Genomic DNA, 56,168 nt, shown 5'->3' on the forward strand with positions numbered 1-56,168 from the left:
CTGCAACAGAAGCTGGACGCGGGGGAATGGGTGGCAATTGTCGGTGATCGTACTGCCGTGCATCGCCAGCGCGGCGGTGAACGACGCGTGATATGGAGCGACTTTCTCGGCCTGCCCGCCCCCTTTCCGCAGGGGCCGTTTTTACTGGCAGCAGCGTTACGTTGTCCGGTGCTGCTGATGTTTGCCTTGCGTGAACAGGGCCGATTGCGGGTGCACTGTGAAGCCTTTGCCTCCCCGTTAGTTCTGCCGCGTGCCACTCGTCAACAGGCCCTGCAACAGACGGTGGATCGTTATGCCCGACGCTTGCAGCACTATGCGTTTCTGGCCCCGCTGGACTGGTTTAATTTTTACGATTTCTGGACGTTACCGGCTGAGGAGAACCGCGATGAGTGAGATTAAGCACCGCGCCGAGGTGGAAATAGTGGTTTCATTCCATGACTGCGACCCGATGGGCGTGGTCTGGCACGGCCACTATTTCCGTTTTTTTGAGGCGGCACGTGAGGCACTGCTGCGCAGCGTGAATTACAGCTACAGCGAAATGGCGGCCAGCGGCTATGTCTGGCCGGTGGTGGATGCACGGGTGAAATACCGTCTGCCGATACGCTGTGAAGAGACCCTCCGCGTCAGCGCCGCGATTACTGAATATGAGAACCGCCTGCGCATTGATTACATCATTCGTAACGCCGTGGGGCAGGTGACCACCAAAGCGCACACCATTCAGGTGGCGGTGGACCAGACCACGCAGGAGATGTGTTTCGTCTCGCCTGCCATTCTGTTTGCACGCCTGGGAGTCCAACCTTGAAACGTTTTTTGATGACTATGTTGCTGCTGCTGTGCAGTGCCAGCGTCAGCGCGGTGACGCTCGACCAGCTACAACAGCGCTTTTCCAGCCAGCCGGTGATCCGCGCCAACTTCGTTCAGGTGCGGACCATTGCCGGAATGGCACAACCGCTGGTGTCACGCGGGCAATTGCTGATTGCGCAGCAGCAGGGGCTGTGGTGGCAGCAGAACACGCCTTTTCCCATGACTCTGCTGCTGGATGACCGGCGCATGGTGCAGAGCATCAGCGGCCAGCCGCCCCAGGTGATCACCGCCGACAGCAATCCGCAAATGTTCCAGTTCAACCATCTGCTGCGTGCGCTATTTCAGGCCGATGAGAAAGTGCTGCGGGAGAATTTCACCCTCGAATTTCAGGCGCAGGGTAAGGATCACTGGCAGCTCGGTCTGCTACCGAAAGCGGCACCGCTGAATAAAATCTTTAACCGCATCGATTTGCAGGGGGGCGAGTTTCTTCAGCAAATCCGCCTCGATGACAAGCAGGGGGATAAGACAGAAATCACCCTGAGCGATACCCGTACCGAACCCGGCCATCTGACCGATGAGGAGCGCGCGCGTTTTGCTGTGGCTCCGTGAAAAAAACCTGGCGCGGCTGTGGCTGTTGATATGCCTGGCGTTGACGATAGCGCTGGCGCTGCTATTGCCGCGCAGCCAGATCAATAGCAGCGTGCTGGCGCTGCTGCCGCAGCAGAATCTCGGCCAGGCCCCGGCAGAGATCCAGCAGGCGTTTATGCAGCGTCTTGATCGGCAACTGGTGTGGCTGGTCAGCACCGACGGTGAGGACGGTGAGGCCGCGGCAGCCTGGTGGCAGGCGCAGTTGCAGGCGCTGCCGATGCTGACTCAGGTCAGCGGTGTAATGGACGATCAGCAGATGCAACGCTGGGGCAGTTTCGCCTGGCAGCATCGTAATGGCTTGATCGATGAGACCACGCGCGCGCGTCTGCAACATGGCGGCACGGCGCAGGCGGACTGGATTCTGGCGCAGCTGTTTTCCGCCTTTGCGGGCGTCAGCAGCCAGGAATTACAACATGATCCGCTGCTGCTGGTGCGTGGGGCGCAGCTGGCCCTGCAGCAAAATGCCAGCAAAATGGTGTTGCGTAATGGCTGGCTGACGGTGACTGACCCGCAGCAGCGCCGCTGGTACTTCCTGCATGGCGAACTGGCGAGCAATGCCTTCAGCATTCAGCAAAGCCATCAGCTGGTAACCGCGCTGCACCAGCTGGAGCAGCAGCTGACAACCCGCTGGCCAGATGCCCGGTTGCTGACGCGCGGTACGGTGCTGTTCAGCAATGATGCCAGCCAGCGCGCGCAACACGATATGGAAACCCTCGGCAGCGTCACGCTGGGGGGATTGCTGTTGCTGATTTGGCTGGTGTTCCGCTCGCTACGTCCTCTGGCACTGTGCGCGCTGTCGGTGGCGATTGGCGCGGTGGCGGGGACGGTGGCGACCTTAGTGTGCTTCGGTGAACTGCATCTGACGACGCTGGTAATGAGCCTGAGCATCGTCGGGATCTCAGCGGATTACACCCTTTACTATTTGACCGAACGCATGGTGCATGGCAACCAAGCCACACCGTGGCAAAGCCTGGCTAAAGTCCGCGCCACATTGCTGCTGGCGCTTGCCACCACCGCCATTGCCTGGTTGCTGATGTTAATGGCCCCGTTTCCCGGCCTGCGGCAGCTGGCGGTGTTTTCCGCCAGTGGCCTGAGCGCATCCTGCCTGACGGTGATCTGTTTTTATCCGTGGCTGGTGCGTGGTCTGCCGGTGCGCCCGGTACCGGGTATGGTGTGGCTGGCGCGCTGGCTGGCGGCATGGCGGCGCAATCGCGCATTGATGTGGGGGCTGCCCGCGCTGGTGGCGATATATGCGCTGAGCGGCATTCTGCAACTGCGGGTGGACGATGATATTGCTCATCTGCAAAGCGCTCCGGCGCAGTTGCTGGCGCAGGATCGCCAGCTGGCGCAACTCACCGGCCAGCAGGCCGATCAAACCTGGTTTGTGGTGTGGGGCGATAATGCCCAGCAAACCCTGCAACGCCTCAGCGCGCTGGCACCAAAGCTGCAACAAGCGCAGCAACGCGGCGATATGTCCGGTTATCGCCTGCTGCCGCTCAACTCGCTGGCGCAGCAGCAACAGGATGTGGCGTTGTTGCATCAGGCGGCCCCGGCGATAGCCGCGCGCCTGCAACAGGCGGGCGTCACGCCAGCGCAGGCCGATCTGCGCGCGATGCCGGTGACGCCGGAAAACTGGCTGGCAAGCCCGCTCAGCGAGGGCTGGCGTTTGCTCTGGCTGTCACTGCCGGATGGTCGCAGCAGCGTGCTGGTGCCGGTGTCAGGGGTACGCAACAGTGGCGCGCTCCAGCAACTGGCCATGCAGCAGGAGGGAGTCAGCTGGGTTGATCGCAAAACCAGCTACGATCAGCTGTTTGCCTTCTGGCGCACCCTGCTGAGCGGTTTACTGGCGCTGGCGCTGTTGCTGATTACCCTGAGCTACCTTATCCGCCTCGGGCTGAAGGCGGGCCTGCGCAGCGCGCTACCGTCCTGGCTGTCGCTGGCGGCGGCGCTGGCTACGCTCGGCTGGATCGGTGCGACGCTCAACCTTTTTGCCTTACTGGCGCTGATTCTGGTGCTGGGGATCGGTATCAATTACACGCTGTTTTTCAGCAATCCACGGGGTACGCCGCTGACCTCGATGCTTGCGGTGACGCTGGCGATGATGACCACGTTGCTGACGCTGGGCATGCTGGTATTCAGCAGCACAGCGGCCATCAGTAGCTTTGGCACCGTGTTGTGCAGCGGTATCTTCTGCGCATTTTTGCTGGCCCCGCTGGCCGCAGGGAAAAGAAAACCATGATCAAGAAAAGCCTGATTTTACTGCTGCTCAGCCTGCTGCTCGGCGGCTGTGCGCAACAGACGGCACAACCCAACCGGCCAACCGCCTGGCTTAAACCGGGCGTCCGCGTCACCTTGCCTGCACCGGGTATTTCTCCGGCGTTTCAGCAGCAACAGCTGCTAACCGGCCATAACAAAGGTAAAACGCAATCGCTGCTGGTGTTGCTGGCGGCGGATGAGCAGCACATCAGCCTCGCCGGATTGTCGTCGCTCGGCATTCGGTTGTTCAGCGTCACCTATGACGCCAGTGGCGTCCATACTCAACAGATGATGGCGTTGCCGGAGATGCCGCCAGCCAGCCAGGTGCTGGCCGATATTATGCTCAGCCACTGGCCGATTAGCGCCTGGCAGCCGCAGTTACCCAGCGGCTGGCAGTTGCAGGATATCGGCGATCGGCGCGAGCTACGCGATCCTTCCGGCACGGTGGTGACGCTGATTCATTATCAGCAACGTGGCGGGCAACGTGACCCCATCAGCATCGAACAACGGGCTTTTGGTTATCAGATTCAGATTCAAACCCTGGACGCATCATGATTTATATCTCGGCTTACGGCATGGTCAACGCACTCGGCAACAGCCCTGCGCAGATCGCCGCGCAATTGCAGCTGGGCGCAGCGCCAGGGATGCAACCGCGCGATGGCTGGTTGCAGGCAGCTAAACGCTGCTGGCTGGGGGAGGTGCAGGGCGAGCTGCCCGCCATCCCGCAGGCGCTGGCGGCGCACAATACCCGCAATAACCGGCTGCTACTGGCGGCGCTGGCGCAAATTCGCCCGGCGCTGGAGGCCGCAATGGCGCAATATGGCCGCGATCGGGTGGCGGTGGTGCTCGGCACCAGCACCTCGGGTGTGGATGAAGGCGATCGTCAGGTCAGCGTGGGCTTAGCCGGTTATGACTACCGGATGCAGGAACTGGGCGATCCCTCGCGCTTCCTGGCCGATTTTTTGCAGCTGGATGGCCCGGCCTACACCCTGTCCACCGCCTGTTCTTCCAGCGCCAGGGCGATTATCAGCGGTGAACGCCTGATTGCCGCCGGTCTGGCGGATGTGGCGTTGGTGGGGGGCGCCGATTCGCTGAGCCGTATGCCCATTAATGGCTTTGCCAGCCTTGAGTCGTTATCGGAACGGCAATGTGCGCCATTCAGCCGCGATCGTGATGGCATCTCGATTGGTGAAGCGGCAGCGTTGCTGTTGCTGACGCGGGAACCGCAGCCGCTGGCATTGCTGGGGGTGGGCGAATCATCGGATGCCTGGCATATGTCGGCCCCGCATCCGGAGGGCATCGGCGCTGAGCGTGCGATGATCATGGCCTTGCAGCAGGCGGGTTTAGCCCCCGAACAGGTGGGCTATATCAACCTGCACGGCACCGCCACACCGCTTAACGATCAGGTGGAGGCGGCGGTGATTCATCGCCTGTTTGGCGATCGTGTCCCCTGTAGTTCTACCAAACATCTGACCGGCCATACGCTGGGGGCGGCGGGTGCCACTGAAGCTGCGCTGTCGCTGTTGTTGCTGGAGCAGCAGCTGCCGCTGCCCGCGCAGGATTTTTCACAATCCGAACGCGATCCCACGCTGCCGGATTGCGGTCTGATTAGCGTGCCGACCCCGCTGGTGCGGCCGGTGATTGCTTCCAATTCTTTTGCGTTTGGCGGGAACAATACCTGCCTGATTACAGGACGAATCGATGGCTGATTTTTTGCCGCCAGAGGCGTATTTGCCGCATCGCGCACCCATGTTGCTGCTGGATCGCGTTATCAGCGTCACCGCCGATAGCGTGATATGCCGGGTGACCATTGATCCCGAGGGCGTACTGAGCCCGTTTCTTACCCCCCAGGGTGAACTGCCTGCCTGGTTTGGTGTGGAGATTATGGCGCAGACGGTGGGGGTGTGGTCGGGGTTTCATGCCCGTGAGCAGGGCGTGACGCAGATTCGCCCCGGCATGCTGCTGGGCGGACGCGGTTATCGCGCGGCGGCGGCCACCTTTCCGGCAGGCGCAAGTTTGCAGGTGGCGATGCATTTGCTGATGCGCGATGAGCGGCTTGGCAGTTTTGAAGGAGAAATCCGCCACGGAGACCGGTGCCTGGCCAGTGGACGGCTGAATACCTGGCAGCCGGATGATGACGAATTACAACGATTATTAGCACAAGGAGAACACCATGACGCGTAGCGTGTTAGTGACCGGGGCGAGTAAGGGAATTGGACGCGCCATTGCATTGCGCCTGGCGCAGGATGGCTTCCATGTGGTGGTGCATTATCACCGTGATGCCAGCGGGGCGATACACACGCTGGAACAGATGGTCGCAGCGGGGGGATCCGGCCGGACGTTGCAGTTTGACGTGGCGCAGCGTGAAATGACACGGGACGCGCTGGAGCAGGATATTGCCACGCATGGTGCTTACTATGGCGTGGTCAGTAATGCCGGAATCACGCGGGATGCGGCGTTCCCGGCACTGACTGAGGAAGAGTGGGACAGTGTGATTCATACTAATCTCGACAGCTTCTATAACGTGATCCAGCCTTGTGTGATGCCGATGATTGGGTTGCGCCAGGGGGGACGCATTATCACGTTATCGTCGGTCTCCGGCATCATGGGGAATCGCGGCCAGGTGAATTACAGCGCGGCAAAAGCAGGCATTATCGGTGCCACCAAAGCGCTGGCGATTGAGCTGGCGAAACGCAAAATTACCGTTAACTGCATCGCGCCGGGACTGATCGACACCGGTATGGCCGGGCTGGAACCACAGGTGATTGATGAAGCGCTGAAGCTGATCCCGATGAAACGCATGGGGGCAGCGGAAGAAGTGGCCGGGCTGGCAGGTTATCTGATGTCGGATATCGCCGGTTACGTCACGCGGCAGGTGATTTCAATCAATGGGGGGATGCTGTGATTCAGCGCGTGGTTGTAACCGGAATGGGCGGGGTCACCGCCTTTGGCGAGAGCTGGCCCGCCGTGGCCGCCCGCCTGAAGCAGGGTAAAAACGCGGTGCGCCACATGCCGGAATGGCAGGTTTACGCCGGTCTGCATACCCTGCTGGGTGCGCCAGTGGATGATTTTACCTTGCCTGAGCACTACACCCGCAAGCGTATCCGTGCCATGGGACGGGTATCGCTGCTGGCGACGCGGGCCACCGAGCTGGCGCTGGAGCAGGCGGGGTTGATCGGTAACCCGGTGCTGACCAATGGTGAAACCGGCATTGCCTATGGCTCCTCAACAGGCAGCACCGGGCCGGTCAGTGAATTTGCCACCATGCTGACGGAAAAACACACCAACAATATCACCGGCACCACCTATGTGCAGATGATGCCGCATACCACGGCGGTCAATGCCGGACTGTTTTTTGGTCTGCGCGGGCGGGTGATCCCCACTTCCAGCGCCTGTACTTCCGGCAGCCAGGCGATTGGTTATGCATGGGAAGCGATTCGTCACGGTTATCAGACGGTGATGGTGGCGGGCGGGGCAGAAGAACTCTGTCCGTCCGAAGCGGCGGTGTTCGATACGCTGTTTGCCACCAGCCAGCGCAATGACGCGCCGCACACCACGCCAGCGCCGTTTGATCAACAGCGTGATGGGCTGGTGATTGGCGAAGGGGCGGGCACGCTGATTCTGGAATCGCTGCCACATGCCCAGGCGCGTGGCGCAACCATTTATGCCGAGTTGGTGGGGTTTCATACCAACTGTGATGCGGCACACATCACGCAACCGCAACAGGCAACCATGCAGATTTGCATTGAACGTGCCCTGCAAAGTGCCGGGCTGACGCCGGATCAGATTGGCTATATTAATGCGCACGGGACCGCTACCGATCGCGGCGATATTGCCGAAAGCCAGGCCACGGCGGCGGTGTTTGGTGCCAGCACGCCGATCTCATCGCTGAAAAGTTATTTTGGTCACACGCTGGGAGCCTGCGGTGCGCTGGAGGCGTGGATGAGTATTGAGATGATGCGTGAAGGTTGGTTCGCACCGACGCTCAACCTGACACAGCCCGCCGCGGAGTGTGGTGCGCTGGATTACATTATGGGTGGCGTGCGTCACATCGAGACGGAGTATATCCAGTCGAACAATTTTGCCTTTGGTGGCATTAACACCTCGCTGGTGTTTCGCCGCTGGCAGGATAGATAACCGCCAGCCCCGCACAATACATTGCGCCGTTACGAATCGCACACCACCGTAGCGGCACGATTTATTGTGCAATGATGTGCACCCTGCTGGGAATCCCCGCGCAAATCCTCCCTTACGTCTGGAATTTGTAAAGAAATGCCAGGAATTTTCTTGCATTCAGCACCGCTGTCCGCATAATCGCAAACCGCAATAATAATGATTATCAGTTTGCTTTGCATTAGGGGGTATCCATGCGCAGAATGCCTTTCAATCCCGGACTGAAACCGACGCTACTGGCTGTAATGGTCAGCGCCGGTTGTTTGCCAGTGATGGCTGCTACCACCAACACCACCGCAGATGCGGCGAAAAAAGAACAGAAAACGCTGACTGTGGTGGCGACACCACAGAATGACTTCAAACCTGGCGGGAACGAATTAGTCCCGGCTTATCTTGATGGACAGATCGCGCACGGTGGCCGTCTTGGCATGCTGGGTGAGCAGAACGCGATGGATGTTCCGTTCAACGTGATTGGCTTCACCTCGAAAGCGATTCAGGATCAACAGGCAAAAACCATTGCCGACGTCATCCGTAATGATGCCACGGTGCAAAACGTCAAAGGTTACGGCAACTTCGCAGAAAGTTACCGTATTCGCGGCTTCCGCCTCGATGGCGATGATATGACGTTTAGCGGCTTACCCGGCGTGGTGCCGCGTCAGGTGATGGATGCTTCTCTGATTGATCGCGTTGAAATCTTCAAAGGGGCTAACGGCCTGCTGAACGGCGCAGCCAGCACCGGTGTGGGTGGCCTGATCAACCTGGAACCGAAACATGCGGACGATACCCCGCTGACCCGTGTGGGGGTTGATTACACCTCGTCCTCGCAGGTGGGGGGCAGCCTCGATATTGGTCGCCGTTTCGGTGATAACAACCAGTTTGGCGTGCGCTTCAACGCGGTTAACCGCGAAGGCGAAACCGGGGTTGATGGTGAGAAAAAACGCACCACAGCGGCGTCCATCGGTCTCGATTACCGTGGCGAGCGTTTGCGCACCTCGCTGGATTTTGGCTACCAGAAAAAGACGTTCCACGATGGCCGCATGGGCGTCAATATCAGTGGCGTTGACTCGCTGCCCGCGGTGCCTTCTAACTCCACTAACTACAGCCAGCCCTGGGTGTTCAGCAATGTCGAAAACGAATGGGGCATGGCCAAAGCGGAGTATGACCTCACCGATAGCTGGACCGCGTATGCGGCACTGGGTGCCCAGCATGCCCATGAAATCGGCAACTATGCCACGCCAAAACTGCTGAATACCGCAGGTGATGTGTCGATCAACACCTTCGACACCAACCGTCGTCAGGACAATATGAGCGGTATGCTCGGGGTACGTGGCAACTTCGATACCGGGCCGATTTCGCATAAAGTGAACGTTGGCTACTCCGCGCTGACCACCAATGCGAAAAACGCCTATCGCATGTCGTTGTCTGGTTACAACTACAACATCTACGATCCGGTCGATGTGGCGCGTCCGACGCCGACCTTCGCGGGTGGCGAATTCTACGATCCGAAAACCACGGCACGCACTCGTACTCAGGGCTACCTGCTGAGCGATACGCTGGGCGCATTCGACGACACCCTGTTGTTGACGCTCGGGGCGCGCAATCAGAAAGTCTGGGTGCGTAACTACAACTACAACACCCAGGCGGAAGACGTCAGCTCGCGTTATACCGAAAGCCGCTGGATGCCGACTTACGGCATTGTGTACAAACCCTGGCAGTCGATTTCCCTGTATGCCAACCACACCGAAGCGTTGCAGCCCGGCTCAACGGCACCGACCAGCGCGGTTAACTACGGTGCGGTGACCGGTATTGCGCATTCGAAGCAGAATGAAATCGGTGTCAAAGGTGACTTTGGCCGCGTAGGGGGCACCCTGGCGCTGTTTGAAATCAAACAGCCATCGGGCATTCTCGACAGCAACAATGTCTATGCTATGAATGGCGAACAGCGCCACCGTGGTGCGGAGCTGAATGTGTTCGGTGAGCCGGTACTTGGCTTCCGTCTGAATGCCAGCGCCACCTGGATTAATCCGGAAATGGTGAAAACGGCAAAAGGCCAGTACGACGGCAAACAGGCGATTGGTGTACCGCGTTATAACTACGCGCTGGGTGCCGAGTATGATATCAAACCGATCGATGGCCTGACCGCGACCGCGTTGCTGAACCATACCGGCCCGCAATGGGCGGATTCCGCCAATACCAAACGGATTGAGGCTTACACCACGCTGGATCTGGGTCTGCGTTACCGCACGAAGATCAACCAGAATGATGTTGTCTGGCGCGTGGCGGTGGAAAACGTCACCAACGAGAAGTATTGGGCGAATATCGACTACTCAGGGACCTACCTGACGCAGGGCGATCCGCGCACCTTAAAAGTCAGCATGAGCTACGACTTTTAATCCCTCAGCGGGGCGCGATTGCGCCCCGTTTTCATTTCGCGCTGAAATAATTCTTCATCTTTGGCTGCTTTCCATTACACTCGGAGCGGTAACGTTGCTGCTGGTTTCCCTTATTTTTATTGAGTTCACATGAGTTCACCTGCTCCACCCGACGATCACGACGAACCTTTGCGCCAGCCGCTGGACGATGCGCAGTTTGCCATTGTGGTACTTGCAGTGACCTCGGTTACCCTTATAATCTTTGTCCTGATGATGACGTTATGGATGAGCTAAGGCTTGTTGCAACGGGTATCGGAAGCCTGCAAGGAGATGTCGATGGAATCCAGAGATGACAAACTGATCGCCATAATTGGCCTGCTTTCGGCCTGTCTGATTGGCGTGGTATTCCTCTTTACCATGACCTGGCTCACTGATGTGCGCCATCCTGCTGACCGTTCTCTCGATGTGCAAACCTGCGGCCCGAAAAACGCCGAAACCCAGCAATCCTAATCCTGCCGCCGCTTTTGCCACTTAATCTGCTGACTGCGTAACTCCAGCGCCAACGCTTCATGTAGCGTGCGATTGCCATTGGGATCCCCCAGACCAAATAACGGCCCCGGCGAACGACGATCGTCAGCCCACGCTGGATATTCCACCACCGGATAAAGCGAAATCCCTTCCAGCGCCACCCCCTGTTCCAGTGCCAGCATCGCTTCGGCAGAAACATGGTGCAGCCAGGGCGTACGGGCGTCGCCTTCCGCCCCAGTTTCTGCCAGCAGCAAGGGCCGCTGATAGCGCTGCCAGCATTGCAACAGCAGGCGATGCAGCGGCAGGCGTGAGGGATGGTCATCCGGCAACGGGTCACCGGGGAAAAACCAGTGGTTATCCGGGTAGTAATTCAGACCAAGAATATCGAGAAAATCTTCGCTGCCACCCAGCTCCGGCGCATCACGCCCGGCCAGCCAGTCCCAGGCTTCGAACTGCGCCTGATGCTGCGCATCGGCATAGGGTTTGCTATCGGGATTCGCGGGATTGGTCGCCACTTGCACCAGCGGATCGGTCAGCACAAAACGCGCCTGCGGATACACCTCGCGAATCGCATGCATCGCCGCCAGTGACGCCCGCACCAGCTGGCGCTTCAGCTCTTTACCCCGATCGCTGGCGTAGGGATTGAGCCACGCCACATCCGCACCGGCCCATGACCAGAACGAGATCTGATTGATGGGGGTAAAGAACGGCTGCTCCACGCCTTCATTACGCATCAGCTGCGCCATCGCGCGCGCGAAGCGTTCAAAATGATCGACAAATGAGGCATGGAAGATATCGAGATGATCGGGATAACCAAAATGCATCAGTTCCCAGATGATTTGCAGATCATGACGCGCGGCAGCGTGCACCATCGGCAGAAAAGATCGCCAGTCATATTCGCCTGGGGTGGCTTCAATCAGATACCAGCGCGCACCATCGCGCGCGGTGCGCAGGCCCTCCTGCGCCAGGGCGGCATAATCTTTATCCAGCAGCATGTCATGGCCGCTGCTGATCACCATATCCAGGCGTCGCCCACCGGCGCGACGGGCGCTGGAGCAGGGAAAACTGCCCTGAAAAAAACTGCGAAACAGCCGGGGCTGATAGCGCGGGGACGGGGGAACAAGGGGGTGTTGCGCCATTTTCCTCTCCTCACGGGGCACGCCGAATGCAGAACGTTTCGCTAAGTCTAGACTAAATTAACAGCGGGCCAGCAACTGTTACCGGACGCCTCTGATTGCGATGCGCGATGCGGCCTCCAACAATAAGAATATGATGAGTTTCAGGGATCCTGTATGAGCGAAGCCGCACCGCGTGATTCTGCGGAAAAAGACCAAAACTGGCTCAATGAAATCATTGATGCCCGCTGTGCGCCACATCCGGGCATGAGTGGTATTCATCCCCTCAACGATGGGCTGGACGCATTTGCCGCACGTTATTTATTGATGGGCATGGCCCGGCGCACGCTGGATGTGCAGTATTACATCTGGCATAACGACATGTCGGGCCGCCTGCTGTTTAGCGCACTGCTGGACGCGGCAGAGCGCGGCGTTAAAGTGCGCCTGCTACTGGATGATAACAATACTCCGGGGCTGGATGAGACCCTCGCCGAGCTGGAGCGCCATCCCAACATTTCTGTCCGGCTGTTCAATCCCTTCTCGTTTCGCACGTTGCGTATGCTCGGCTATCTGACCGACTTCGCCCGGCTCAATCGCCGTATGCATAATAAAAGCCTGACGGTGGATGGTGCCGCGACCCTGGTCGGAGGGCGTAATATCGGCGACGAGTATTTTGGTACCGGCGATGAACCCCTGTTTACCGATTTGGATGTGCTGGCGATCGGCCCGGTGGTGGAGGAGGTGGGGCACGATTTCAATCGTTACTGGCACAGCAAAGCGGTGTCGCCGTTGCACTGCGTGGTGGAAGTCGATCACGATGGACGTCAGGCGGTACGGTTGCCCACCGCCTGGCAGCACAGCGAAGCGGTGTTGCGGTATATGGCCCGGCTGGAACACTCTTCTTTTGTCAGCCAGATGGCGGAAGGGACGCTGAGTATGACCTGGGCGGCCACGCGTTTATTAAGCGATGACCCACGCAAAGGGCTGGGGAAAGCGAAGCGTTCTTCCCTGCTGCCACAGCGTATGCTGGAGGTGATTGGCACGCCGCAACAGCAATTCGACATCATCTCGGCTTATTTCGTGCCGACGCGCGCCGGGGTGGCGCAGTTGCTGGCGCTGAAACGGCGCGGAGTAAAAATCGCCGTGCTGACCAATTCGCTGGCTGCCAATGACGTCAGCGTGGTGCATGCCGGATATGCGCGCTGGCGTAAGAAGCTACTGCGGCACGGCATTGCCTTGTATGAACTGAAGCCGCAGGCCAATGCCAGCGAGGCCCCGCATGACCGTGGGTTGACCGGTAACTCTGGCTCCAGCCTGCACGCCAAAACCTTTACCGTGGATAATCGTAAAGTCTTTATCGGCTCGTTTAATTTCGACCCGCGCTCTGCGGTGCTGAATACCGAAATGGGGCTGGTGATTGAAAGTGACGAGCTGGCGCAACGTACCCATCAGCGCTTTATTCAGGGGATGCGCGATCGCGCCTGGACCTTACGACTTGATGGCTGGGGCCGGGTGAACTGGGTGGAATATCCGGAAGAGGCGGGTGAAGTGGTGCATATTCATGAACCGCAATCTACCTGGGTACAGCGCTTGCTGGTACGGCTGGTGTGGCGCTTGCCGATTGAGTGGTTGCTGTAAGTAAAACGGGCCAGCTAAGCTGGCCCGATGATTATTTGCGCTGTGGTTTCCCGGAGAACAGGAAACGCAGCAACGGAATACGCAGATGGATTTCATATAGCGCAAATGCCACGCCAAACACCATCAACAGGCCGAGGAAGAAGCCCAGGGTATCGTTGCTGATCAACGGAGTGATAAAAATGCCGTACAACAGGGTGAGCGGGTGGTGCACCAGGTAAATAAACAGTGAGGCATTCACCAGATACATGATGCGCGGTGAGTGGCTGTTCAGCAGTTTATGCCCGAAGCAGAAGCAGACGTTCAGCATGCACAGGCCCATCAGGGTCGAAATCACGTCGTCGATTTCATACAACCAGCCATCACCGCTGCTAAAGCGTTGATTCAGGCTGTAGGCGACAAACACCGCGATTGCCCCAAAGCACATCACCGGATTAAAACGGACAAATAACGCTTTGAGTGGCGGATGTTTCCAGCTCAGCGCGCCCAGCATGAAAAACGGCAGGAAGAACAGGCTTTGCATCACGGCGGTGCTGAACAGGCCGTCCATCAGCCAGTTGGGCTGGAAGGTAAAAATGAGACGACGGAACACACACCACAACAGCGCCCACGCCAGCAGGGCCAGCGTCAGTTTGCCCCAGCCAACCCGGTTGTAATCAATTTGACGGTGCTGGCTACGCAGCCAGCGGAAGGTGAGCATCCCCAGCGTGGTGAGGATCACCAACACCACCAGAAACCACAGATGGGAGATCAGGTCCCACACCAGCGCATTGTATTTCTGGTACAGGGTGAAGCTGTCCCAATCTCCTACTTTGTCCGTGAGGTTTTTTAGCATAAAAAACTGCGGCAAAGTGATGAGCGGCACGGCGGTCAGCAACGGTATGCCCACGCGCTCCAGGCGGACCTTCAGCCAGCGCTGCGGCTGATAGCGCAGATAAAGCATGTAGGAAAAATAACCAGAGATGACGAAGAACACCTGCATGCGGAAGGCGTGAATAAAATCATTCAACACCGTCAGCCACATGGAGGCATCCTGGCTATTTACTGACCATCTTTGTGTGGAGTAAATCAGGGAAACGTGGAAAGGCACGCCCAATAACATTAAATAAGCTCGAATCGAATCGAGAAAATATTCGCGTTCGGATTTTGCTGCAGTCATAAGCATCCAATTGTCTGTGTCCTGGCCGGCTTCGCCCTGAAACCGGATTATGCCGGAGTAAAATTCTACCGGCTGTAAACAGGGTATACTATCAGTAGATTCTGTATCGTTTAATAATCCGAAAAGCGCATTTTCCACTTACAAATAGAGGGAACATTCGTTTACATACGCTGTCGGAAAAACGAATAATCCTTTAAGATATGCGGGTTTGATCTAAGCACACGAAAGGGGGGGATGTGCTGAATATAGTGAAAAATAAAGCCGGACTGATGAAGATGCGCTGGGTTGGTGCAGCAGTTCTGCTGGCGTTGTACGCGAACAATAGTTGGGCGTTCAACCTTGATGATGTAGCAAAACAGGCTCAGGCCCTGGCAGGGAAAAGCTTTGAAGCGCCTAAGAGCAACTTACCCTCTCAGTTTCGTGAAATGAAATATGCTGATTATCAGCAGATCCAGTTTAACCACGATAAAGCTTACTGGGGCAAATTGCGTACACCGTTCAAACTGGAGTTTTATCACCAGGGGATGTATTTCGATACGCCGGTGAAAATCAACGAAGTAACGGCCAATACGGTACGTGAAATCAAGTACAACCCGGACTATTTCAACTTCGGCAACGTCAAGCATGACGCTGACGCGGTGAAAAACCTTGGTTTTGCCGGATTTAAAGTACTTTATCCGCTGAACGAAAAGGGTAAAAACGACGAGATCACCAGCTTCCTCGGTGCCAGCTACTTCCGCGTGATCGGGGCGGGCCAGGTTTATGGTCTGTCGGCGCGTGGCCTGGCGATCGATACGGCGCTGCCATCGGGCGAAGAGTTCCCGCGCTTTAAAGAATTCTGGATCGAGCGGCCAAAACCGCAGGACAAGCAACTGGTGATCTACGCCTTGCTGGATTCGCCTCGCGCTTCTGGTGCGTATCGTTTCGTGGTGCGTCCGGGTAAAGAGTCGACCGTTGATGTGCAGTCAAAAATTTATCTGCGTGACAATGTCGGCAAACTGGGTATCGCTCCACTGACCAGTATGTTCCTGTTTGGCGCAAATCAGCCGTCGCCGGTGAGCAATTTCCGTCAGGAATTGCATGATTCTAATGGGCTTTCCATCCACGCCGGTAACGGCGAGTGGATTTGGCGTCCGCTGAATAACCCGAAACATCTGGCGGTGAGTACTTTCACCATCGAAAACCCGAAAGGTTTTGGTTTGCTGCAGCGTGGCCGCGATTTCAGCCATTATCAGGATCTTGACGATCGCTATGACCTGCGCCCGAGCGGCTGGGTAGAGCCGTTAGGTGACTGGGGCAAAGGCCATGTCGAGTTGGTGGAGATCCCAACGGCCGATGAAACCAACGACAATATCGTGGCTTTCTGGACGCCAGAAAAACTGGCCGAACCGGGCAAAGAGATGAGTTTCCAGTATCGTCTGCACTTTACCCGTGACGAAAACCTGCTGCATTCCGACGATGTTGCCTGGGTGAAAGATACCCTGCGTTCAGCGGGTGATGTGAAGCAGTCAAACCTTGTGCGTCAGCCGGATGGCAGCATCGCCTTTACCGTCGATTTTGTCGGCAGAGCGATGAGCAAACTGCCGGAAAACACCCAGGTTGCCCCGCAGGTCAGCGTTGGTAATAACGCCGAAGTGGTTGAACAGAGCGTACGTTACAACCCGGTGACCAAAGGCTGGCGTCTGGTATTGCGCCTGCGTGTGAAAGATAACAAGCAGCCGACGGAAATGCGTGCGGCGCTGGTTAGCGGTGACAAAACATTGACGGAAACCTGGAGCTATCAGTTACCTGCCAATGAATAACTCGACTTTTACACCTCAATCTTACGTGGAAGCCCTGCCGCTCGATGCGGCAGGTCGTGCCCGCCTGAGTGCATCGCTACAAAATGCCCAGGCGTTCCACGCTATTCATACGTCACTGGGGCATGATGTTGCCGCCAGTGAGCGCCCGGATGACGCGCCGTTAAAATCGGTGTCGTCCCGTGTGCAAATGGCCTGGCCAGATTCACTGGCTGACGGCCAGCAACTGGGCAAGGATTATCTCGATCGCACCATACTGAAGGCGATGCCGAAGGTGAAGCGTTCGCTGATGTTCCCGGAAGCCTGGCGTACCAACCCGATTGCCCGTGCCTGGGATTCGATGCGCGGGCGTAAGTCTGCGCCGCGCGTCACCACGGACGAAGAGCAGAAAGTGGAAGAGAAGTGGCGTCACGTGGGTTCGATGCGTCGTTATGTGCTGCTGATTCTGACGCTGTTGCAGACCGTGATCGCCACCTGGTACATGAAAACCATTTTGCCGTACCAGGGCTGGACGCTGCTCGATCCCATGGAGCTGTTCAACCAGAACTGGTTGCAGTCGGTGGAATTAATTCTGCCGTACATTTTGCAGACCGGCATTCTGTTCCTGTTCGCCATCTTGTTCTGCTGGGTCTCCGCCGGTTTCTGGACCGCGCTAATGGGCTTCCTGCAGTTGCTGATTGGCCGTGATAAGTACAGCATCTCTTACTCAACGTCAGGCGATGAACCGCTGAACCCGGAACATCGTACGGCGCTGATCATGCCGATCTGTAATGAAGATGTGGAACGTGTTTTCGCGGGCCTGCGTGCGACCTGGGAATCGGTCAAGCGTACCGGCAATGCGGAACACTTTGACGTTTACATCCTCAGCGATAGCTACGATGCCGATATCGCTATTGCGGAACAGAAAGCCTGGATGGAGCTGGTGCGTGATGTCGGGGGCGCGGGTAAGATTTTCTATCGCCGTCGTCGTCGTCGTGTGAAACGTAAAAGCGGCAACATTGATGACTTCTGCCGTCGCTGGGGAAGCAACTATAGCTATATGGTGGTGCTGGACGCTGACAGCGTGATGAGCGGTGAATGTCTTACCGGTCTGGTGCGCATGATGGAAGCGAATCCGAAGGCCGGTATTATCCAGTCATCACCGAAAGCGTCTGGCATGGATACGCTGTATGCGCGCTGTCAGCAGTTTGCTACCCGCGTCTACGGTCCGCTGTTTACCGCGGGTCTGCACTTCTGGCAATTGGGGGAATCACACTACTGGGGCCATAACGCCATCATTCGTGTGAAACCCTTTATTGAGCACTGTGCGCTGGCACCGCTGCCGGGCGAGGGCTCCTTTGCCGGTTCGATTCTGTCGCATGACTTCGTTGAAGCGGCGCTGATGCGTCGTGCCGGTTGGGGCGTATGGATTGCCTACGATCTGCCGGGGTCCTACGAGGAGTTGCCGCCGAACCTGCTGGATGAGCTGAAGCGTGACCGTCGCTGGTGTCACGGTAACCTGATGAACTTCCGCCTGTTCCTGGTGAAAGGGATGCACCCGGTGCATCGTGCGGTGTTCCTGACCGGTGTGATGTCATATCTTTCGGCTCCGCTGTGGTTTATGTTCCTGGCGCTCTCCACCGCCTTGCAGGTGGTGCATACGCTAATGGAACCGACCTACTTCCTGCAGCCGCGGCAGTTGTTCCCGGTGTGGCCGCAGTGGCGTCCGGACCTGGCGATTGCGCTGTTCTCCACCACCCTGGTTCTGTTGTTCCTGCCGAAACTACTCAGCGTGGTGCTGATTTGGTTCAAAGGCGCAAAACCGTATGGCGGGGCAGTGCGGCTATTTTTCTCGCTGTTGCTGGAGATGTTGTTCTCGGTACTGCTGGCACCGGTGCGCATGCTGTTCCATACCGTGTTTGTGGTCAGTGCGTTCCTTGGCTGGGAAGTGGTGTGGAACTCTCCGCAGCGCGACGATGATGCTACCCCCTGGAGCGAAGCCTTCCGTCGTCACGGTTCGCAAATGCTGCTGGGTATTGTCTGGGCTGCGGGCATGGGCCTGTTGGATCTGAACTTCCTGTGGTGGCTGTCGCCGATTGTCTTCTCGCTGATTCTGTCGCCGTTCGTGTCTGTAATGTCGAGCCGTGCAACCATCGGTCTGAAAAGCAAACGTGCGAAGTTGTTCCTGATCCCGGAAGAGTACGATCCGCCGAAAGAGCTGGTGGATACCGACAACTACCTGCAATTGAACCGTGAACGTGCGCTGAAAAACGGCTTTATGCATGCGCTGTTTAATCCGGCATTTAACGCGCTGGCGACGGCCATGGCAACCTCACGCCATTTACACAGCACCTTGCTGGAGCATGCGCGCGATTGCCGGGTGGATCAGGCGTTAAGCGATGCACCAGAAAAACTGAATCGTGAACAGCGCCTGCAGCTGATTAGCGATCCGGTGGTGCTGGCGCGTGTCCATACGCGCTTGTGGGAAAGTGCTGAGAAATATCATCCGTGGGTGGAAAGCTATCAGAAGCTGAAGTTAAACCCACTGGCACTCCAGCAGCATTGATGAAGCGTGATGCTGGCTGATTAAGCCGGGAGATAAAAGCCGCTATCGTGTCGCGATAGCGGCTTTTTTTATCGTTGCAGTACGATTAACGGGCAAGACTGTTCTGACTAACGCAATCTTTACGCTGTCAGGTGTAGTTATTCACCCGCGCTGACGGTTAAAATAACGCCAGTCCATTGTGAGTAATTGTTGTGAATCGTTTCCTTAAATTAACCGTCGTCGGTGCCGCCATCATTTTGCTAAGTGGGTGTGGCAGCATCATCAGTCGTACCGTGCCCGGTCAGGGACACGGTAATCAATACTACCCGGGTGTGCAGTGGGATGTGCGTGATGGCGCATGGCGCATGCTGACCATCCTCGACTTGCCGCTGTCATTAGTGATGGACACGCTGCTGTTACCGGTGGATGCCCATCACGGTCCCTACGAATAAGGTCTACGCCCAGCGGTCAGAGTCACTGTTGTCGTCATCCCACTCAGCCGCTGCGGCTTCACCTTCTTCGGTATCCTCCGGCGGTTCGAGCTGAAATTCACCTTCATCCCATTCGTGCAGGGTATTTTCTGACTGCCATTCCTGGCGTAGCTCGATTTCCTCGAAATCACCGTCAAAAATCGCCTGAGCCGCTTCGCCACTACGAATTGGCAGACACTCGCCTTGCTCATCTTCATCAGCAAAAAATTCAGCCTGCCACATGATGTCGCCATCCTGCATGACATATTTTTGCAGGGCAAACTGGCTGACGAGCGCATCTCCCGCATCCAGCCCCGGCTGGCTGGCGAGAAACTCCTCACGCGCTGCTTCGATGGCTTCTTCTAAGGTGGTAAACATGCTCATCGCGATCTCCTTGCCTGTTGAATAGGGATTTCAGAGAAGGATAGACGAAAAATGAGCAGGGAAGGGAGGAATAACGTCCGGGCGGATGAGGTGAAACATCCGCCCGGACGGGTCAGTGCATCTTCTGTGGAAAATGCAGCACAGGGCGTACAGATTCACGAATAACAGGAGCAGAGTAACGAATACAGCATTTAATACAGGGTTTCACCTTTTTAAAATTAATACGCGCAATCGATAAAGCCTGATTTAAATTATAGAGCGTACCGATAAAAACCATATCCTCCTTTTCCGGCAGACGTTTACACTCTTTGCGGTGTAACAGGTGATAATTATCCTGATCGGTACTGACCGTCACATAATAATAGATGCCTTTATTCATATTATGGGTTCCTGCGGTATATGTGCTGTGTGTAATCTTTTTATTTTTCTTGAGCAGTTATTGAACTAACTCTCATAAATGAAACTAACTGGAATCGATTTTGCGAACAAATTCCATAAAGATATAAGGAGGGTGTATCTTTTTTAGAAACGTAATAAGTAAGGCAAGTGTTAAGATAATACCTTGTAAATTAAGTTAATTTTTCTGTATTGATTAGCGAACTCAAAGAATTCAACAATATTAAATAGGAATATGCCTGGAATCAAAAAAATTCAGATCCACAGGCCTATGATGTGATCGATAAGATTTTCTTTAGCTGTAAGGGAATAAATCAATAAGATGGAGGTGGACGCGTTTATTAATAGCCTGCGGGCTTCACCAGATGCCATCATTTTCTGGTTTTCGTTAGCTCTGACTCCAGATTTAAATGGCCTAAGAATATGCGTGAGCTTTAATTCAGATTGGTACAGTTTTCGCCAGATATTAGCGGATAATGTCATGAATTAAGGAAAATTTGATGATAAGCGAGGCGGGACACGTAGTGTGTCCCGCTTCACATTAATAGCGTGAAGGTTCACCTTCCGGGCGCGTTTTGAAACGACGGTGCAGCCACATGTATTGTTCCGGGGCCAGTAACACGCTCTCCTCAACCACCTTATTCATGCAAATTGCGGTGTCGAGTTCGTTCTCCAGCGAGAATTTGTCGCGAATATCCGGCATGATCTTCATCTCGTAACCACGACGGTTGGGCAGACGCTGTACCAGAAATGGCACCACGCTGGGATTCCCCAGGCGAATCAACATATGCGTGCCAGTAGTGGTGGCCGCATCCTTAACGGCGAAAAAAGGCGCAAAAACACTGCTGCGCGGGCCGTAATCGTGGTCCGGCGCATACCAGATGATGTCGTTGTTTTTCATCGCACGGATCATGCCTTTCAGATCTTTGCGATCCAGCATGCTTTTATTGGAACGCATCCGGCCCCAGGTTTGCAGCCAGTCGAGCAACTTGTTGTCATTCGGTCGGTACACGCCAATCCCTGGGTTGTGCATACCAAAGACGCGCGCGCCGAGTTCCAGGGTAAGAAAATGCATGCCGATCAGCAGAATGCCACGTCCGGCAGCCAGGGAAGAGTCAATATGCTCCAGCCCGGTGCAGCTGACCCATTTGCGAATGCGCCAGTCTGGCCAGAACCAGGCGATGCCGGTCTCAATCAGCCCCATGCCAACAGATTCAAAGTTGTGTTTCACCATGGCATCACGTTCGCTGACCGGCATAGCGGGAAAGCAAAGCTCCAGATTACGTTGCGCAATTTTGACGCGACGTTTCAGAAAACGCATGGCAATACGACCTAAACCACAACCGATAACGTACAAAACCGGGTAGGGCAGCAGCACCAGTAAATAGAGAAGACCGATGCCCAGCCAGGTGAGCCAGTAGCGCGGATGAAGGAGTTCACGGGAAAATTGGGGAAGTTGAGTCATTGAAATGTCAGTATCCTGCGTCTTGTACCAGAGGTACCGGTTCCTGTTATTTGCCGCTATTGTGCCATTTTTTCTCTCTGACTGAAATCAAGCATAGACCTCCAGTGGATAAGAGAAATCTGGCAAGCGCATTAAAATATAATTACCGCGCAGTTTTGCGTCACGGGTCACTCCAACTGGATATTCGCAGCAAAGGCTTTGCATTGTGATGAATTCAGGTATCATATGCGCGCTCATTTTTCCCGATTGATAACAGGAACGAACACCATGCCAGTGTTACATAACCTTGTTTCCAATAAAGAGCTGAAGGCGCGCATGTTGGCTGAAACCGAGCCGCGCACCACGGTCTCTTTTTATAAATATTTCCAGATTGCCGATCCTAAAGCGTTTCGTGATGCTTTATATATTGGGTTAACCCAACTCAAGGTGTTTGGCCGCGTTTACGTCGCCCAGGAAGGTATTAACGCGCAAATCAGCGTGCCCGCCAGCCAGTATGAAAGCATGAAAGCGTTTCTGTATGGTTTCGATCCGGCGCTGAATAACCTGCGGATGAATATTGCGCTGGATGATGATGGCAAATCTTTCTGGGTATTGCGCCTGAAAGTGCGCGATCGCATTGTGGCGGATGGTATTGACGATACCAGCTTTGATGCCAGCGCGGTGGGTAACTATCTGAAAGCTGCTGATGTTAACGCCATGCTGGACGATCCGGACGCGATATTTGTTGATATGCGTAACCACTATGAATTTGAAGTGGGGCATTTCGATAATGCGCTGGAAGTGCCGGCAGATACCTTCCGCGATCAGCTGCCGATGGCGGTTGATATGCTGCAAGATCAGAAAGACAAAAAGATCGTCATGTACTGCACCGGCGGCATTCGCTGCGAAAAAGCCAGTGCCTGGATGAAGCACAACGGCTTTGATGATGTTTATCACATCGAAGGCGGCATCATCGAATACACCCGCCGTGCACGCGAGCAGGGTTTACCGGTGCGTTTCAAAGGCAAAAACTTTGTTTTTGATGAGCGCATGGGCGAGCGTATCTCTGATGATGTGTTGTCTCACTGCCACCAGTGCGGTGTGCCTTGCGATACCCATACCAACTGCATCAATGATGGCTGCCATCTGCTGTTTATTCAGTGTCCGAGCTGCGCCGAGAAATTCCTCAATTGCTGCAGCCCGGTCTGTATGGAAGAGTCAAAATTGTCGCCTGAGGAACAACGCGCTCGCCGCGCTGGTCGCGAAAATGGCAACAAGGTCTTCAACAAGTCACGCGGTTTGCTGAATATGACCATGGCGATTCCGCTGCCAGAGAAGAAATAATCCGCGGGCAGCCTGCCCTGTGTGCAGGCTGCCCGTGTACTACTGGCGTACACCCTCAACAGAAATAATCAATTCTGCTTTTTGCGAAGCGGGTCCTAAGTCTTTATTGATATTGAATTCCTTCAGTACGATCTCCCCGCTGGCTTCAAATCCGGCACGATAACCGCCCCAGGGATCTTTACCTTCACCGATTAGGCGTGCATCCAGCGTGATAGGTTTCGTCACCCCATTAAGTGTCAGATCGCCGATAATTTTATACGCTTTGCCCTCTTTACTGACGGCAGTGGAGGCAAAGGTGGCCTGTGGAAACTTGCCGGTATTGAGGAAATCAGCGCTGCGCAGATGTTTATCTCGTTCGGCATGATTGGTATCGAGGCTATTGGTATTGATGGTGACATTGACCTTATCCGCCGCCGGATTACCCTCATCAAAGGTAAAGCTACCATCGAAATCTTTAAAACTGCCGTACAGCCAGCTGTAGCCGAGATGCTGAATACGGAACTGCACAAAAGCGTGCTGACCCTGCTTATCAAATTTGTACTCAGCGGCATTGGCCGACAGGCTGGCAGCCAGTAAAGCTGCACCCGCGAGCACCAGCCGTGTTTTCTTAAGCATGTTACTTTTCCTTTTCAGAGGTTAACGGGATGCGGTAACCCAGCATCCTTTTCAGCGTGATATCACGATCGATAAAATGATGTTTGAGGGCAGCCAGTCCGTGTAACACCGAGAGCGTCACCACCGCCCAGGCCAGCCAGAGGTGGATATCACCGGCGATGTCAGCCTGTTCAGCCGCTCCTGCCAGTAACGCCGGCACTTCAAACCAGCCAAATAAAGAAATCGGTTTGCCATCCGCAGTGGAAATCAGATAACCGCTGAGCAGAATGGCCAACAGCAGGGTATATAACAGCCAATGCGCCGCTATGGCCGAGAGACGCACCGGGATGGAGTAACTGTCCAGCGGGGCGGGCGGCGGTGATAAAAAGCGCCATGCCAGACGGATCAGCAACGCGCTAAACAACAGGATGCCAATGCTTTTATGAATTTCGGGGGCGGTATGATACCAGCCGTCGTAGTAGCCCAGCCCGACCATCCATAATCCGAGCGCGAACATGCCATAGATAGCCAGAGCCATTAGCCAGTGTAATAAGATGGAGACGGCACCAAACCGCTGTGGAGAATTACGCCACATCTTTTGAAGTCTCAAAACAGAAATAAGTAGCAATGAGAATCCATATTTTGAAATAGAAGATCAATCAGACTTACTTTTCTATAAATAAAGAAATAACTGTTCGGGATTTATGGCGTTATAACTGCCTGCCGCTCAGAAATATTGAATAACTTCATGGTGAAGCGGGTGGGTGAAAGAAGCAGGTTTAATTACTACACCTTTTGCGCTTTTATTCAGCGCGAAGATTAAACTTTTGTCAGCTTATGTCTGCGGGTGTCAATAAGGCCGCCACTGTGGCTGCGGCGGCCTAGGCCAATCAGGAAAAACGCGCCAGAGAGAAGGGGGTAATATCAAAGGAAAAGGGTTTGTCCTGGGCAAATTCACTGGCCAGTTCACCCAGCACGCTGGCAAATTTAAAACCATGCCCGCTTAAGCCGGTAATGATTAAACGGTTGGGTTCAGCAGGCAGGGTGTCAATGATGAAGTCTTCGTCAGGTGTATTGTCGTAGCTACAGGCTTCGCCATGTAAACAGACGCCGATACCCGGCAGGAAATGACGTAAAAAGCTGAAAGCTTCACTGCCATCGGCGGCGACGCTACCAAAAGGTTTACGATCGGCAGGGGTCTGCATGATCTGACCACCATCATGACGTCCTACCTTGAGTGCGTTATTGTCTGCCGGGAAACCGTAGAAATGACTGCCGTCATTCATCTCCACGGTAAAGCCAGGAAATTGGTTGTTCTCACTGTAACGACCATCAGCCTGATACCAGGCAAACACTTTGCGCACGGGCGTAACGGGTAAATCCGCCACCAGATGGCTGACCCAGGTACCGGCGCTGATCAGCAGTTTGCGTGCCCGAAACTCTCCCTCGCTGGTGGTGACCTGTTGCAGGTCGCCATCCCGACCGATTTGTGTCACCGGACAGTTAAACAGCTGAGCGCAACCTGCCTGCTCTGCCAGCTGCACCCAGCTACGTACCGCCTGTTCACATTTAAGAAAACCGGAATGGGGTTCAAACACGCCAATATAGCCATCTGGCACGGTGAACTGAGGCCAGCGTTTACGCACCTCATCTGCCTGCAGGATTTGCACATCCAATTTCCAGGCGCGTGCGCTGTCGATGACATTCTGAATAAAGGTGGACGAGATCGGGGCAAGATTGAGAATGCCACTGCGGTGCATGATGCGTTCACCACTCTGGTGTTCCAGTTCGTCCCATAATGTCTGGGCACGCAGCACCAGCGGGACATAGCGTTCACCTTCACCATAGGCGTGACGGATCAATCGCGTTTCACCGTGATGGGTGCCCTGAGTATGCGGTGGGTGAGCGCTATCGATCATTAATACCGATAAGCCCGCCTGAGTTGCATAGAATCCGGCAGCTGCGCCAACGGAACCACTGCCAACCACAATCAGATCATAAACCATACGACATCACTCCTGAAAAACGGTGAATTTTTTCAGCAGCATAGCAAAAGATAGCGCCCATGAAAAAGGCACCCTTTGGGGTGCCCTTTCACGCGATCGAAGAAATTAATGCTTTTGGTTATCGCGTTGGTATTGCTCTGTGGACTCTATCTTTGCAATGCCAGCTTCGAGTATGGAGATAAACTGTCTCGCCACATCGGTGGTTAGCCAGTAGGTAGGACCAACATCTGCGTCTTCTTCTTTCTGATCCTGCGATGATAGCGAGTGCAGGCGGATCATCATGGCGTCATAACTGTCTACAGTGCTAATGTCCCATCCGACTAATGGATGAGTCTGGATGACGTCTTTATTTCTGTCCATTATAACCTCCTTTTTACTCGTTAAACGAAGTGCTTCTTGAGGTTCAATGCGGCTGTTCTTGCACTAGCGGGATAATTATAACATGAAACGAACGGTACAATAGTTAAAAAGTGTGGTGCTCAAAATCTGCGCAAAAATAAATGCTTTTAAAATACGCTTTTAAAAAATAATAAATCGCCCACGCTTACGGGCATTTGAAGCTGCGAATGTAAAGTCGCACTAATCAGGTTATCGGCAGCAAAGTTACCTGACTTTAGGAGAACTCTGGAACCGATTAAGGACTGATTTTAACCCTGTAAATCATCTGGTTTTTCACCGCTGCATTTCTTAATTTCTTCGGCCAGATGGGCAAATTGCTGCTGTAACTGCGTGTCGTGGTTCTGGTTTTGCGCTTCAAGCAAAAGATTGTGCACCAGTAACTGGCTGGCACGATCATCAAGACAGAATGTCAGATTGGCAAAGGCATTTTCCAGCACAGTTAAGCGGCGTTGCTGTTCACCAATTAACGCCAGCAATTCGCCAAATGTCATTGCCTCTTCCGGTTTATCGTGAGTCATGGGTAAAACATCTCCTGTTAGCATGGCGGGTGCAACAATAGGGGGCGTTAATGATGATTTTAGATGCAGTGACTTTGTCTGGCGAGGGAGAAATAAAAACAAAAAAGCCGGGTGGCGAAACCCGGCAAAACTGCGCAGTGGCGGTTAATCGGTAATAAACCAGTCGTCAGCACTTTCCCAGGTTTCCTGCAAAATATCACTGATACGTTCGCGATTTTCTTTGCAGCCGCCAAATACGCTGAGCTGATTACCGCTGGCGTAACGGATTTTGACATGATGTTCGTCGTCGGGAAAATCCCGGCTGATACGGCGGGTCAGTTCGGCGCTCAGCGCATCCAGGGCGCCAGCAGGAAGGGGTTGAGTTTTTGCTACGGTAATTTCAACACGCATAAACACCTCCGGAATAATATACTGGCTATTTGTACAGTATGTTTATTCCGAAGGCAAGCATCATCACATCAGGCGGTTACGCGCCAGTTCAGGGTCTCTCCAGCAAGGAAAGGCACCAGGGTATCGTCGGCTACAGTCACGCTCTGTTCGACTGTCCAGGGTTCACGCACCAGCGTCAGTGTCCCTTCATTCAGCGGCAGGCCATAGAAGTTCGGGCCATTTTCGGAACAGAACGCTTCGAAATGCTGCAGCGCATCCAGTTCTTCAAACACCGTGGCGTAAGCGGGCAGCGAGGTTGGAGCGTTGAATACACCCGCACATCCGCAGCTGGCTTCTTTCAGATGGCGCAGATGTGGAGCAGTATCGGTGCCGAGGAACACACGACGATTACCGCTTGCGACCAGTTTACGTAACGCTTCCTGGTGGATATTACGTTTCAGGATTGGCAGGCAATACAGATGCGGACGCACACCGCCGACCAGCATATGGTTGCGGTTAAACATCAGATGCTGTGGCGTAATGGTGGCGCCGAGCAGTTCATTGCCCGCCGCCAGATATTCTGCCGCTTCTTTGGTGGTGATGTGTTCCATCACCACTTTCAACCCCGGGAACTGCTGGCGCAGCGGGTGCAACACCGTCTCAATAAAACGTGCTTCACGGTCAAAAATATCAATGTGCGCATCTGTCACTTCACCGTGTACCAACATCGGCATACCGATCTGCTGCATACGCTCCAGCACGCGGGCGATGGAAGCAATATTGGTTACGCCATGGCTGGAGTTGGTGGTTGCGTGGGCGGGATAAAGTTTTGCGGCGGTGAAGACGCCAGCACGGAAGCCCTGTTCGATCTCATCCGGGTCGAGAGAGTCGGTAAGATAGCAGGTCATCAGCGGTGTAAAGGCATGCCCGGCGGGTAAGGCCGCAAGGATACGATCGCGATAGGCCACGGCAGCATCAACGCTGGTCACCGGCGGAACCAGGTTTGGCATGACAATGGCACGACCGTTTACCGCACTGGTGTAAGGCAACACGGCTTGTAGCATCGCGCCATCGCGCAGATGAATATGCCAGTCGTCAGGGCGGCGAATCGTGATTTGCTGGGGTTGGGCTGTCATTCAAAAGGCTCCGGCTGAGTAGAAAACGAAAGGCACGTTTAGGCCGGGGAGTAAGCATAAGGATTTGGGCAACCGTTTGCACGGGATTTTATGCGTCTGAAGCAAAACCGCGCCATAGCAGGCGCGGTTACCGGGATTAATCAGTAAAAGGGATCACCAACTGGCCGGGTTTAACTTCCAGACCTTTCGCGAATTTCTTCGCCAGCGCTTCGCCTTTGCTGCGATCTTCGCTCAGCACATAAGCGGGTTTTTCATTGAAGTAACGCTTCAGCGATTCATTCAGATAGGGCGTCAGCGTTTTCATGATCGACGCCATTTTTTCCGGCTGGACCTGGGCATCCACAATCTCCAGATCATGCAGGTAAATCGCGCCCTGCTGCGGGTTAAATACCGGCTGCGCCTTCATTTTGAGCTGCATCTCGGCCTGCTGTGGGCCAAATAAAGAACTGACATTGATCGTGGCTTTGCCTGTCAGGGTGATTTTGCCCGGTTCTTCACGGCCAATCTGGCTGCTTAAATCGCTCAGCACAATATGGGCATTCACCAGCCCGGAGACGCCAACATCTTTCTCGAAGTTATTGTGCTTTTGCAGCGCCTGATTCACTTCCTGCTCGCTGATGGTGTACTGCGTTAATTGGTTACAGCCGGTCAACAGCACGGCAAACAACAGGGCCAGTAGCCCGGAAAACGCCTTCTTCATACTTTCCTCATCCTGAACGATACGGCAAACGAGGCATAGCGTGCCTGAATCAGGGGCGGGTGTCACCAGGAGAGAGATGAGAAGCGCCGGTGCGCCTCTCATTGCCAGGATCAGGCGGCGATAGAAGAGAGCAGGTTAACCTGGGTTTGCTTCGCCATATTGTCGCGATAATCGGCCACGCGGCTGGGCCATTCGATACCGGATACCAGCGTTAAGGAACGTAACAGCGGAAACAGATGGATATCATCTTCCGAAAGCTCGCCGTTCACCGCATTCGGTTTGACGATTAACTTATCCAACTGACGCAAATCGTCACTGATGTTTTTGATCAGTCCGGGGGCGTGTTTGCGCAGTTCACTGAAGTCGCCAATGTTGGCCTGTTTTTTCTCGCGGAAATAGCTACGGGCTTCCGGTGTGGCGAACTCAGCGAAGGCCGCGTCGGCGATACGGGGGAGCAGCAACTTGTTGACGTAACCATTAACCCGACGCAGCCATTCGCTGATGGCCGGATTGGCTTTGCCATTCAGCAGCGGTTCACCGTCCTGCTTGTCCACCAGACGAACAATATCCAGGCTTTCCGGCATTGCGCTGCCATCGGCTTTTTGCAGGATGGGGGCCATCTTCTGACCAATCAGTTTCTTCGGTGTGTTCTCGTCATCATTGAGCATCACCACCAGCTCGATTGGCAGATTCTTCAGCCCAAAAATCATGCGTGCTTTGACGCAGAAAGGGCAGTGATCGTAGATGTAGAGTTTCATCCCGTTTCTCCTGTGATTATCAGGGTGACTGGCGTCACCCTTTTTCTATCGGCGTGCGGGAAGTATGGGAGAGAAAGGCGGCAGGGGCAAATCAGCTGCTGAAAAGCGCCGGAGCCACTGCGCGTGGCTGGAATTGCCACCACAGGGCCAGCAGCGTCACGCCACCCACGGTACTGAGCAGCATCCAGGGTAATTCCGGCAGCGACAGTTGCTGGCCTAAATCGAACATCCAGCCACCGCCGGAATAGCCAATCAGGCCGCCCAGTGCCAGCCCGAGGCGGCTGAAACCCATATAGCTGCCGCGTGCGCGTGCGCTGGCGAGCGAGGCGCTCAGGGTCTCACGCGCCGGTTCCGCGATGATGGAGCCGAGATAGAACACGGCGATCAGGAAGAACAGTGACGGCAGGGTGGTGGTCAGGCCAACCGGTAACAGGCTGAGGGTCATCAAAAACAGCCCGGCCATCAGGCGTGTTTCGAGACGGAAACGTTTTTCACTCCAGCGCGCCAGTGGATAGAGCAGGCTGAGCGACAGCAACGCTTCGATGGCGTACATCCATTTCACCGCCGCCGGAGCACCTGCGACCTGGTTCACCATCACCGGCAACATCAGCATCACCTGCACCGCAAGAATGTAATAACCGGTCAGCGTCAGAACATACAGGCGAAAACGTTTGTCCTGCCAGACCCGCTGCATGCCTTCACGCATGGCAATGCGCTCGGTGGAGATACGCCAGGCCGGTAACCAGATGGCATTGAATAACGCCGCGCTGACGAACACCGCCGCGCCCACCCAGCACACCAGACGGAAGTCCCACGCCAGCAACCAGCTGCCAATCAGCGCACCCAGCACCGCGCCCGCGCTGTCCTGCATCATCAGCAGTGAAAAGAAGCGGCCACGTTCACGCGCTCTCACCAGCTTCACCACCATGGCGCTGCGTGGTGGATCGAACAGCGTGCCCCCGAGCCCGGACAGCAAGCAAGCCAGCCACAGTAGCCAGGGCTCATGGGCGAGGGCCATACAGGCGAAGCCTGCCGCACGCATTAACATGCCGGTGACGATCAGGGGACGTGCGCCAAAACGGTCTGCAATGGCGCCACCAAAGATGCCAAAACCCTGCTGTACAAACTGGCGCAGACCGAGGGCAATGCCGACCATCAACGCAGCCCAGCCGAGTTGTTCGACGAAGTGAATGGAAATGAGGGGAAATACCACAAAAAATCCCAACACCACCAGCATGTTATCCACTAATAAAAATGTTTTACCGAGGCGTCGTGCCCGCGCAACCCGAGACATGCTAAATCCTGAGCAAGTAAGAAAGGAAAAAGGAGACCAGTTGGTCTATTTTCTGCCGCTGCACGGCAGAAAAACAGGATTATCAGGATGATATTTTTTCATCGAAGCGGTAAGAAAATTTATCCTGATTAAGGATGAATTCCCGGGAACAGGATGCGGGGTTTTACCGCAGGCGGGGTGGCGGTTATAGTGAGATATAACGCCGCTGGCGTACTTCCTTCTTAAGCCATGGATTTCAGGAGTCAAGATGTTTGGCTATCGTTCTGCTGGGCCGCGCGTGCGTCTCACTACCGATCGTTTGGTGGTCCGTTTAGTTCATGAGCGTGATGCCTGGCGGCTGGCTGATTACTATGCGGAAAACCGCGTGTTTCTCAAGCCCTGGGAACCGGTACGTGATGAAAGCCATTGTTATCCGTCTGGCTGGCAGGCGCGTTTGGGATTGATTGCCGACATGCATAAGCAAGGTTCGGCATTCTATTTTGTGTTGATGGATCAGGAAGAACGCGAAGTGCGGGGTGTTGCCAACTTTAGCAACGTACTACGCGGTTCGTTCCATGCCTGTTATCTTGGTTATTCACTGGGTGAAAAGTGGCAGGGGCAGGGGCTGATGTTTGAAGCATTGCAGAGCGCGATTCGCTATATGCAACGTCAGCAGCATATGCACCGGATTATGGCCAACTATATGCCACACAATCAGCGCAGCGGCGATCTGCTGGCGCGACTGGGCTTTGAAAAAGAGGGTTATGCCAAAGATTACCTGTTGATCGATGGCCGCTGGCAGGACCATGTTCTGACAGCGCTGACCTGGCGCGAGTGGACCCCGGACCGCCGCGGATCATAAAAAAGGGAACAATGCGATGAAAATGGCTTTATCGGCGCAGGCGCTGCGCGTGATGGGTTGCCTGCTGGAAAAGCAGGTGACTACCCCGGATCAATACCCACTGTCTCTCAATGGCGTGGTCACTGCCTGCAATCAGAAATCCAACCGCGAACCGGTGATGAACCTGAGCGAAAGCGATGTGCAGTCACAACTGGATGAGCTGGTGAAAAAACATCTGGTCACCTCGAACAACGGTTTCGGTCAGCGTGTCAGTAAATATGAACAACGATTCTGCAACTCAGCTTTTGGCAATCTGCAACTCAGCAGCGCCGAGGTGGCAGTGCTGACATTGTTGTTTTTACGCGGTGCGCAGACCCCCGGGGAGCTGCGCACCCGCAGTGGCCGCTTGCATGAATTCAGTGATATGAATGAAGTTGAACAGACCCTGAATGATTTGCTCAGCCGGGAAGATGGCCCGATGGTGGTGCGGCTGGCGCGTGAGCCGGGTAAGCGCGAAAGTCGTTATATGCATCTGTTTGGCGGGGACGTGGTGGACACAGCCGAACCGGCAGGCGAATCAGACCATCCGGGTCTTGAGGCCCGGGTTACGCAACTGGAAGAGACCGTGGCGCTATTGCAGGCGCAGCTCGAACAGCTGCTGCACAAGGAGCATTAACATGACGTTGCGTATCGGAATCGTGGGTTTGGGTGGCATTGCACAAAAAGCCTGGCTGCCCGTGTTATCTCAGGCAGAAAGCTGGCAGCTGGCCGGGGCCTTTTCCCCCAATCAGGCCAAAGCACAGCCCATCTGCGACAGCTACCGCATACCTTATTTTGCCACGCTGGATGCGCTGGCCGCCGCCAGTGATGCGGTGTTCGTCCATAGCAGCACCGCTTCGCATTATGAGGTAGTGAAAGCATTGTTGCTGGCGGATAAAGATGTCTGCGTTGATAAGCCGCTGGCAGAAACCCTGCAACAGGCGGAAGCGCTGGTGGCGCTGGCGGAAAAGCGCAAGCGCAAACTGATGGTGGCGTTTAATCGTCGCTTTGCGCCACGTTATCAGCAGTTGCAGGCGCAGATGGCAGGTGCAGCGTCACTGCGTATTGAGAAGCATCGCGCTGACAGCGTCGGGCCGCAGGATTTACGTTTTACCCTGCTGGATGATTATCTGCATGTGGTGGATACCGCGCTGTGGCTGGCGGGTGGCAAGCTGACACGTCAGCATGGTCATATTGAGACCAATGAGCAGGGCGCCATGTTGTATGCCGAACATCACTTCTCTGCCGGAGGCTTACAAATCACCACCAGCATGCATCGTCGCGCGGGCACCCAGCGTGAAGTGGTGACGGCTGTCTGCGACGGCGATTATATCCAGATCGCCGAAATGCGTGACTGGCAGCAGGAGAATCGCACGGGCCTGCGTCTGGAGGCACCTGCCGCGTGGCAAAGTCATCTTACCCAGCGTGGATTTAGCGGCGCTGCCCACCATTTTATTCAGTGCGTGCAAAATCAGACGATGCCTGAAACCAGCGGTGAACAGGCGCTGGTGGCGCAGCGGCTGGTGGAGAAATTGTGGCGCGATGCTGAGCGGGAATAATTCCTTGTAACACTCAATGCTGGTCATTTCCCGTCGTGGCAGTAGACTATCGCCGGGCATCTGAGGATGTCCGCGCTAAGTTGCTCATTTATCCGACACTTTTCAGGATGCGCCGCCAATTATGAATTTGTTGAAATCGCTGGCAGCGGTCAGTTCAATGACCCTGTTTTCCCGCGTGCTGGGCTTTGCCCGCGATGCCATTGTGGCGCGGGTGTTTGGCGCCGGGATGGCGACTGACGCCTTCTTTGTTGCCTTTAAACTGCCTAATCTGCTGCGACGAATTTTCGCCGAAGGGGCATTTTCTCAGGCGTTCGTGCCTATTCTGGCTGAATACAAAAGCAAGCAGGGCGATGAAGCCACACGCGTGTTTGTGGCTTATGTTTCCGGGTTATTAACGCTGGTGCTGGCGCTGGTCACGGTGCTGGGGATGGTTGCCGCGCCCTGGGTGATTGTGATTACCGCACCGGGCTTCGCCGATACCGCGGACAAATTTGCCTTAACCAGTTCGCTGCTGCGCGTCACCTTTCCTTATATCCTGCTGATTTCGCTGGCGTCGCTGGCCGGGGCGATTCTCAATACCTGGAACCGTTTCTCCGTGCCTGCCTTTGCGCCAACATTGCTGAACATCAGCATGATTGGTTTTGCGCTCTTTGCCGCGCCGCACTTCCATCCGCCAGTGATGGCGCTGGCGTGGGCTGTGGTGGTGGGCGGGGTGTTGCAGTTGTTCTATCAACTGCCGCATCTGAAGAAAATTGGCATGCTGGTGCTACCGCGCGTTAACCTGCGTGATGCGGGCGTTTGGCGGGTGATGCGCCAGATGGGACCGGCGATTCTGGGCGTCTCAGTCAGCCAGATTTCATTGATTATCAACACCATCTTCGCCTCATTTCTGGTTTCCGGTTCGGTTTCCTGGATGTACTACGCCGATCGTCTGATGGAGTTTCCTTCCGGCGTGTTGGGCGTAGCGTTGGGGACTATTCTGCTGCCGTCACTGGCGAAAAGTTTTTCCAGCGGCAATCACGATGAATATTCCCGTCTGATGGATTGGGGCCTGCGTCTGTGTTGTCTGCTGGCGCTGCCCAGTGCCGTGGCGCTCGGTATCCTCTCAGGTCCGCTGACCATTGCGTTATTCCAGTACGGTAAATTCACCGCCTTTGACGCCGCCATGACGCAGCGCGCCCTGGTGGCCTATTCGGTCGGGCTGATGGGGCTGATTGTGGTCAAAGTGCTGGCACCGGGTTTCTATTCCCGTCAGGACATTAAAACGCCGGTGAAGATCGCCATTATTACGCTTGTCATGACGCAGCTGATGAACCTCGCGTTTATTGGTCCGCTGAAGCATGCGGGGCTGTCGCTGTCGATTGGCCTGGCAGCCTGTTTGAATGCGGCGCTGCTGTACTGGCAACTGCGTAAACAACAGATTTTTCAGCCGCAGCCGGGCTGGTTTAGCTTTTTATTGCGTCTGTTGATTGCCGTGCTGGCGATGGCTGCCGCGTTGCTGGGCTTGCTGTATGTGATGCCTGCCTGGGAAGAGGGGCATATGTGGTGGCGCTTGCTGCGTCTGGCGGGAGTCTGTGCCGTCGGTGGTGGGGCGTATTTTGTGATGCTGGGTGTATTGGGCTTCCGCCCGCGCGATTTTGCCCGCCGGACTCTGTAGCGGCGCGATTTATCGCGCGGGTTTTACGGACATTGCGCGATAAATCGCGCCGCCACGGGATCGTGCAGGGACACCGTGGCATAAAAAAAGCCGCCAGCGTAAATCTACGCGGCGGCTTTTTTTCCGTCCCGAACGGTTACCCTTTGCGACTCAGCGTCGCCTGACCTTTGCCCAATCCGTCCGGACCGTAAAATGCCTGGGTCTGATGGGGTTTAAGTACCGTTAACGCCTCATCAGTAAAGCGAATTTGCTGCTGCAACAGCAAGCCATTGTGCGTATTGGCATCACGCAGGCGTTGCGTATGCTGCTGAATATTGTTCCAGCGGCGAGACATATCACTGTGACCACGATAAGGTGCCTGGGTGCCGCTACTCTGCTCGGTCGTCCGGCGCATTTCGTCCAGATAGTTCAACGTCGAGAGCAGCGCGCTCTTATCTTCGGTAATGCGCTGCAACAGGTTGCCGTTAATCAGACCGGCACCCAGCTGTTGCTGCTCCTCATTGATCACTTCGCTCAGTGAGGAGAGCACTTCCTGCATCTTATCTAAGGTGGTCAACAGATTGTTCATCGGGATTAATTACCCTCTAAATACGCCTTGTTATCGGCGATCAGCGCGTCGGCGATCTTGCCGGTATCCATTTTCAGATCGCCATTGCGAATGGCGGTTTTCAGCTGCTCAACGCGAGCGGTATTGATATCACTGCTGCCTGGCTGCATCAGTTGTGACTGGGCTGCACTCAGTTTCACCTGTGAACCGCTCTCGCTGGTGCTGGTGGTCGTTGCCGTGCTGCTCTGACGCACTTTGCTGCTGTTGTCATTGCTGTCACGGGTCTGAACAGTGCTAACCGGTTGTAATGGCTGGGTTCTGTCGATGCTCATGGTCTTGCTCCTGTAAAGTCAGTCGGGGATAAGCCAACTGAGTCAGCATAGGGTAATTTCATTGTTGATTTCACTATCGGCAGAAAAACAGGGTTCTTTAGCGCTTTATAGCGATATAAGAATATTCCCATCCTCGCCAACCCGACCGCTGACGACCTGACCATTTCCCATGCGTACCCGCACCATCTGCGCAGTGGTCGCATTATTCAGTGCACGACCCTCACTGCTGGCATCAAAACCATTACCGCTGGCAACCACCAGCACATTTTGCCCGGCTTTCACCCGCCACGGCAGGCGCACCATGGTGGCGGTGACCGGCTGACCTGGCGTGATGTCACGCATCACAATGGCATCACTGACGCTCTCCGCACTGAACAGGGTGCGTGCCGGCAGGGAATCGAGCCGTCCGGATTGCAGACGGAAATCACTGGCACTGACGCTGGTACCCCGCATCAACTGATGATTTGCCACCAGATATTGCCCGGTAACCTGCACCTGAACCTGTAAATAGCGCCGGTTCTGTCCGCAATTGGTGGCGATGCTCATATTACCCCACTGACGGCTATTGCCGGGTAACAGAAACTGCGGCGCATCACAGGCTGGCCACTGCTCTTTTGGCGTGCGAATCACCACATTGATGCCTGCCGCGTGCTGCGGATCGCGCGCCTTGAAGAATTGCGTCAATTGCGCATCAAGCTGCGCGGCATGACCAGGCAATGCCAGCACCAGTAAAAGTGAGGACAGTAAGGTTGGAAATCTGCGCATCACACGCCTCCTGACTGAAGATGGCCCTGAGTCTACTCCTCGCGCGAAAAATTCAATGTCAAAAATAGCCCGTGTTTTTGGCGCTATTCAGACGATAGCCCTTGCTTTTACCCAATTAAGCTGTCAGCTCGAAATTCTCATTCGCGGAGGAAGCATGCTCGACAAACTCGATGCCGCGCTGCGATTTGGTACAGAAGCCCTCAACCTGCGGGCGGAGCGTCAGGAAATCCTGGCATCCAACATTGCCAACGCCGATACCCCAGGCTACCAGGCCCGGGATATCGACTTTGCCAGCCAGCTCAGCAAGGTGATGGAAAATGGTCGCGCTGATGGCAGCAGTCTGGCGCTGAATGTGACATCGGCACGTCACATTGAAGCCCAGAGCAACGCACAGCCATCAATGGACCTGCTGTACCGCATTCCCGATCAGCCTGCCGCGGATGGCAACACCGTGGATATGGACCGGGAGCGTACGCAGTTCGCCGATAACAGCCTGAAATATCAAACCGATCTCACCCTCATCAGTAGCCAAATTAAAGGCATGATGAGCGTTCTGCAGGGGCAATAAGTATGGCATTGCTAAATATTTTTGATATCGCCGGGTCGGCTATGACGGCGCAATCGCAGCGCCTGAACGTCAGCGCCAGTAACCTGGCCAACGCCGACAGCGTCACCGGGCCGGATGGTCAGCCCTATGTGGCGAAACAGGTGATATTCCAGACGGATGCCGCTCCGGGTATGGCTACCGGTGGCGTGAAAGTGGCCGGCGTGGTGAACGATCCTTCCCCGGCGAAATTGGTGTACGACCCGGGCAATCCGATGGCCGACCAGAAAGGTTACGTCAAGATGCCCAATGTGGACGTGGTGGCCGAGACCGTGAACACCATGTCAGCTTCACGTAGCTATCAGGCCAACGTTGAGGTTCTGAACACCGTGAAATCAATGATGATGAAAACGCTGACTATGGGTCAGTAACGGAGAAACACAATGGGTATCGCGGTAGGCGTTAACGAAAATCTGGACCCCACAGTCCTCAGCTCCTCCAGTAGCAGCACCGGTAACAGTGCGCAGGATTTACAGAACCAGTTTCTGACCATGCTGGTGACGCAGTTACAGAACCAGGACCCGACCAACCCGATGGATAACAGCCAGCTCACCACACAGCTGGCACAGATCAACACCCTGAGCGGCATTGAAAAACTCAATACCACACTGGGTTCCATCTCCGGGCAGATCAGCACCAGTCAGAGCCTGCAAAGCTCCACGCTGATTGGTCATGGCGTGATGGTGGATGGCAGCCAGATCCTGGTGGGCAGCGGGACAACCACGCCGTTTGGTGTGTCACTGACCACGGCTTCAACCGCCACCACCGCCACCATTAAAGATTCAAGTGGTGCCACGGTACGTACCATTGACCTGGGTGCGCTGTCTTCCGGCGTTCACACCTTCTCATGGGATGGCACCTTGACCGATGGCTCTACGGCACCGGACGGCAAATATACCGTTTCCATTGCCGCTAGCAATGGCAGCACCCAACTGGTGGCTCAGCCGCTGAATTACGCCTACGTCAGTGGCGTCAGCACAACGGATGACACCGCAACACTGGACCTCGGCACCATGGGGACCGCGACCCTTGATGATGTTCGTCAGATCCTCTGATAAACCTGTAACCAGGAGCAATTAATATGTCTTTTTCCCAAGCGGTGAGCGGCCTGGGTGCTGCTTCCAGTAACCTTGACGTGATTGGTAACAACATCGCCAACTCTGCCACAGCGGGCTTTAAATCCAGTACCATCGCCTTTGCCGACATGTTTGCCGGTTCTAACGTGGGCCTGGGTACCAAGGTGGCGGCGGTGATCCAGAACTTCAACGACGGTACCACCACCACCACCAGCCGTGGTCTGGATGTGGCGCTGAGCGGCAACGGTTTCTTCCGTATGACCGACAGCAGCGGTGCGGTGTACTACTCACGCAACGGTCAGTTCACCCTGGATGAAAACCGTAATCTGGTGAATACCCAGGGCCTGTTCGTGACTGGCTATCCGGCGAGCGGTTCACCGGCAACGATTCAGACCGGTGCTAACCCGGTGGCGCTGAGCATTCCTACCACGCAGATGTCAGCAAAAGCCACCACCACCGCAACGCAGGTGGCGAACCTTAACTCCACCAGCACCACGCCGACCGTCACCACTTTTGACGCGTCCAACGTCGACAGCTACAACGCCAAAAGCACCATGACGGTATACGACTCGCAGGGTAACGATCACACCCTCGATATGTACTACGTCAAAACCGGTGATAATGCCTGGACCGTGCACGCAATTGACTCCACCACTGGCACTTCAGCGGGTGATTTTGATCTGACCTTTGATACCAGCGGTAACCTCACCAGCGTGGGTGGCGTAACCGGTGCGACCACGGTGGCACTGAGCATTAATGGCTCCAACGGTGCTGCGGCCGCGCAGAGCATCACCCTGAGCATGCAGGGCAGCCTGCAGCAGAACACCGGCACCACCACCTTCGGCAACCCGACTCAGGATGGCTATGCGCCGGGCGACCTGACCACCTACACCATCAACGACGACGGCACCATCACCGGGACTTACTCGAACCAGCAAACTCAGCTGCTGGGACAGATTGTGTTATCCAGCTTTTCCAACCCGGAAGGTTTGCAGTCAGAAGGTGACAACGTCTGGAGCGCCACCAGCTCTTCAGGTCAGGCTGCGAATGGTACCGCCGGTACCGGTACTTTTGGTTCGCTGACTGCGGGCGCGCTGGAAGCCTCTAACGTGGATCTGAGTAAAGAACTGGTAAATATGATCGTCGCACAGCGTAACTATCAGGCGAACGCGCAGACCATCAAAACCCAGGACCAGATCCTCAACACCCTGGTCAACTTACGTTAATTCACTAACGGGATTGCATTATGGATCACGCGATATATACCGCGATGGGAGCCGCCAGCCAGACGCTGGAGCAGCAGTCCGTCACGGCCAGCAACCTCGCCAACGCCTCCACCCCGGGTTTTCGTGCCCAGCTGGAAGCCTACCGCGCGGTGCCGGTCAATGGCTGGTCGCTGCCGACGCGTACCCTGGTGACGGCCTCTACACCGGGTGCCGATATGACTGCAGGGGCGATGGACAATACCGGTCGCGCGCTCGACGTGGCGGTGCAGCAGGACGGCTGGCTGGCGGTACGCACCGCCGACGGCAGCGAAGCCTATACCCGCAACGGCAACATTCAAATCAGTTCCACTGGCATCCTGACAATCCAGGGCAATCCCGTGATGGGCGATGGCGGGCCGATTGCGGTCCCGCAGGGCGCAGAGCTGACTATCGCAACGGATGGCACCATCACCTCGCGTAACCCAGGTGATGCTCCCAATGCGACGGTACAGATTGGTCGCCTGAAGCTGGTCACCGCCACCGGCCAGGAGCTGCAACGCAGTGACGACGGCATGTTCCGTCCCACGGCACAAACCCAGGCAACACGCGGGGCGGCACTGGCAGAAGACACCACGGTGCAGGTATCACCCGGGGTTCTTGAGGGCAGTAACGTTAAACCCGTGGAAACCATGGTCGATATGATCGCCAACGCCCGGCGTTTTGAGATGCAGATGAAGGTCATCTCCAACGTCGATGAAAACGAACAAAAAGCCAACCAGCTGCTCAACATGAGCAGTTAAGGCCGAGGATAAAACAATGATTCGTTCTTTATGGATTGCGAAAACCGGCCTTGACGCCCAGCAAACCAACATGGACGTCATCGCCAACAACCTGGCGAACGTCAGCACCAACGGCTTTAAGCGTTCGCGTGCGGTATTTGAAGACCTGATGTATCAGACCGTACGTCAGCCAGGTACGCAGTCATCCGAACAAACCACCTTACCGTCGGGCATGCAGATCGGTACCGGTGTGCGTCCGGTGACCACTGAGCGTCTGCATACCCAGGGCAACCTGTCGCAGACCAGCAACTCAAAAGACCTGGCAATCAATGGTCAGGGCTACTTTGAAGTGCAGATGCCGGACGGCACCTCGGCTTACACCCGTGATGGTTCATTCCAGGTGGATCAGAACGGTCAGCTGGTGACCAACGCCGGTTATCCGGTACAGCCGGGCATCACCATTCCGGCTAACGCCACCGCCATTACGGTTTCACGCGATGGCGTGGTGGATGTGACGGTGCAGGGGCAGACCAACCCGACACAGGTAGGCCAGTTGACGCTCAGCACCTTTATGAACGATGCCGGTCTCGACAGCCTGGGTGAAAACCTCTACCAGGAAACACAGGCGTCAGGCGCGCCGACCCAAAGTACGCCGGGTCAGAACGGTGCCGGTCTGCTGTATCAGGGCTATGTGGAAACCTCAAACGTTAACGTGGCGGAAGAACTGGTGTCGATGATTCAGACGCAGCGTGCTTATGAGATCAACAGCAAAGCGGTCAGCACCTCCGATCAGATGCTGCAGAAGTTAACCCAGTTATAAATCTGGTGTCTTTGGGCCAGCCTGGCTGGCCTGATTAAGAACATGAATAAGGTCAGAACCCCGTGGCGAAGCAAGTGATTCTCAAGCCTGGTCATTGGTTGGTAGCGTTATCGCTGCTGACATTAAACGGTTGTGCGCTGGTCCCACGCACACCACTGGTACAAGGCTCGACAACGGCAGAGCCAACGCCTTCTGCGCCGCCAGTGGTCAATGGTTCGATTTTCCAGGGTGTTGCGCCGCTTAACTATGGTTATCAGCCACTGTTTGAAGATCGCCGCCCACGTAATATTGGCGACACCCTGACGATTACCTTGCAGGAAAACGTCAGCGCCAGCAAAAGCTCTTCGGCGAATGCCAGCCGCGATGGCAGTGGCAGCTTTGGCCTGACCACGGTACCTACCGGGTTGAATGGTCTGGTCGGCGCGAGCGGCGAGAAAGTCGGTCTCGACGGCGAAGGCAAAAACGACTTTACCGGCAAAGGGGGCGCAACCGCCAACAACACCTTTACCGGCACCATCACCGTCACCGTTAATCAGGTATTGTCGAACGGCAACCTGCGTGTGGTGGGTGAGAAGCAGATCGAAATTAATCAGGGAACCGAATTTATTCGTTTCTCCGGTGTGGTTAACCCCCGCACCATCAGCGCCAGCAACGCGGTGCTGTCAACCGCTGTGGCCGATGCACGTATTGAGTACGTCGGTAATGGTTATATCAATGAGGCGCAGACCATGGGTTGGTTCCAGCGCTTCTTCCTGAACATCTCGCCGATGTAAGAGGTTACGATGAAAATGAACACTCTGCTGCGTCTGGGCCTGGGCATGCTGCTCGGTTTCAGCCTTATTGCGCATGCTGACCGCATCCGCGATCTGACCACCGTGCAGGGCGTGCGCGACAACCAGCTGATTGGCTATGGCTTAGTGGTGGGACTGGACGGTACCGGTGACCAGACCACGCAAACGCCGTTTACCACGCAAACCGTCAGCAACATGCTGTCACAGCTGGGGATCACCGTACCGACCGGCACCAATATGCAGCTGAAAAATGTCGCGGCGGTGATGGTCACCTCGTCACTGCCTGCCTTCGCGCGCCAGGGACAAACCATTGATGTGGTGGTGTCGTCACTGGGTAACGCCAAAAGCCTGCGCGGCGGTACGCTGCTGATGACGCCGATGAAAGGCGTTGATAACCAGGTGTATGCGCTGGCGCAGGGTAACATTCTGGTGGGCGGTGCCGGTGCGGCGGCTGGCGGCAGCAGCGTGCAGGTCAACCAGCTTAATGGTGGCCGCATTACCGGTGGGGCCACGGTGGAGCGTGAACTGCAAAGCAATTTTGGCAGCCAGAGCACCATCAACCTGCAACTCAACAACGAAGATTTCACCATGGCACAGCGCATCTCGGATGCCATCAACCGGGGTGGCTACGGCTACGCTCAGGCGCTGGATGCCCGTACCGTGCAGATTCGGGTGTCGCCGAACAACAGTTCTCAAGTCCGTCTGCTGGCCGATATCCAGAACCTTGACGTTTCCGTCCCGCTGGAAGATGCCAAAGTGATCATCAACTCACGTACCGGTTCGGTTGTGATGAACCGCGAAGTTACGCTGAGCACCTGTGCGGTGGCGCAGGGCAATCTGTCAGTGACGGTCAATCAGCAGCAGAACGTCAGCCAGCCGAATACGCCGCTGGCCGGTGGGCAGACGGTAGCCACCACCCAGACGCAGATCGATATGCGCCAGAGTGGCGGGGCACTGCAACACGTCAACGCCAGCGCCAACCTCAACAGCGTGGTGCGTGCGCTTAACGCGCTGGGTGCGACACCGATTGATCTGATGTCGATTCTGCAATCCATGCAGAGTGCGGGCTGCCTGCGCGCCAAACTGGAAATTATCTGATGAGTGATACGCAATCGCTGATGAATGCGGCTTACGACAGCCGCTCGCTCAATGACCTGAAACGTGAGGCCAGCCTCGATCCGAAAGGTAAGGCTTTACAGGTTGCGAAACAGGTTGAGGGGATGTTCGTGCAGATGATGCTGAAAAGTATGCGTGAGGCGCTGCCGCAGGATGGCCTGCTGAGCAACGATCAAACGCGTCTTTATACCTCAATGTACGATCAGCAGATTGCGCAGGAAATGGGGAAACGCGGCCTTGGCCTGGCGGATACCATCGTTAAACAGATGCAACCCGCGCAGGAACCGGATGAAAGCGCCGGTACGGTGCCAATGAAGCTGGATAACAGCTTTATTGTCAGCGCCATGGCTCCGCTCCAGCTGGAGCAAATGGTACGCAAGGCGGTGCCACGTTTGCCGGTGTCGCCGGGCAATTTGTCTGGCGACAGCAGCGACTTCATCGCTCAGCTGGCGCAGCCCGCCAAAGTGGCGAGTGACGAGAGCGGCATCCCACACCATCTGATTCTGGCGCAGGCTGCGCTGGAGTCCGGCTGGGGTCAGCGTCAGATCCTGACGCGTGATGGTAAGCCGAGTTACAACGTGTTTGGCATCAAGGCCAGCGGTGACTGGAAAGGTGAAACCACCGACATCATGACCACCGAATACGACCATGGCGAAGCGAAAAAAGTGCGCGCCAGCTTCCGCGTCTATGGCTCCTATCTCGAAGCACTGACTGACTACGTCAAACTGCTCTCCAGCAATCCACGCTATGCGGCGGTGGCGAATGCTCAGACCGCGGAGCAGGGTGCACAAGCTTTACAGGCTGCCGGTTACGCCACTGACCCGAAATATGCCCAAAAATTGGTGGGAATGATCCAGCAATTCAAAAACATGGGCGAAAAAGTAGTGAAGGCCTACAGCCAGGATTTAACCAATTTGTTCTGATTTTTTTGCCTCAAGTTTCACTTAAGCACGCCGATAACCTTCATAGACCCTGGGCGTCCTGACGCCCTGGTAACCGCACTGATGACAGCCAGCCCGGTGAACGGGAAATTAAGGAACCGAGATGTCCAGTATAATCAACTCAGCGATGAGCGGGCTGAGCGCCGCACAGGCCGCATTAAGTACCACCAGTAACAACATCAGTAACTACACCGTGGCAGGTTACACCCGTCAGACCACCATCCTGGGACAGGCGAACAGTACCCTGAGCGGGAGCAGCTATTATGGCAACGGTGTCAATGTGACCGGTGTACAGCGTGAGTATGATCAATTCATCACCGCGCAGCTGCGTAGTGCCAGTGCCACCTATCAGGCGGCCAACACGCAATATTCTCAGGTTTCGAATATCGACGATTTGTTGTCAACCTCGTCAACCAGCCTGTCCGATTCGCTGCAAAGTTTCTTTACTAACGTACAGAACGTGGTCAGCAATGCTAACGATCCTTCTGCACGTCAGTCGCTGCTGAGTTATGCCCAGGGGCTGGTAAACCAGTTCCAGTCCACCTCGCAATACCTGACTAACATGCAGAGCAGCGTCAACACCGATGTCACCTCCAGCGTTGACCAGATCAATACTTACACCAGCCAAATTGCCGATCTGAATACCCAGATTGCCAAGCTGACCACCGGTGGCGGTTCGGCACCGAATGACCTGCTCGATCAGCGCGATCAACTGGTCAATAGCCTGAATGATATCGTTGGCGTTAGCGTTTCCCAGCAGGATGGCAGCTACATCGTCTCCATGGGCAGCACCACCCTGGTCAATGGCAAAAACACCACAACGCTGGTGGCGATGCCGTCCACCAGCGATCCGTCACGTATCACCGTCGGTTATGTCGATAAGCTGGCGGGCAACGTAGAAATTCCTGAGAAAACCCTGACAACCGGTTCGCTTGGTGGCCTGCTGGCGTTTCGTACCCAGGACCTGGACACCGCGCAGAACCAACTGGGCCAACTGGCGGCAGCGTTTACCACCAGTTTCAACGCCGTACAGACAGCCGGTTACGACAGTAACGGGGATCAGGGGACTGACTTTTTCACCATCGGCAGCCCTGAAGTGTTGAGCAACACCAAAAACACCTCCAGCGCCACCGTGACAGCCGCCTGGACTGATACCAGTGCCCTGAAAGCCTCGAATTACACTGTAAGCTATGACGGCAGCAACTGGTCGGTAACGCGTAACTCGGACAACGTCAGCGTCACCCCGACGCAGGGAACCGATGCCAGTGGCAATACCACGCTGAGTTTCGATGGTATGCAACTGACGGTAAGCGGCACGCCAGCGGCCAAAGACAGTTTCCTGGTCAAGCCGGTGCAGAACGTGATTGGCGGTATGTCTGTTGCCATCACCGATGAATCACAAATTGCCGCTGCGGGGACTGCCGACGGTGGTGAAAGTGATAACACCAACGCCCAGAAAATGATGGATTTGCAGGATGCCAATCTGGTGAATGGTAACGCCACGCTGACTCAGGCTTACGCCAGCCTGGTAAGTACCGTGGGTAACAAAACCAGCAACCTGGAAACCAAAAGCACCACCCAGGAAAACGTGGTGAACCAGCTGAGCGATCGTCAGCAGTCAATCTCAGGCGTTAACCTCGATGAGGAATACGCCAACCTGACCAAATATCAGCAATATTACACTGCCAACGCGCAGGTGCTACAAACTGCCAGCACCATCTTTGATGCGCTGATCAGCAGTATCAGCTAAGCAGAAAAGAGGATAAATAACCATGCGTCTTAGCACGAATATGATTTTCAACCAGCAGGTGCGCGGTATTACAGATTCGCAATCCTCCTGGCTTAAAGTGGGTGAGCAGCTTTCCAGTGGCCGCCGCGTCAGTAATCCGTCTGATGATCCGATCGCCGCCTCACGCGCGGTGGTGCTGTCGCAATCACAGGCGAAAAGCACCCAATACGCGACAGCACGTAGCTTTGCGAACCAAAGCCTGGCTATGGAAGAAAACACGCTGTCCAGCGTGACCAGCAGCATTCAGGATGCGCAGACCCTGATTGTTCAGGGTTCAACGGGTACGCTGAGTGATGATGACCGTGCCTCGATCGCGACCGAACTGGAAGGGATCCGCTCGCAGTTACTGGGACAGGCCAATGCGAAGGACGGTAACGGCAACTATATCTTTGCTGGCTATAAAACTGATACCGCGCCTTTTTCTGATACCGGCACCGGCGTCACCTATGTCGGCGGTACCCAGGCGATCACCCAAAAAGTGGACGACAGCCGTACCATGGCGGTAGGCAACACCGGTTCCTCGGTGTTTATGTCGATTACCAGCAACGCCAAAGCAGAGCCGGATGGCAGTGCCAGCGAAACTAACCTGTTCAATATGCTCGACAGCGCCATTGCGGCCCTGAAAGTGCCGCAGGATAACGCTGACGATGCCACCAAACAGACCTTCCAGGACGCCATGGACAAGACCAACCGTGGCCTGAGCAACTCGCTCAACAACGTGCTTTCGGTGCGTTCTGCCATCGGGACCCAGATGGATGAACTGGACAAGCTGGATTCACAGGGTGATGACCGCGATACCATTATGGCATCACAGATGAGTGACCTGGTGGATGTGGATTACACCTCAGCCATCTCCAGCTATACCATGCAACAAACGGCTTTGCAGGCGTCCTATACCGTGTTTACCCAGATGTCGAAGATGTCACTGTTCCAGATTAACTCGTAACTGACCTGAAAATTTGAGCGTACTTAAACCGGGTGCGCTTGCTTTTTCCCACTGCCCTCCGGGGCTGTGGGATTTTTTTTGCCGGTAATTCTTGCTGAACACCAGGCAATAAAAAACCCCGGACTGGCCGGGGTTGGTTTCAGAGCTGTTCGCTTAGATGCTTTCCGGCTTGGTTGCCGGAGCGGTAGACTGATGCGTGGCGCTATGCCCGCCAGCCGAGCCACGACCTGCAAACTCAAACGGCGGACGCACCCAGTCGCTGTGGCGAACCGGTTCAGGTTGCCATGCCGGTGCCGGTGCTTTGGTCATCGGCGCTGAAGCAAAGTGCTTCCAGCGGGTTTCAGCGTTATTCAGCGCGACATCGCGAGCGGCAACCGGAGCCTGAGGTTCCGCAACGGGTTGCTGCGGTTCGTCTGCAGCGACCGGTGCAGCCAGCACTTCTTCCACCTGGGCGACAACTTCTGGCGTCACTTCAGCAGGAGCCACAGCTGCGGTGGTTACGGCTTCATCGACTTCGGCGGCAACGTCAACTACCGGTTCAGCCTGTGCTGCTGTTTCCTGCGCAATCACTTCATCTGCCGCTGAAATCACCGCCGGTTCTTCATTGACCGACGTTTCAATCGGGCTGGTGTCATCGGTATTCACCACCGGCACTTCAGTGTGCGCCTGCGGTTCAGCCTGATGTACAACAGCTTCGGCACTCGGTTCCGCAACCACTTCCTGTGCCACTTCAGCACTGGCTGGCAGGGCAACGGCAGCAGCGGTCTCTTCACGGCTGTAGTCTGGCGTCTCGTTTACCACATCCTGAACAGCCTGTTCTTCAACGGGCTGAGCCACCGGATAACGTACCCAGACTTTACCCGAGGCCATTTCCGGCGATGCAGAGGCGGTAGCCAGCGGCATGGCGGATTGGGTCGGATAACGCTCATCACGATAACGACGACGGCGCTGACCACTGACGCGCAGGTGACGCGGCGAACGACGTGAACGACGCGGCATATTGGCGCTATCACGGTTCTCGTTATCATCCTGGTCATCATTAACCGCTTCAGGTTCTTCATTGAGCGGCGCACGCGGCGTGGTTTCAACCGGTGTTTCGCTAACCAGCGGCGCAACGGTTTCTGCTACGGCGTTTTCGTCACCAAAGCGCACTTTCTGCGTCAGCTGACGGGGTTTACGACGCGGCATCACCTGAACGCGTTCTTCTTCCTGAGCAACGGATTCATCAACGACATCAGCCTGAACAATCGGCTCAGCGGCTTTCTGCTCCTGCTGCTGGGCACGTTTCTCTTCCTGACGACGACGCTGGCGCTCAGCACGCTGTTCACGGCGCTGTTGCTGCTGTTCTTCACGCTGCTGGCGAGCTTCTTCGCTCTGTACCGGGCTACGTTCTTCACGCGGCTCGTTCTGACGTTTGTTGCGACGGTTTTCCGTGGTCTCACGTGCTTCGCGTGGTTCACGCTGTTCACGTGGCTCACGCTGGTCACGTGCTTCACGTACCGGTGCATTCTCACCGTTGCGCGGTGTGCGTTCACGGCGGTTATTACGACGGTTGTTGCGACGTTCGCCACGCGGCTGAGTGTTTTCACCTTCAGCAGCTTTACTTTCCGGTTGCTCACTGGCCGCCGGCGCTGCAGCAGGTGCGTCACCCACAAACAGTTTCTTCAGACCACCCAGCAGGCGCGCCATAAAGCCGGTTGAGGCTGCCGGTGCGACGGCGGTTGCTGTTGCTTTGGCTTTCGGCTCGGCTTTCACTACCGGCGTGATTTCTTCATCCGCTTCAACCGGTGCAGGTGGTGCATCCGGCATCACAAAGGCAGCGAGAGCAGGTTGCTCAGGGCGACGGCGCTCGGCCTGTTCTTCTTCTGAAGGCAGCGCCATTTCTGCTTCATGCAACTTCGGCAGGTGATAGCTCAGCGTCTGAGTTTCTTCGCCTTTACGCACACGCAGCACGGAGTAGTGCGGGGTTTCCATCTGATCGTTTGGCACGATGATGGCGCGAACACCACCCTGGCGCTTCTCAATTGCGCTTACCGCATCACGTTTCTCGTTCAGCAGGTAAGAGGCAACCGGTACCGGCACAATGGCATGAACTTCTTTGGTGTTGTCTTTCAGCGCTTCTTCTTCAATCAGACGCAGAATTGACAGCGACAGCGATTCGTTATCACGGATGGTGCCAGTACCGCTACAGCGCGGGCACACGTGATGACTGGATTCACCCAGTGACGGGCTGAGGCGCTGACGTGACATCTCCAGCAGGCCAAAGCGAGAAATATGGCTGATCTGGATACGCGCGCGATCCTGGCGAACGGCTTCACGCAGACGGTTTTCCACCGCGCGCTGATGGCGTACTGGCGTCATATCGATAAAGTCGATTACGATCAGGCCGCCAAGGTCACGCAGACGCAGCTGACGAGCGATTTCGTCGGCGGCTTCCAGGTTGGTATTGAAAGCCGTCTCTTCGATATCACCGCCGCGGGTGGCGCGTGCGGAGTTGATATCAATCGCAGTCAGTGCTTCGGTGCTGTCGATAACAATAGAACCGCCGGATGGCAGACGCACTTCACGCTGGAAGGCGGATTCAATTTGCGATTCGATTTGGTAGTGGCTGAACAGCGGGATTTCACCGGTGTACAGTTTGATTTTGCTACTGAAATCCGGACGACCCAGAGCAGCGATATGCTGACGTGCCAGCTCCAGCACTTTTGGGTTATCGATAAGAATCTCACCGATATCCTGACGCAGATAGTCGCGGAAGGCGCGAACGATCACGTTGCTTTCCTGATGGATCAGGAAGGGGGCCGGACGGTTTTCCGCCGCTTTCTTGATCGCTTCCCAGTGTTTCAGGCGGAAGCTTAAGTCCCACTGCAGCGATTCGGCAGATTTGCCCACGCCCGCGGTACGCACAATCAGACCCATGCCTTCCGGCAGTTCCAGGGCTGACAACGCTTCTTTCAGCTCAGTGCGATCATCACCTTCAATACGGCGCGAAATACCACCCGCACGCGGGTTGTTCGGCATCAGCACCAGGTAGCTACCGGCCAGCGAAATAAAGGTTGTCAGTGCTGCCCCTTTATTACCGCGTTCCTCTTTATCAATCTGAACGATAACTTCCTGGCCTTCACGCAGCACATCTTTGATGTTGGGACGTCCGTGCGCATTGTAATTAGCGGGGAAATATTCGCGGGAGATTTCTTTCAGAGGGAGAAAACCGTGACGCTCAGCACCGTAATCAACAAACGCAGCTTCCAGGCTGGGTTCAATACGGGTGATTTTACCTTTGTAGATGTTGGCTTTTTTCTGTTCGTGTCCGGGGCTTTCGATATCCAGATCGTACAGACGTTGACCGTCAACCAGGGCAACGCGCAACTCCTCCTGCTGAGTTGCGTTAATTAACATTCTTTTCATCTTGACTTACTCGTTATTCTCTCATGAGTGACAAAGCTGCGGGCATCGTTACCCTGGACGAGAATCAACCGATGGCCCCGTGTCATTAATGCACTGACGTCAACCTCACGGTTGTCGGCGGCTAAAGGGGCGCAAATCTTGTCGGTGGCCTGTTTTTCATAAGGAAATCCAGCGCCTGAAGGTGGAAGTGCTACTCGATTATTCAAAAATCCACACATCCCAGTCTGTCGTCCTGGCTGCAACCCGCAGCCCGCTAAGTGCCTGATTTAACATTACGTCTTACGCCATTGCTGCGTGTCCGTTTAATCCGGCAAAATGACTTATTTCGCTCTTTTTCCATCCTGAATCTTTCCAGGACAGAAACCCCTGCATTATTCCATTGCTAGCCTTCATATAGCAAGGCGACTTTTGCCGAGCTGTGAAGTTTATTCATCCTTAACCTGTTCATTTGCAGGGCTAATCATCGCAACGCTGAAAAAGACAGCATTTCGTCCGTTTCAGCAAGCGACCTGAGAGAGTTAAGCACAGAAAAAGGGGTGGCGCTATCCAGGGACACTATTTAGAATCGCCGCCATGAAAACTGAGAATCCTGGCGTACAATTTGTCGCCATCACGGCTGAAAATGCCGGACAACGAATTGATAACTTTTTGCGCACCCATTTGAAGGGGGTGCCGAAAAGTATGATTTATCGCATTCTGCGTAAGGGCGAAGTGCGGGTAAATAAAAAGCGCATCAAACCCGAATATAAGCTGGAAGAGGGTGATGAACTGCGTATCCCGCCAGTCCGCGTTGCGGAGCGGGAAGAACAGGCATTGTCACCCAAGCTGGAAAAAGTGGCTTCGCTGGCGGATGCCATCCTCTATGAAGATGATTATTTACTGGTACTGAATAAACCCTCCGGCACAGCGGTGCATGGCGGCAGCGGCCTGAGCTTTGGCGTCATTGAAGGGTTGCGTGCGTTGCGTCCGGAAGCTCGCTTCCTTGAGCTGGTGCATCGACTGGATCGTGACACCTCCGGTATTTTACTGGTGGCGAAAAAACGTTCAGCACTCCGTTCCCTGCACGAACAACTGCGTGAAAAGGGAATGCAAAAAGATTACCTGGCACTGGTGCAGGGTGACTGGCCTTCACACCTGAAAGTGGTCCAGGCACCGTTGCTGAAAAATATCCTGCAAAGTGGCGAGCGCGTGGTGCGCGTCAGTGCGGAAGGCAAACCCTCCGAAACACGCTTCAAAGTTGAGGAGCGCTTTGGTTTTGCTACCCTGGTAAAAGCCAGTCCGGTAACTGGCCGTACCCACCAGATTCGCGTTCATACGCTACATGCGGGCCATCCTATTGCCTTTGACGATCGCTACGGTGAACGTGAATTTGATCGCCAGCTGGCATCGACCGGGCTTTCTCGCCTGTTCCTGCATGCCGCTGCGCTGACCTTTACTCACCCGAACACCGGCGAGACGCTGCGCATGGAAGCGCCGCTTGACGGCGCTTTGAAGCATTGTCTGGCGCAGTTACGCCAGAAAAAAGCCTGATCGTGGCAGGCATCAACTCAATGGGTTGATGCCTGCCTCGCGCAACATCTCATTCAGCGCAATCAACGGTAAGCCAATCAACGCATTGGGATCACGTCCTTCCAGCCGTTCAAACAAACAAATGCCAAGACCTTCGCTTTTGAAGCTGCCTGCGCATTGCAAAGGTTGTTCTTTTGCGACGTAAGCGGCGATTTCTGCCTTAGTCAGGTCACGAAAATGCACCGTAAAGGGTTCACAGCATAAAAATTGTTGTGCGCTCTGCGGCTGGATCAACGCTAACCCGGTATAGAAGGTGATTGCCTTGCCGCTGGCCGCAGCCAGCTGGCATCGTGCGTTCTCCTCGGTATGTGGCTTACCGGTGATGTTGCCATCCAGCAGGCAAACCTGATCGGAACCAATGATCCAGCGATCCGGATATTGTTCAGCCAGCGCCTGGGCTTTCGCCAGCGCCAGCCGTTGCACCAGCGCTTCCGCTGCCTCTCCGGGGAGCGGTGCTTCATCGGTATGTGGTGCCGCGCAGATAAAAGGCAGGCCAAGCTTGCTCAATAAAGCCTGACGGAACGGAGAAGTTGAGGCTAAAACCAGCGGTGTCATCATTTTTTTTCAGAATAGATAGCGTAAAGGTGACAGTCATTTTAAACTGTGCGCCGCACTGGATGCGACTAACGGGTGAAAGATGCCGTGAAACGGCCTTTTTCTTTGACTCTATGACGTTACAAAGTTAATATTCGCGCCCTATGCAAAAGGTAAAATTACCCCTGACGCTCGATCCGGTACGCGCCGCGCAAAAACGCCTTGATTATCATGGCGTTTATTCACCTGAACTGGTGGCGCGCGTGGCCGACTCGGTCGTGAGTGTGGACAGTGATGTGGAATGTGCCATGTCGTTTGCGGTTGACAACCAGCGCCTCGCCGTTCTGCAAGGAACAGCGGATGTGCAGGTAACGTTGTTATGTCAGCGCTGCAACCAGCCGTTTCCGCATCAGGTCCACGTAAGCTATTGCTTCAGTCCTGTCTCTACTGAAGAGCAGGCCGAGGCACTGCCGGAAGCCTACGAGCCGGTCGATGTCGATGATTTTGGCGAGATCGACCTGTTGGCGGTGATTGAAGATGAAATCATCCTCGCACTGCCGGTGGTTCCGGTGCATGATTCTGAACACTGTGAAGTGTCCGACGCGGACATGGTCTTTGGAAAGTTGCCTGAAGAGGCAGAAAAACCAAACCCATTTGCCGTATTAGCCAGTTTAAAGCGTAAGTAATAGGAGTAAGGTCCATGGCCGTACAACAGAATAAACCCACCCGTTCTAAGCGTGGTATGCGTCGTTCTCATGATGCTCTGACCACCACCACTCTGTCTGTAGATAAAGTTTCTGGTGAAACTCATCTGCGTCACCACATCACTGCGGATGGTTACTACCGCGGTCGCAAGGTAATCGCTAAGTAATTCTTGCGGTTACGCAAGGCGATACTTTGACACGTTTGACCCTGGCAATAGATGCCATGGGCGGGGACTTCGGTCCCTGCGTGACAGTGCCTGCAGTCTTGCAGGCACTGGCCTCTCATTCGCACCTGATTATCCTTCTGGTCGGCAATCCCGACATCATCACGCCATTACTTGCCAAAGCGGATTCCTCTGTACTGGAGCGTTTGCGGGTTATTCCTGCGGAATCGGTTATTGCAAGTGATGCCAGACCTTCTCAGGCGATTCGTAACAGTCGCGGGAGCTCGATGCGCATCGCGCTGGAGCTGGTGAAAGAGGGTCAGGCACAAGCCTGTGTCAGTGCGGGAAATACCGGCGCACTGATGGGGTTAGCCAAGTTATTACTGAAGCCGCTGGAAGGCATTGAGCGTCCGGCGCTGATGACCGTTCTGCCGCACCAGCAGCAGGGTAAAACGGTCGTACTGGATCTGGGCGCGAACGTTGAGTCCGACAGTGAAATGCTGGTGCAGTTTGCCGTGATGGGCGCAGTGGTGGCTGAAGAAGTGCTGGCCATTGCGCAACCGCGCGTGGCATTGCTTAATATCGGACAGGAAGAGACCAAAGGTCTGGAAACTATCCGTATGGCCGCCGCGGTGCTGCGGGAATCGCCGCAGATCAACTATATTGGTTATCTTGAGGGGAACGATCTCCTCACTGGCAAAACGGATGTGCTGGTTTGCGATGGCTTTGCTGGCAATGTCACGCTGAAAACCATGGAAGGCGTGGTAAGAATGTTTCTTTCTCTGCTTAAGTCGTCAGGTGAAGGAAAAAAACGGGCCTGGTGGCTGAAATGGCTGGGGCGCTGGATCCTAAAACGTTTGACACAGCGTTTCGGTCATCTCAACCCCGACCAGTACAATGGCGCTTGTCTGTTAGGATTGCGCGGGACGGTAATCAAAAGCCACGGTGCGGCGAATCAACGCGCATTTGCCGTGGCGATAGAACAGGCAGAGCAGGCGGTGCGGCGGCAAGTCCCTGAACGGATTGCGGCGCGTCTGGATACTGTATTAGCCAGGAGTGACAAAGCGTAGATGTTTACCAAAATTCTCGGTACGGGCAGCTATTTGCCTAGCCAGGTGCGCAGCAACGCGGATCTGGAAAAAATGGTGGAGACTTCGGACGAGTGGATTGTCACCCGTACCGGTATCCGTGAGCGCCGCATTGCTGCGCCGGATGAAACAGTAGCGAGCATGGGTTACTCGGCGGCACAGCGCGCTCTGGAAATGGCGGGTGTGGCAGCCAGTGATGTGGGCTTAATTATTGTCGCGACGACATCGTCCAGCCACGCATTCCCCAGTTCAGCCTGCATGATCCAGCAAATGCTGGAAATTAACGACTGCGCCGCTTTTGACCTTGCGGCAGCATGCGCGGGCTTTACCTATGCGCTGAGCGTTGCCGATCAATACATCAAAAATGGCGCGGTGAAACATGCGCTGGTGATTGGGGCTGACGTGCTGGCACGGACCCTGGACCCGGCTGACCGTGGCACCATCATTTTATTTGGTGATGGCGCGGGTGCTGTCGTACTGGGTCAGAGCAGCGAGCCGGGCATCATTTCAACCCATCTGCACGCGGATGGTCGCTATGGCCAATTGCTGACGCTGCCTTATCAGGATCGTGCGCAGCAGGATCAGCCAGCCTACCTCACCATGGCAGGCAATGAAGTCTTCAAAGTGGCGGTGACTGAACTGGCACATATTGTAGATGAAACATTGCAGGCGAATAATCTCGATCGCGAAATGCTCGACTGGCTGGTACCTCATCAGGCTAACCTGCGCATTATTAGCGCCACAGCAAAAAAACTGGGTATGGGAATGGATAAAGTGGTGGTGACGCTGGATCGTCACGGTAACACCTCTGCCGCCTCCGTACCGAGCGCGCTGGATGAAGCTGTACGTGATGGCCGTATTAAGCCCGGACAACTGATTCTGCTGGAAGCCTTTGGTGGTGGTTTCACCTGGGGTTCCGCGCTGGTTCGCTTTTGATTACAGGAACGAAAGATGACGCAATTTGCTTTTGTGTTCCCGGGACAGGGATCGCAGACCGTAGGTATGCTGGCCGAGCTGGCCGCTGAATACCCGCAGGTAGAAGCCACTTTCCGTGAAGCTTCTGATGCGCTGGGTTATGACTTATGGCAACTGGTCCAGCAGGGACCGGCAGAAGAACTGAACAAAACCTGGCAGACGCAGCCTGCATTGCTGGCCGCATCCGTTGCGATTTATCGTGTCTGGCAGAGCAAAAATGCCGCACAGCCGGTGCTGATGGCAGGCCACAGCCTGGGTGAATACTCGGCGCTGGTTTGCGCAGGCGTACTGAATTTCGCCGATGCTATCAAGCTGGTGGAACTGCGCGGCAAACTGATGCAGGAAGCTGTTCCGGAAGGTACTGGTGCGATGCAGGCCATTATTGGTCTGGATGATGCGGCAATCCGTAAAGCCTGTGAAGAGAGTGCGCAGGGGCAGGTGGTTTCGCCTGTCAACTTCAACTCACCGGGTCAGGTTGTTATCGCGGGTAACAAAGAAGCGGTTGAGCGTGCCGGTGCAGCCTGTAAAGCAGCAGGTGCCAAACGTGCACTGCCGTTACCGGTTAGTGTGCCGTCACATTGCGCGCTGATGAAGCCAGCAGCAGAGAAGCTGGCCGTTGCACTTGAAGCCATCAGCTTTAACGCGCCTGCTGTGCCAGTAGTCAACAATGTTGATGTGAAATGTGAAACCGCACCAGACGCCATTCGTAGCGCGCTGGTGCGTCAGCTGTATAGCCCGGTTCGCTGGACCGAGGCTGTTGAATTTATTGCCACACAGGGTGTGACTCAGCTGCTGGAGATGGGTCCAGGTAAAGTGCTGACGGGTCTCACCAAACGTATTGTGGATAGCCTGACCGCTGCAGCCGTGAACGATCCTGCTTCACTGAATGCAGCGCTTACCCAGGAATAAGAGGAAAATCATGAGCTTTGAAGGTAAAGTTGCGCTGGTTACCGGCGCGAGCCGCGGCATCGGTCGCGCCATTGCGGAAACGCTGGCAGCGCGCGGTGCTAAAGTGGTGGGTACCGCCACCAGCGAAAGCGGCGCGGAGGCAATCAGTGCTTACCTCGGCAACAGCGGCAAAGGTTTGCTGCTGAATGTGACCGATTCTGCTTCGA

The 56,168-nt window shown here is 55.4% G+C and carries 60 protein-coding genes (2 of these 60 only partly in view); 39 read left to right on the forward strand and 21 right to left on the reverse strand.

Features of this window, described 5'->3' with window-relative positions:
- The 9 genes in view from HA50_RS07500 to HA50_RS07540 are tightly spaced (at most 11 nt apart) and all read left to right on the forward strand, a layout consistent with a single transcriptional unit that may run on beyond the window.
- Positions 1-393, forward strand: the 3' end of a protein-coding gene (locus HA50_RS07500) for a glycosyltransferase family 2 protein (protein WP_084873836.1). It extends 1,302 nt beyond the left edge of the window; 393 of the gene's 1,695 nt are visible here — the last part of the coding sequence; the start codon falls outside the window, past its left edge; the stop codon is at positions 391-393.
- Positions 386-802 carry an acyl-CoA thioesterase gene (locus HA50_RS07505; RefSeq protein WP_084873837.1) on the forward strand — a complete coding sequence of 139 codons (417 nt, stop codon included), beginning with the start codon at positions 386-388 and terminating at the stop codon, positions 800-802. The genes HA50_RS07500 and HA50_RS07505 overlap by 8 nt, the downstream gene beginning before the upstream one ends.
- Positions 803-813: 11 nt before the next feature.
- Entirely contained in the window at positions 814-1,413 is a 600-nt protein-coding gene (locus HA50_RS07510) for an outer membrane lipoprotein carrier protein LolA (protein ID WP_139810969.1), read from the forward strand.
- Positions 1,379-3,691: an MMPL family transporter gene (locus HA50_RS07515; RefSeq protein ID WP_084873839.1), complete on the forward strand. Its 2,313-nt coding sequence runs from the start codon at positions 1,379-1,381 to the stop codon at positions 3,689-3,691. Before HA50_RS07510 ends, HA50_RS07515 begins: the two co-directional genes overlap by 35 nt.
- Positions 3,688-4,263 carry a DUF3261 domain-containing protein gene (locus tag HA50_RS07520; protein WP_084873840.1) on the forward strand — a complete coding sequence of 192 codons (576 nt, stop codon included), beginning with the start codon at positions 3,688-3,690 and terminating at the stop codon, positions 4,261-4,263. The genes HA50_RS07515 and HA50_RS07520 overlap by 4 nt, the downstream gene beginning before the upstream one ends.
- Positions 4,260-5,417: a beta-ketoacyl-[acyl-carrier-protein] synthase family protein gene (locus HA50_RS07525; protein ID WP_084873841.1), complete on the forward strand. Its 1,158-nt coding sequence runs from the start codon at positions 4,260-4,262 to the stop codon at positions 5,415-5,417. The genes HA50_RS07520 and HA50_RS07525 overlap by 4 nt, the downstream gene beginning before the upstream one ends.
- Positions 5,410-5,892 carry a hotdog family protein gene (locus HA50_RS07530; protein WP_084873842.1) on the forward strand — a complete coding sequence of 161 codons (483 nt, stop codon included), beginning with the start codon at positions 5,410-5,412 and terminating at the stop codon, positions 5,890-5,892. The genes HA50_RS07525 and HA50_RS07530 overlap by 8 nt, the downstream gene beginning before the upstream one ends.
- Positions 5,882-6,613 carry a 3-ketoacyl-ACP reductase FabG2 gene (locus tag HA50_RS07535; RefSeq protein ID WP_084873843.1) on the forward strand — a complete coding sequence of 244 codons (732 nt, stop codon included), beginning with the start codon at positions 5,882-5,884 and terminating at the stop codon, positions 6,611-6,613. Before HA50_RS07530 ends, HA50_RS07535 begins: the two co-directional genes overlap by 11 nt.
- A complete protein-coding gene (locus HA50_RS07540) occupies positions 6,610-7,845 on the forward strand; it encodes a beta-ketoacyl-ACP synthase (protein WP_208617280.1) in 1,236 nt (411 codons plus the stop codon). Before HA50_RS07535 ends, HA50_RS07540 begins: the two co-directional genes overlap by 4 nt.
- A 29-nt stretch (positions 7,846-7,874) precedes the next feature.
- Here HA50_RS07540 and HA50_RS31010 read toward each other — a convergent pair whose 3' ends face one another.
- Entirely contained in the window at positions 7,875-8,063 is a 189-nt protein-coding gene (locus HA50_RS31010) for a hypothetical protein (protein WP_139810907.1), read from the reverse strand.
- Positions 8,064-8,075: 12 nt separating this feature from the next.
- Between HA50_RS31010 and HA50_RS07545 the strand changes: the two genes are divergently transcribed.
- From HA50_RS07545 to HA50_RS31525, 3 genes are all read left to right on the forward strand, one after another.
- A complete protein-coding gene (locus HA50_RS07545; protein ID WP_084873844.1) occupies positions 8,076-10,274 on the forward strand; it encodes a TonB-dependent receptor in 2,199 nt (732 codons plus the stop codon).
- Positions 10,275-10,403: 129 nt separating this feature from the next.
- Positions 10,404-10,547: a hypothetical protein gene (locus tag HA50_RS31520; RefSeq protein WP_013508612.1), complete on the forward strand. Its 144-nt coding sequence runs from the start codon at positions 10,404-10,406 to the stop codon at positions 10,545-10,547.
- A 42-nt stretch (positions 10,548-10,589) separates the two neighbouring features.
- Positions 10,590-10,763: a hypothetical protein gene (locus HA50_RS31525; protein WP_167379240.1), complete on the forward strand. Its 174-nt coding sequence runs from the start codon at positions 10,590-10,592 to the stop codon at positions 10,761-10,763.
- Here the strand turns inward: HA50_RS31525 and HA50_RS07550 are convergent.
- Complete coding sequence (locus tag HA50_RS07550; RefSeq protein ID WP_084873845.1) at positions 10,760-11,920, reverse strand: glycoside hydrolase family 1 protein; 1,161 nt, start codon at positions 11,918-11,920, stop codon at positions 10,760-10,762. The genes HA50_RS31525 and HA50_RS07550 overlap by 4 nt on opposite strands.
- 153 nt (positions 11,921-12,073) lie before the next feature.
- Between HA50_RS07550 and HA50_RS07555 the strand changes: the two genes are divergently transcribed.
- The gene (locus HA50_RS07555) at positions 12,074-13,534 is read left to right on the forward strand and encodes a phospholipase D family protein (protein ID WP_084873846.1); all 1,461 of its coding nucleotides are present in this window, start codon (positions 12,074-12,076) and stop codon (positions 13,532-13,534) included.
- Between the two features lie 31 nt (positions 13,535-13,565).
- Here the strand turns inward: HA50_RS07555 and mdoC are convergent, their stop codons facing one another.
- Positions 13,566-14,690 (reverse strand): glucans biosynthesis protein MdoC, encoded by a 1,125-nt coding sequence (gene mdoC, locus HA50_RS07560; protein WP_084878411.1) that lies wholly within the window; start codon positions 14,688-14,690, stop codon positions 13,566-13,568.
- 266 nt (positions 14,691-14,956) lie between these two features.
- On the opposite strand from mdoC, the gene HA50_RS07565 reads away from it, so the two are divergent.
- The 3 genes from HA50_RS07565 to HA50_RS07575 all read left to right on the forward strand — a co-directional run bounded on the left by HA50_RS07565 (position 14,957) and on the right by HA50_RS07575 (position 19,465).
- Positions 14,957-16,492: a glucan biosynthesis protein G gene (locus HA50_RS07565; RefSeq protein WP_208617309.1), complete on the forward strand. Its 1,536-nt coding sequence runs from the start codon at positions 14,957-14,959 to the stop codon at positions 16,490-16,492.
- Positions 16,485-19,034, forward strand: a complete 2,550-nt coding sequence (gene mdoH / locus HA50_RS07570) for a glucans biosynthesis glucosyltransferase MdoH (RefSeq protein ID WP_084873848.1) — start codon at positions 16,485-16,487, stop codon at positions 19,032-19,034. The genes HA50_RS07565 and mdoH overlap by 8 nt, the downstream gene beginning before the upstream one ends.
- 191 nt (positions 19,035-19,225) lie before the next feature.
- Complete coding sequence (locus HA50_RS07575; RefSeq protein ID WP_013508619.1) at positions 19,226-19,465, forward strand: YceK/YidQ family lipoprotein; 240 nt, start codon at positions 19,226-19,228, stop codon at positions 19,463-19,465.
- Positions 19,466-19,468: 3 nt separating this feature from the next.
- On the opposite strand, the gene HA50_RS07580 is transcribed toward HA50_RS07575, so the two are convergent.
- The 3 genes from HA50_RS07580 to HA50_RS07590 all read right to left on the reverse strand — a co-directional run bounded on the left by HA50_RS07580 (position 19,469) and on the right by HA50_RS07590 (position 21,728).
- A complete protein-coding gene (locus tag HA50_RS07580) occupies positions 19,469-19,867 on the reverse strand; it encodes a MysB family protein (RefSeq protein WP_084873849.1) in 399 nt (132 codons plus the stop codon).
- A gap of 112 nt (positions 19,868-19,979) precedes the next feature.
- Complete coding sequence (locus HA50_RS07585) at positions 19,980-20,246, reverse strand: hypothetical protein (RefSeq protein WP_021186040.1); 267 nt, start codon at positions 20,244-20,246, stop codon at positions 19,980-19,982.
- Between the two features lie 558 nt (positions 20,247-20,804).
- Entirely contained in the window at positions 20,805-21,728 is a 924-nt protein-coding gene (locus tag HA50_RS07590; protein WP_084873850.1) for a Kdo(2)-lipid IV(A) acyltransferase, read from the reverse strand.
- 267 nt (positions 21,729-21,995) lie between these two features.
- Here HA50_RS07590 and trhO point away from each other — a divergent pair, with 267 nt between their 5' ends.
- Positions 21,996-23,051 (forward strand): oxygen-dependent tRNA uridine(34) hydroxylase TrhO, encoded by a 1,056-nt coding sequence (trhO, locus tag HA50_RS07595; protein WP_084873851.1) that lies wholly within the window; start codon positions 21,996-21,998, stop codon positions 23,049-23,051.
- A 39-nt stretch (positions 23,052-23,090) separates the two neighbouring features.
- Here the strand turns inward: trhO and HA50_RS07600 are convergent, their stop codons facing one another.
- The 10 genes from HA50_RS07600 to mdtH form a co-directional block, all read right to left on the reverse strand.
- Positions 23,091-23,666, reverse strand: coding sequence for a YceI family protein (locus HA50_RS07600; RefSeq protein ID WP_084873852.1), 576 nt, complete (start codon positions 23,664-23,666; stop codon positions 23,091-23,093).
- A gap of 1 nt (position 23,667) precedes the next feature.
- On the reverse strand, positions 23,668-24,240 hold the full coding sequence (locus HA50_RS07605; RefSeq protein WP_084873853.1) for a cytochrome b: 573 nt from the start codon (positions 24,238-24,240) through the stop codon (positions 23,668-23,670).
- A 295-nt stretch (positions 24,241-24,535) separates the two neighbouring features.
- Positions 24,536-25,651, reverse strand: a complete 1,116-nt coding sequence (gene solA / locus HA50_RS07610) for an N-methyl-L-tryptophan oxidase (protein WP_084873854.1) — start codon at positions 25,649-25,651, stop codon at positions 24,536-24,538.
- Between the two features lie 105 nt (positions 25,652-25,756).
- A complete protein-coding gene (bssS, locus tag HA50_RS07615) occupies positions 25,757-26,011 on the reverse strand; it encodes a biofilm formation regulator BssS (RefSeq protein WP_084873855.1) in 255 nt (84 codons plus the stop codon).
- A 287-nt stretch (positions 26,012-26,298) separates the two neighbouring features.
- Positions 26,299-26,568 (reverse strand): hypothetical protein, encoded by a 270-nt coding sequence (locus HA50_RS07620; RefSeq protein WP_084873856.1) that lies wholly within the window; start codon positions 26,566-26,568, stop codon positions 26,299-26,301.
- 144 nt (positions 26,569-26,712) lie between these two features.
- Entirely contained in the window at positions 26,713-26,958 is a 246-nt protein-coding gene (dinI, locus tag HA50_RS07625; RefSeq protein WP_084873857.1) for a DNA damage-inducible protein I, read from the reverse strand.
- Between the two features lie 68 nt (positions 26,959-27,026).
- Positions 27,027-28,073 carry a dihydroorotase gene (pyrC, locus tag HA50_RS07630; RefSeq protein ID WP_084873858.1) on the reverse strand — a complete coding sequence of 349 codons (1,047 nt, stop codon included), beginning with the start codon at positions 28,071-28,073 and terminating at the stop codon, positions 27,027-27,029.
- A gap of 136 nt (positions 28,074-28,209) precedes the next feature.
- Complete coding sequence (locus tag HA50_RS07635) at positions 28,210-28,773, reverse strand: lipoprotein (protein ID WP_084873859.1); 564 nt, start codon at positions 28,771-28,773, stop codon at positions 28,210-28,212.
- Between the two features lie 110 nt (positions 28,774-28,883).
- The gene (gene grxB, locus HA50_RS07640) at positions 28,884-29,531 is read right to left on the reverse strand and encodes a glutaredoxin 2 (protein WP_084873860.1); all 648 of its coding nucleotides are present in this window, start codon (positions 29,529-29,531) and stop codon (positions 28,884-28,886) included.
- A gap of 91 nt (positions 29,532-29,622) precedes the next feature.
- Positions 29,623-30,825 carry a multidrug efflux MFS transporter MdtH gene (gene mdtH, locus HA50_RS07645; protein WP_084873861.1) on the reverse strand — a complete coding sequence of 401 codons (1,203 nt, stop codon included), beginning with the start codon at positions 30,823-30,825 and terminating at the stop codon, positions 29,623-29,625.
- A gap of 247 nt (positions 30,826-31,072) precedes the next feature.
- Here mdtH and rimJ point away from each other — a divergent pair, with 247 nt between their 5' ends.
- The 4 genes from rimJ to murJ all read left to right on the forward strand — a co-directional run bounded on the left by rimJ (position 31,073) and on the right by murJ (position 34,900).
- Entirely contained in the window at positions 31,073-31,666 is a 594-nt protein-coding gene (gene rimJ, locus HA50_RS07650; protein WP_084873862.1) for a ribosomal protein S5-alanine N-acetyltransferase, read from the forward strand.
- 16 nt (positions 31,667-31,682) lie between these two features.
- A complete protein-coding gene (locus HA50_RS07655) occupies positions 31,683-32,321 on the forward strand; it encodes a DUF480 domain-containing protein (protein ID WP_084873863.1) in 639 nt (212 codons plus the stop codon).
- Between the two features lies 1 nt (position 32,322).
- Entirely contained in the window at positions 32,323-33,243 is a 921-nt protein-coding gene (locus tag HA50_RS07660; RefSeq protein ID WP_084873864.1) for a Gfo/Idh/MocA family protein, read from the forward strand.
- Between the two features lie 121 nt (positions 33,244-33,364).
- Positions 33,365-34,900: a murein biosynthesis integral membrane protein MurJ gene (murJ, locus tag HA50_RS07665; protein WP_084873865.1), complete on the forward strand. Its 1,536-nt coding sequence runs from the start codon at positions 33,365-33,367 to the stop codon at positions 34,898-34,900.
- A 136-nt stretch (positions 34,901-35,036) separates the two neighbouring features.
- Here murJ and flgN read toward each other — a convergent pair whose 3' ends face one another.
- The 3 genes from flgN to flgA all read right to left on the reverse strand — a co-directional run bounded on the left by flgN (position 35,037) and on the right by flgA (position 36,544).
- Positions 35,037-35,468 (reverse strand): flagellar export chaperone FlgN, encoded by a 432-nt coding sequence (flgN, locus tag HA50_RS07670; RefSeq protein WP_084873866.1) that lies wholly within the window; start codon positions 35,466-35,468, stop codon positions 35,037-35,039.
- Between the two features lie 5 nt (positions 35,469-35,473).
- Positions 35,474-35,779, reverse strand: coding sequence for a flagellar biosynthesis anti-sigma factor FlgM (gene flgM / locus HA50_RS07675; RefSeq protein ID WP_084873867.1), 306 nt, complete (start codon positions 35,777-35,779; stop codon positions 35,474-35,476).
- Between the two features lie 105 nt (positions 35,780-35,884).
- Complete coding sequence (gene flgA / locus HA50_RS07680) at positions 35,885-36,544, reverse strand: flagellar basal body P-ring formation chaperone FlgA (RefSeq protein ID WP_084873868.1); 660 nt, start codon at positions 36,542-36,544, stop codon at positions 35,885-35,887.
- Positions 36,545-36,698: 154 nt separating this feature from the next.
- Here flgA and flgB point away from each other — a divergent pair, with 154 nt between their 5' ends.
- From flgB to flgL, 11 genes are all read left to right on the forward strand, one after another.
- Entirely contained in the window at positions 36,699-37,112 is a 414-nt protein-coding gene (gene flgB, locus HA50_RS07685; RefSeq protein WP_084873869.1) for a flagellar basal body rod protein FlgB, read from the forward strand.
- A 2-nt stretch (positions 37,113-37,114) separates the two neighbouring features.
- A complete protein-coding gene (gene flgC / locus HA50_RS07690; protein ID WP_084873870.1) occupies positions 37,115-37,519 on the forward strand; it encodes a flagellar basal body rod protein FlgC in 405 nt (134 codons plus the stop codon).
- Between the two features lie 12 nt (positions 37,520-37,531).
- On the forward strand, positions 37,532-38,203 hold the full coding sequence (gene flgD / locus HA50_RS07695; RefSeq protein WP_084873871.1) for a flagellar hook assembly protein FlgD: 672 nt from the start codon (positions 37,532-37,534) through the stop codon (positions 38,201-38,203).
- 26 nt (positions 38,204-38,229) lie between these two features.
- The gene (gene flgE / locus HA50_RS07700) at positions 38,230-39,450 is read left to right on the forward strand and encodes a flagellar hook protein FlgE (protein ID WP_084873872.1); all 1,221 of its coding nucleotides are present in this window, start codon (positions 38,230-38,232) and stop codon (positions 39,448-39,450) included.
- Positions 39,451-39,470: 20 nt separating this feature from the next.
- Positions 39,471-40,229, forward strand: coding sequence for a flagellar basal body rod protein FlgF (locus tag HA50_RS07705; protein ID WP_084873873.1), 759 nt, complete (start codon positions 39,471-39,473; stop codon positions 40,227-40,229).
- Positions 40,230-40,245: 16 nt separating this feature from the next.
- Positions 40,246-41,028: a flagellar basal-body rod protein FlgG gene (flgG, locus tag HA50_RS07710; protein WP_084873874.1), complete on the forward strand. Its 783-nt coding sequence runs from the start codon at positions 40,246-40,248 to the stop codon at positions 41,026-41,028.
- 62 nt (positions 41,029-41,090) lie between these two features.
- Complete coding sequence (locus HA50_RS07715; protein ID WP_084873875.1) at positions 41,091-41,801, forward strand: flagellar basal body L-ring protein FlgH; 711 nt, start codon at positions 41,091-41,093, stop codon at positions 41,799-41,801.
- Positions 41,802-41,810: 9 nt separating this feature from the next.
- Positions 41,811-42,917 carry a flagellar basal body P-ring protein FlgI gene (locus HA50_RS07720; RefSeq protein ID WP_084873876.1) on the forward strand — a complete coding sequence of 369 codons (1,107 nt, stop codon included), beginning with the start codon at positions 41,811-41,813 and terminating at the stop codon, positions 42,915-42,917.
- Positions 42,917-43,858 carry a flagellar assembly peptidoglycan hydrolase FlgJ gene (gene flgJ / locus HA50_RS07725; protein ID WP_084873877.1) on the forward strand — a complete coding sequence of 314 codons (942 nt, stop codon included), beginning with the start codon at positions 42,917-42,919 and terminating at the stop codon, positions 43,856-43,858. Before HA50_RS07720 ends, flgJ begins: the two co-directional genes overlap by 1 nt.
- A gap of 121 nt (positions 43,859-43,979) precedes the next feature.
- A complete protein-coding gene (flgK, locus tag HA50_RS07730; protein WP_084873878.1) occupies positions 43,980-45,626 on the forward strand; it encodes a flagellar hook-associated protein FlgK in 1,647 nt (548 codons plus the stop codon).
- A 22-nt stretch (positions 45,627-45,648) separates the two neighbouring features.
- Positions 45,649-46,611 carry a flagellar hook-associated protein FlgL gene (gene flgL / locus HA50_RS07735; RefSeq protein WP_084873879.1) on the forward strand — a complete coding sequence of 321 codons (963 nt, stop codon included), beginning with the start codon at positions 45,649-45,651 and terminating at the stop codon, positions 46,609-46,611.
- A gap of 153 nt (positions 46,612-46,764) precedes the next feature.
- Here flgL and rne read toward each other — a convergent pair whose 3' ends face one another.
- Positions 46,765-50,019, reverse strand: coding sequence for a ribonuclease E (gene rne, locus HA50_RS07740; RefSeq protein WP_084873880.1), 3,255 nt, complete (start codon positions 50,017-50,019; stop codon positions 46,765-46,767).
- A gap of 573 nt (positions 50,020-50,592) precedes the next feature.
- Here rne and rluC point away from each other — a divergent pair.
- Complete coding sequence (gene rluC, locus HA50_RS07745) at positions 50,593-51,549, forward strand: 23S rRNA pseudouridine(955/2504/2580) synthase RluC (RefSeq protein ID WP_084873881.1); 957 nt, start codon at positions 50,593-50,595, stop codon at positions 51,547-51,549.
- 12 nt (positions 51,550-51,561) lie between these two features.
- On the opposite strand, the gene HA50_RS07750 is transcribed toward rluC, so the two are convergent.
- On the reverse strand, positions 51,562-52,143 hold the full coding sequence (locus HA50_RS07750) for a Maf family protein (RefSeq protein WP_208617311.1): 582 nt from the start codon (positions 52,141-52,143) through the stop codon (positions 51,562-51,564).
- Positions 52,144-52,286: 143 nt separating this feature from the next.
- Here HA50_RS07750 and yceD point away from each other — a divergent pair, with 143 nt between their 5' ends.
- The 6 genes in view from yceD to fabG are tightly spaced (at most 26 nt apart) and all read left to right on the forward strand, a layout consistent with a single transcriptional unit that may run on beyond the window.
- Positions 52,287-52,808, forward strand: a complete 522-nt coding sequence (yceD, locus tag HA50_RS07755) for a 23S rRNA accumulation protein YceD (protein ID WP_084873883.1) — start codon at positions 52,287-52,289, stop codon at positions 52,806-52,808.
- A 14-nt stretch (positions 52,809-52,822) separates the two neighbouring features.
- Positions 52,823-52,993: a 50S ribosomal protein L32 gene (gene rpmF, locus HA50_RS07760; protein WP_013508656.1), complete on the forward strand. Its 171-nt coding sequence runs from the start codon at positions 52,823-52,825 to the stop codon at positions 52,991-52,993.
- Positions 52,994-53,019: 26 nt separating this feature from the next.
- Positions 53,020-54,060 carry a phosphate acyltransferase PlsX gene (gene plsX / locus HA50_RS07765; RefSeq protein ID WP_084873884.1) on the forward strand — a complete coding sequence of 347 codons (1,041 nt, stop codon included), beginning with the start codon at positions 53,020-53,022 and terminating at the stop codon, positions 54,058-54,060.
- Positions 54,061-55,014: a beta-ketoacyl-ACP synthase III gene (locus HA50_RS07770; protein ID WP_084873885.1), complete on the forward strand. Its 954-nt coding sequence runs from the start codon at positions 54,061-54,063 to the stop codon at positions 55,012-55,014. It begins immediately after the preceding gene.
- 15 nt (positions 55,015-55,029) lie between these two features.
- The gene (fabD, locus tag HA50_RS07775) at positions 55,030-55,962 is read left to right on the forward strand and encodes an ACP S-malonyltransferase (protein ID WP_084873886.1); all 933 of its coding nucleotides are present in this window, start codon (positions 55,030-55,032) and stop codon (positions 55,960-55,962) included.
- A gap of 10 nt (positions 55,963-55,972) precedes the next feature.
- On the forward strand, positions 55,973-56,168 hold the beginning of the coding sequence (gene fabG / locus HA50_RS07780; RefSeq protein ID WP_084873887.1) for a 3-oxoacyl-ACP reductase FabG. 539 nt of this gene lie beyond the right edge of the window; 196 of the gene's 735 nt are visible here — the first part of the coding sequence; the start codon lies at positions 55,973-55,975; its stop codon lies beyond the right edge, outside the window.

This window comes from Pantoea cypripedii, from assembly GCF_002095535.1.
Classification (GTDB): domain Bacteria; phylum Pseudomonadota; class Gammaproteobacteria; order Enterobacterales; family Enterobacteriaceae; genus Pantoea; species Pantoea cypripedii.

Excerpts from the sequence above, each read along its gene's own strand:
- dinI (WP_084873857.1), bottom strand. The coding sequence starts at position 26,958 with ATGCGTGTTGAAATTACCGTAGCAAAAACTCAACCCCTTCCTGCTGGC.
- flgG (WP_084873874.1), top strand. The coding sequence starts at position 40,246 with ATGATTCGTTCTTTATGGATTGCGAAAACCGGCCTTGACGCCCAGCAA.
- flgK (WP_084873878.1), top strand. The coding sequence starts at position 43,980 with ATGTCCAGTATAATCAACTCAGCGATGAGCGGGCTGAGCGCCGCACAG.
- bssS (WP_084873855.1), bottom strand. The coding sequence starts at position 26,011 with ATGGACAGAAATAAAGACGTCATCCAGACTCATCCATTAGTCGGATGG.
- solA (WP_084873854.1), bottom strand. The coding sequence starts at position 25,651 with ATGGTTTATGATCTGATTGTGGTTGGCAGTGGTTCCGTTGGCGCAGCT.
- grxB (WP_084873860.1), bottom strand. The coding sequence starts at position 29,531 with ATGAAACTCTACATCTACGATCACTGCCCTTTCTGCGTCAAAGCACGC.
- flgC (WP_084873870.1), top strand. The coding sequence starts at position 37,115 with ATGGCATTGCTAAATATTTTTGATATCGCCGGGTCGGCTATGACGGCG.
- pyrC (WP_084873858.1), bottom strand. The coding sequence starts at position 28,073 with ATGACAGCCCAACCCCAGCAAATCACGATTCGCCGCCCTGACGACTGG.
- HA50_RS07510 (WP_139810969.1), top strand. The coding sequence starts at position 814 with ATGACTATGTTGCTGCTGCTGTGCAGTGCCAGCGTCAGCGCGGTGACG.
- HA50_RS07770 (WP_084873885.1), top strand. The coding sequence starts at position 54,061 with ATGTTTACCAAAATTCTCGGTACGGGCAGCTATTTGCCTAGCCAGGTG.
- HA50_RS07590 (WP_084873850.1), bottom strand. The coding sequence starts at position 21,728 with ATGACTCAACTTCCCCAATTTTCCCGTGAACTCCTTCATCCGCGCTAC.
- HA50_RS07585 (WP_021186040.1), bottom strand. The coding sequence starts at position 20,246 with ATGAATAAAGGCATCTATTATTATGTGACGGTCAGTACCGATCAGGAT.
- HA50_RS07555 (WP_084873846.1), top strand. The coding sequence starts at position 12,074 with ATGAGCGAAGCCGCACCGCGTGATTCTGCGGAAAAAGACCAAAACTGG.
- HA50_RS07660 (WP_084873864.1), top strand. The coding sequence starts at position 32,323 with ATGACGTTGCGTATCGGAATCGTGGGTTTGGGTGGCATTGCACAAAAA.
- HA50_RS07655 (WP_084873863.1), top strand. The coding sequence starts at position 31,683 with ATGAAAATGGCTTTATCGGCGCAGGCGCTGCGCGTGATGGGTTGCCTG.
- rpmF (WP_013508656.1), top strand. The coding sequence starts at position 52,823 with ATGGCCGTACAACAGAATAAACCCACCCGTTCTAAGCGTGGTATGCGT.
- rimJ (WP_084873862.1), top strand. The coding sequence starts at position 31,073 with ATGTTTGGCTATCGTTCTGCTGGGCCGCGCGTGCGTCTCACTACCGAT.
- HA50_RS31010 (WP_139810907.1), bottom strand. The coding sequence starts at position 8,063 with ATGCAAAGCAAACTGATAATCATTATTATTGCGGTTTGCGATTATGCG.
- HA50_RS07605 (WP_084873853.1), bottom strand. The coding sequence starts at position 24,240 with ATGTGGCGTAATTCTCCACAGCGGTTTGGTGCCGTCTCCATCTTATTA.
- yceD (WP_084873883.1), top strand. The coding sequence starts at position 52,287 with ATGCAAAAGGTAAAATTACCCCTGACGCTCGATCCGGTACGCGCCGCG.
- HA50_RS07505 (WP_084873837.1), top strand. The coding sequence starts at position 386 with ATGAGTGAGATTAAGCACCGCGCCGAGGTGGAAATAGTGGTTTCATTC.
- HA50_RS07580 (WP_084873849.1), bottom strand. The coding sequence starts at position 19,867 with ATGAGCATGTTTACCACCTTAGAAGAAGCCATCGAAGCAGCGCGTGAG.
- HA50_RS07705 (WP_084873873.1), top strand. The coding sequence starts at position 39,471 with ATGGATCACGCGATATATACCGCGATGGGAGCCGCCAGCCAGACGCTG.
- HA50_RS07600 (WP_084873852.1), bottom strand. The coding sequence starts at position 23,666 with ATGCTTAAGAAAACACGGCTGGTGCTCGCGGGTGCAGCTTTACTGGCT.
- HA50_RS07545 (WP_084873844.1), top strand. The coding sequence starts at position 8,076 with ATGCGCAGAATGCCTTTCAATCCCGGACTGAAACCGACGCTACTGGCT.
- mdoH (WP_084873848.1), top strand. The coding sequence starts at position 16,485 with ATGAATAACTCGACTTTTACACCTCAATCTTACGTGGAAGCCCTGCCG.
- flgJ (WP_084873877.1), top strand. The coding sequence starts at position 42,917 with ATGAGTGATACGCAATCGCTGATGAATGCGGCTTACGACAGCCGCTCG.
- rne (WP_084873880.1), bottom strand. The coding sequence starts at position 50,019 with ATGAAAAGAATGTTAATTAACGCAACTCAGCAGGAGGAGTTGCGCGTT.
- flgE (WP_084873872.1), top strand. The coding sequence starts at position 38,230 with ATGTCTTTTTCCCAAGCGGTGAGCGGCCTGGGTGCTGCTTCCAGTAAC.
- flgM (WP_084873867.1), bottom strand. The coding sequence starts at position 35,779 with ATGAGCATCGACAGAACCCAGCCATTACAACCGGTTAGCACTGTTCAG.
- HA50_RS07635 (WP_084873859.1), bottom strand. The coding sequence starts at position 28,773 with ATGAAGAAGGCGTTTTCCGGGCTACTGGCCCTGTTGTTTGCCGTGCTG.
- HA50_RS07720 (WP_084873876.1), top strand. The coding sequence starts at position 41,811 with ATGAAAATGAACACTCTGCTGCGTCTGGGCCTGGGCATGCTGCTCGGT.
- flgD (WP_084873871.1), top strand. The coding sequence starts at position 37,532 with ATGGGTATCGCGGTAGGCGTTAACGAAAATCTGGACCCCACAGTCCTC.
- HA50_RS07525 (WP_084873841.1), top strand. The coding sequence starts at position 4,260 with ATGATTTATATCTCGGCTTACGGCATGGTCAACGCACTCGGCAACAGC.
- flgL (WP_084873879.1), top strand. The coding sequence starts at position 45,649 with ATGCGTCTTAGCACGAATATGATTTTCAACCAGCAGGTGCGCGGTATT.
- HA50_RS07550 (WP_084873845.1), bottom strand. The coding sequence starts at position 11,920 with ATGGCGCAACACCCCCTTGTTCCCCCGTCCCCGCGCTATCAGCCCCGG.
- trhO (WP_084873851.1), top strand. The coding sequence starts at position 21,996 with ATGCCAGTGTTACATAACCTTGTTTCCAATAAAGAGCTGAAGGCGCGC.
- HA50_RS07530 (WP_084873842.1), top strand. The coding sequence starts at position 5,410 with ATGGCTGATTTTTTGCCGCCAGAGGCGTATTTGCCGCATCGCGCACCC.
- flgA (WP_084873868.1), bottom strand. The coding sequence starts at position 36,544 with ATGCGCAGATTTCCAACCTTACTGTCCTCACTTTTACTGGTGCTGGCA.
- HA50_RS31525 (WP_167379240.1), top strand. The coding sequence starts at position 10,590 with ATGGAATCCAGAGATGACAAACTGATCGCCATAATTGGCCTGCTTTCG.
- flgN (WP_084873866.1), bottom strand. The coding sequence starts at position 35,468 with ATGAACAATCTGTTGACCACCTTAGATAAGATGCAGGAAGTGCTCTCC.
- HA50_RS07520 (WP_084873840.1), top strand. The coding sequence starts at position 3,688 with ATGATCAAGAAAAGCCTGATTTTACTGCTGCTCAGCCTGCTGCTCGGC.
- flgB (WP_084873869.1), top strand. The coding sequence starts at position 36,699 with ATGCTCGACAAACTCGATGCCGCGCTGCGATTTGGTACAGAAGCCCTC.
- HA50_RS07750 (WP_208617311.1), bottom strand. The coding sequence starts at position 52,143 with ATGACACCGCTGGTTTTAGCCTCAACTTCTCCGTTCCGTCAGGCTTTA.
- HA50_RS07535 (WP_084873843.1), top strand. The coding sequence starts at position 5,882 with ATGACGCGTAGCGTGTTAGTGACCGGGGCGAGTAAGGGAATTGGACGC.
- mdtH (WP_084873861.1), bottom strand. The coding sequence starts at position 30,825 with ATGTCTCGGGTTGCGCGGGCACGACGCCTCGGTAAAACATTTTTATTA.
- rluC (WP_084873881.1), top strand. The coding sequence starts at position 50,593 with ATGAAAACTGAGAATCCTGGCGTACAATTTGTCGCCATCACGGCTGAA.
- HA50_RS07620 (WP_084873856.1), bottom strand. The coding sequence starts at position 26,568 with ATGACTCACGATAAACCGGAAGAGGCAATGACATTTGGCGAATTGCTG.
- mdoC (WP_084878411.1), bottom strand. The coding sequence starts at position 14,690 with ATGACTGCAGCAAAATCCGAACGCGAATATTTTCTCGATTCGATTCGA.
- HA50_RS07515 (WP_084873839.1), top strand. The coding sequence starts at position 1,379 with ATGAGGAGCGCGCGCGTTTTGCTGTGGCTCCGTGAAAAAAACCTGGCG.
- HA50_RS31520 (WP_013508612.1), top strand. The coding sequence starts at position 10,404 with ATGAGTTCACCTGCTCCACCCGACGATCACGACGAACCTTTGCGCCAG.
- murJ (WP_084873865.1), top strand. The coding sequence starts at position 33,365 with ATGAATTTGTTGAAATCGCTGGCAGCGGTCAGTTCAATGACCCTGTTT.
- fabD (WP_084873886.1), top strand. The coding sequence starts at position 55,030 with ATGACGCAATTTGCTTTTGTGTTCCCGGGACAGGGATCGCAGACCGTA.